The 57,671-nt window shown below is 44.3% G+C and carries 43 protein-coding genes (2 of these 43 running past the window's edge); 20 read left to right on the forward strand and 23 right to left on the reverse strand.

Features of this window, described 5'->3' with window-relative positions; translation table 11 throughout:
• The 3 genes from QGN29_RS00860 to coxB form a co-directional block, all read right to left on the reverse strand.
• Positions 1-456, reverse strand: partial view of a heme o synthase gene (locus QGN29_RS00860; protein ID WP_310798752.1) — the 5' portion only. The gene continues 438 nt to the left of window position 1, outside the view; the window shows 456 of its 894 coding nt (coding positions 1-456); the start codon lies at positions 454-456; the stop codon falls past the left edge of the window.
• A 124-nt stretch (positions 457-580) separates the two neighbouring features.
• Positions 581-2,185, reverse strand: a complete 1,605-nt coding sequence (gene ctaD / locus QGN29_RS00865; RefSeq protein ID WP_375164663.1) for a cytochrome c oxidase subunit I — start codon at positions 2,183-2,185, stop codon at positions 581-583.
• A 22-nt stretch (positions 2,186-2,207) separates the two neighbouring features.
• Positions 2,208-3,113 carry a cytochrome c oxidase subunit II gene (coxB, locus tag QGN29_RS00870; RefSeq protein ID WP_310798754.1) on the reverse strand — a complete coding sequence of 302 codons (906 nt, stop codon included), beginning with the start codon at positions 3,111-3,113 and terminating at the stop codon, positions 2,208-2,210.
• A gap of 398 nt (positions 3,114-3,511) precedes the next feature.
• Here coxB and tldD point away from each other — a divergent pair, with 398 nt between their 5' ends.
• Both tldD and QGN29_RS00880 read left to right on the forward strand, forming a co-directional pair.
• Positions 3,512-4,936, forward strand: coding sequence for a metalloprotease TldD (gene tldD / locus QGN29_RS00875; protein WP_310798755.1), 1,425 nt, complete (start codon positions 3,512-3,514; stop codon positions 4,934-4,936).
• A 111-nt stretch (positions 4,937-5,047) separates the two neighbouring features.
• The gene (locus QGN29_RS00880) at positions 5,048-5,314 is read left to right on the forward strand and encodes a hypothetical protein (protein WP_310798756.1); all 267 of its coding nucleotides are present in this window, start codon (positions 5,048-5,050) and stop codon (positions 5,312-5,314) included.
• 67 nt (positions 5,315-5,381) lie between these two features.
• Here QGN29_RS00880 and QGN29_RS00885 read toward each other — a convergent pair whose 3' ends face one another.
• The 6 genes from QGN29_RS00885 to kdsA form a co-directional block, all read right to left on the reverse strand.
• Positions 5,382-6,383, reverse strand: coding sequence for a KpsF/GutQ family sugar-phosphate isomerase (locus QGN29_RS00885; protein ID WP_310798757.1), 1,002 nt, complete (start codon positions 6,381-6,383; stop codon positions 5,382-5,384).
• Between the two features lie 257 nt (positions 6,384-6,640).
• Entirely contained in the window at positions 6,641-7,846 is a 1,206-nt protein-coding gene (locus QGN29_RS00890; protein WP_310798758.1) for a capsular polysaccharide export protein, LipB/KpsS family, read from the reverse strand.
• Positions 7,846-9,918 carry a capsule polysaccharide biogenesis protein gene (locus tag QGN29_RS00895; RefSeq protein ID WP_310798759.1) on the reverse strand — a complete coding sequence of 691 codons (2,073 nt, stop codon included), beginning with the start codon at positions 9,916-9,918 and terminating at the stop codon, positions 7,846-7,848. Before QGN29_RS00895 ends, QGN29_RS00890 begins: the two co-directional genes overlap by 1 nt.
• Positions 9,919-10,665, reverse strand: a complete 747-nt coding sequence (kdsB, locus tag QGN29_RS00900; RefSeq protein WP_310798760.1) for a 3-deoxy-manno-octulosonate cytidylyltransferase — start codon at positions 10,663-10,665, stop codon at positions 9,919-9,921. It lies immediately after the preceding gene.
• 7 nt (positions 10,666-10,672) lie between these two features.
• The gene (locus QGN29_RS00905) at positions 10,673-11,182 is read right to left on the reverse strand and encodes a KdsC family phosphatase (RefSeq protein ID WP_310798761.1); all 510 of its coding nucleotides are present in this window, start codon (positions 11,180-11,182) and stop codon (positions 10,673-10,675) included.
• Positions 11,183-11,186: 4 nt separating this feature from the next.
• Positions 11,187-12,026 (reverse strand): 3-deoxy-8-phosphooctulonate synthase, encoded by an 840-nt coding sequence (gene kdsA / locus QGN29_RS00910; RefSeq protein WP_310798762.1) that lies wholly within the window; start codon positions 12,024-12,026, stop codon positions 11,187-11,189.
• A 131-nt stretch (positions 12,027-12,157) separates the two neighbouring features.
• Here kdsA and QGN29_RS00915 point away from each other — a divergent pair, with 131 nt between their 5' ends.
• The 8 genes from QGN29_RS00915 (at position 12,158) to QGN29_RS00950 (ending at position 22,994) form a co-directional block, all read left to right on the forward strand.
• Positions 12,158-13,591: a pyridoxal phosphate-dependent decarboxylase family protein gene (locus tag QGN29_RS00915; protein ID WP_310798763.1), complete on the forward strand. Its 1,434-nt coding sequence runs from the start codon at positions 12,158-12,160 to the stop codon at positions 13,589-13,591.
• Between the two features lies 1 nt (position 13,592).
• Positions 13,593-14,840, forward strand: coding sequence for an MFS transporter (locus QGN29_RS00920; protein WP_310798764.1), 1,248 nt, complete (start codon positions 13,593-13,595; stop codon positions 14,838-14,840).
• 10 nt (positions 14,841-14,850) lie between these two features.
• Positions 14,851-15,477, forward strand: a complete 627-nt coding sequence (locus tag QGN29_RS00925; RefSeq protein WP_310798765.1) for a TetR/AcrR family transcriptional regulator — start codon at positions 14,851-14,853, stop codon at positions 15,475-15,477.
• Between the two features lie 18 nt (positions 15,478-15,495).
• Positions 15,496-16,983 (forward strand): M20/M25/M40 family metallo-hydrolase, encoded by a 1,488-nt coding sequence (locus tag QGN29_RS00930; RefSeq protein WP_310798766.1) that lies wholly within the window; start codon positions 15,496-15,498, stop codon positions 16,981-16,983.
• A 30-nt stretch (positions 16,984-17,013) separates the two neighbouring features.
• Complete coding sequence (locus QGN29_RS00935; RefSeq protein WP_310798767.1) at positions 17,014-18,744, forward strand: thiamine pyrophosphate-binding protein; 1,731 nt, start codon at positions 17,014-17,016, stop codon at positions 18,742-18,744.
• A gap of 13 nt (positions 18,745-18,757) precedes the next feature.
• Complete coding sequence (locus QGN29_RS00940; RefSeq protein WP_310798768.1) at positions 18,758-19,936, forward strand: aconitase X catalytic domain-containing protein; 1,179 nt, start codon at positions 18,758-18,760, stop codon at positions 19,934-19,936.
• Positions 19,933-20,385: an aconitase X swivel domain-containing protein gene (locus QGN29_RS00945; RefSeq protein ID WP_310798769.1), complete on the forward strand. Its 453-nt coding sequence runs from the start codon at positions 19,933-19,935 to the stop codon at positions 20,383-20,385. The genes QGN29_RS00940 and QGN29_RS00945 overlap by 4 nt, the downstream gene beginning before the upstream one ends.
• 218 nt (positions 20,386-20,603) lie before the next feature.
• Positions 20,604-22,994 (forward strand): serine hydrolase, encoded by a 2,391-nt coding sequence (locus tag QGN29_RS00950; RefSeq protein WP_310798770.1) that lies wholly within the window; start codon positions 20,604-20,606, stop codon positions 22,992-22,994.
• A gap of 22 nt (positions 22,995-23,016) precedes the next feature.
• Here the strand turns inward: QGN29_RS00950 and QGN29_RS00955 are convergent, their stop codons facing one another.
• Positions 23,017-23,682, reverse strand: coding sequence for a TetR family transcriptional regulator C-terminal domain-containing protein (locus tag QGN29_RS00955; protein WP_310798771.1), 666 nt, complete (start codon positions 23,680-23,682; stop codon positions 23,017-23,019).
• Between the two features lie 193 nt (positions 23,683-23,875).
• Here QGN29_RS00955 and QGN29_RS00960 point away from each other — a divergent pair, with 193 nt between their 5' ends.
• The 5 genes from QGN29_RS00960 (at position 23,876) to QGN29_RS00980 (ending at position 30,918) form a co-directional block, all read left to right on the forward strand.
• Positions 23,876-25,507 (forward strand): phytoene desaturase family protein, encoded by a 1,632-nt coding sequence (locus QGN29_RS00960; protein WP_310798772.1) that lies wholly within the window; start codon positions 23,876-23,878, stop codon positions 25,505-25,507.
• A 15-nt stretch (positions 25,508-25,522) separates the two neighbouring features.
• A complete protein-coding gene (locus QGN29_RS00965; protein WP_310798773.1) occupies positions 25,523-27,085 on the forward strand; it encodes a phytoene desaturase family protein in 1,563 nt (520 codons plus the stop codon).
• Positions 27,082-28,287 (forward strand): aminomethyl transferase family protein, encoded by a 1,206-nt coding sequence (locus tag QGN29_RS00970; protein ID WP_310798774.1) that lies wholly within the window; start codon positions 27,082-27,084, stop codon positions 28,285-28,287. Before QGN29_RS00965 ends, QGN29_RS00970 begins: the two co-directional genes overlap by 4 nt.
• A gap of 18 nt (positions 28,288-28,305) precedes the next feature.
• Entirely contained in the window at positions 28,306-29,538 is a 1,233-nt protein-coding gene (locus QGN29_RS00975; protein ID WP_310798775.1) for an aromatic ring-hydroxylating oxygenase subunit alpha, read from the forward strand.
• 177 nt (positions 29,539-29,715) lie between these two features.
• Positions 29,716-30,918 (forward strand): ChaN family lipoprotein, encoded by a 1,203-nt coding sequence (locus QGN29_RS00980; RefSeq protein WP_310798776.1) that lies wholly within the window; start codon positions 29,716-29,718, stop codon positions 30,916-30,918.
• 118 nt (positions 30,919-31,036) lie between these two features.
• Here the strand turns inward: QGN29_RS00980 and QGN29_RS00985 are convergent, their stop codons facing one another.
• The 7 genes from QGN29_RS00985 to QGN29_RS01015 form a co-directional block, all read right to left on the reverse strand.
• Complete coding sequence (locus QGN29_RS00985; RefSeq protein ID WP_310798777.1) at positions 31,037-33,121, reverse strand: biotin/lipoyl-binding protein; 2,085 nt, start codon at positions 33,119-33,121, stop codon at positions 31,037-31,039.
• Positions 33,122-33,135: 14 nt separating this feature from the next.
• Entirely contained in the window at positions 33,136-34,503 is a 1,368-nt protein-coding gene (locus QGN29_RS00990) for an efflux RND transporter periplasmic adaptor subunit (protein ID WP_310798778.1), read from the reverse strand.
• A 2-nt stretch (positions 34,504-34,505) separates the two neighbouring features.
• Positions 34,506-35,360, reverse strand: coding sequence for an efflux RND transporter periplasmic adaptor subunit (locus QGN29_RS00995; RefSeq protein WP_310798781.1), 855 nt, complete (start codon positions 35,358-35,360; stop codon positions 34,506-34,508).
• 112 nt (positions 35,361-35,472) lie between these two features.
• The gene (locus tag QGN29_RS01000) at positions 35,473-36,996 is read right to left on the reverse strand and encodes a TolC family protein (RefSeq protein ID WP_310798782.1); all 1,524 of its coding nucleotides are present in this window, start codon (positions 36,994-36,996) and stop codon (positions 35,473-35,475) included.
• Positions 36,997-37,063: 67 nt separating this feature from the next.
• Entirely contained in the window at positions 37,064-44,665 is a 7,602-nt protein-coding gene (locus tag QGN29_RS01005) for an Ig-like domain-containing protein (RefSeq protein WP_310798784.1), read from the reverse strand.
• 443 nt (positions 44,666-45,108) lie between these two features.
• Positions 45,109-46,050, reverse strand: a complete 942-nt coding sequence (locus QGN29_RS01010) for a LysR substrate-binding domain-containing protein (RefSeq protein WP_310798785.1) — start codon at positions 46,048-46,050, stop codon at positions 45,109-45,111.
• Between the two features lie 162 nt (positions 46,051-46,212).
• Positions 46,213-47,400 (reverse strand): acyltransferase family protein, encoded by a 1,188-nt coding sequence (locus QGN29_RS01015; RefSeq protein WP_310798786.1) that lies wholly within the window; start codon positions 47,398-47,400, stop codon positions 46,213-46,215.
• Positions 47,401-47,705: 305 nt separating this feature from the next.
• On the opposite strand from QGN29_RS01015, the gene QGN29_RS01020 reads away from it, so the two are divergent.
• A complete protein-coding gene (locus tag QGN29_RS01020) occupies positions 47,706-48,299 on the forward strand; it encodes a gluconate 2-dehydrogenase subunit 3 family protein (RefSeq protein ID WP_310798787.1) in 594 nt (197 codons plus the stop codon).
• A 12-nt stretch (positions 48,300-48,311) separates the two neighbouring features.
• Positions 48,312-50,015 (forward strand): GMC oxidoreductase, encoded by a 1,704-nt coding sequence (locus tag QGN29_RS01025; RefSeq protein WP_310798788.1) that lies wholly within the window; start codon positions 48,312-48,314, stop codon positions 50,013-50,015.
• Between the two features lie 62 nt (positions 50,016-50,077).
• Here the strand turns inward: QGN29_RS01025 and QGN29_RS01030 are convergent, their stop codons facing one another.
• Positions 50,078-50,836, reverse strand: coding sequence for a 3-keto-disaccharide hydrolase (locus tag QGN29_RS01030; protein WP_310798789.1), 759 nt, complete (start codon positions 50,834-50,836; stop codon positions 50,078-50,080).
• An 11-nt stretch (positions 50,837-50,847) separates the two neighbouring features.
• Entirely contained in the window at positions 50,848-52,134 is a 1,287-nt protein-coding gene (locus QGN29_RS01035) for an MFS transporter (protein WP_310798790.1), read from the reverse strand.
• A 225-nt stretch (positions 52,135-52,359) separates the two neighbouring features.
• Between QGN29_RS01035 and QGN29_RS01040 the strand changes: the two genes are divergently transcribed.
• A complete protein-coding gene (locus QGN29_RS01040; protein WP_310798791.1) occupies positions 52,360-53,139 on the forward strand; it encodes a polysaccharide deacetylase family protein in 780 nt (259 codons plus the stop codon).
• A 20-nt stretch (positions 53,140-53,159) separates the two neighbouring features.
• Here QGN29_RS01040 and QGN29_RS01045 read toward each other — a convergent pair whose 3' ends face one another.
• The 3 genes from QGN29_RS01045 to QGN29_RS01055 form a co-directional block, all read right to left on the reverse strand.
• The gene (locus tag QGN29_RS01045) at positions 53,160-53,573 is read right to left on the reverse strand and encodes an acyl-CoA thioesterase (RefSeq protein WP_310798792.1); all 414 of its coding nucleotides are present in this window, start codon (positions 53,571-53,573) and stop codon (positions 53,160-53,162) included.
• Positions 53,570-54,487 carry a beta-keto acid cleavage family enzyme gene (locus QGN29_RS01050; protein WP_310798793.1) on the reverse strand — a complete coding sequence of 306 codons (918 nt, stop codon included), beginning with the start codon at positions 54,485-54,487 and terminating at the stop codon, positions 53,570-53,572. The genes QGN29_RS01045 and QGN29_RS01050 overlap by 4 nt, the downstream gene beginning before the upstream one ends.
• 356 nt (positions 54,488-54,843) lie before the next feature.
• On the reverse strand, positions 54,844-55,287 hold the full coding sequence (locus QGN29_RS01055) for a glyoxalase superfamily protein (protein ID WP_310798794.1): 444 nt from the start codon (positions 55,285-55,287) through the stop codon (positions 54,844-54,846).
• Positions 55,288-55,626: 339 nt separating this feature from the next.
• Here QGN29_RS01055 and QGN29_RS01060 point away from each other — a divergent pair, with 339 nt between their 5' ends.
• Positions 55,627-56,427: a helix-turn-helix transcriptional regulator gene (locus QGN29_RS01060; RefSeq protein WP_310798795.1), complete on the forward strand. Its 801-nt coding sequence runs from the start codon at positions 55,627-55,629 to the stop codon at positions 56,425-56,427.
• Here QGN29_RS01060 and QGN29_RS01065 read toward each other — a convergent pair.
• Positions 56,419-56,799, reverse strand: coding sequence for a cupin domain-containing protein (locus QGN29_RS01065; RefSeq protein ID WP_310798796.1), 381 nt, complete (start codon positions 56,797-56,799; stop codon positions 56,419-56,421). The genes QGN29_RS01060 and QGN29_RS01065 overlap by 9 nt on opposite strands.
• 205 nt (positions 56,800-57,004) lie before the next feature.
• Between QGN29_RS01065 and QGN29_RS01070 the strand changes: the two genes are divergently transcribed.
• Positions 57,005-57,671 carry the 5' portion of a CPBP family intramembrane glutamic endopeptidase gene (locus QGN29_RS01070; protein WP_310798797.1) on the forward strand. 128 nt of this gene lie beyond the right edge of the window, so 667 of the gene's 795 nt are visible here — the first part of the coding sequence; it begins with the start codon at positions 57,005-57,007; its stop codon lies off the right edge, out of view.

Genomic DNA, 57,671 nt, shown 5'->3' on the forward strand with positions numbered 1-57,671 from the left:
CCCTGCTGCACCGCCAATTACAATATTTTGCGGCGTACGGCGCTTCAGCCAAATGGTATATATGACCACATAAAAGAAAATGGTTAGGGCAAGAAGCACTGCAGACGTGACATTAATGAGGATCCCCATCAAGAAGACTGATCCGAAAGAGAGGATCATTCCATATGTTTTCGCATGGTCCGCAGAAACTTTTCCCGCAGGAACTGGCCGTCCTTTTGTCCGATCCATATCCTGATCAATATCCGCATCATACCACATATTTAGAGCGCCGGAAGCACCGGCCCCAATAGCGATCAGGAGAACAGACACAAAGGCCATAATCGGATGCATGTCGCCGGGAGCAGCGATAACTCCGACAAAGGCAGTAAAGATTACGAGAGACATTACTCTTGGCTTCAGCAGCTGAAAGTAATCATTCACATCAGCATTTGCAGACTGTGTATTATGCTCGCTCATTCTCTATCCTATACGCGTTATGAGTTCGTCAGGACACCTGTCCCAAATTTGCTTCAGCCCCCTGCCCTGAAAATAGGACAGAGGGCTGGTTATTTATACCCTTAGGGCCATTCCAGATAAGATCTTACTTAATCTTTGGCAGTTCGTTGAACTGATGAAAAGGTGGAGGGGACGTCAATGTCCACTCAAGAGTTGTCGCTCCTTCACCCCATGGATTGTCTGCCACATCCTTCTTACGTACAAAGAGTGTATACGCGAAGACAAGGATGAACATAACAACACCAACAAGGGTAATCGCATAGCCAATTGATGAAACCATATTCCAATATGCTTGCGCATCAGTATAGTCAACATAACGGCGCGGCATTCCCTGTAAACCTAGGAAATGTTGCGGGAAGAAAATAGTATTCACGCCAATAAATGTGATCCAGAATTGAATCTTACCAGCCCACTCAGGATATTGCTTTCCAGACATTTTGCCCATCCAGTAATATAACCCTGTGAAGATGGCAAAAACAGCACCAAGTGAGAGAACATAGTGGAAGTGAGCCACAACATAATAAGTATCATGAAGAACAACATCAGCACCAGCATTTGACAATACAACGCCCGTCACGCCCCCTACAGTGAAGAGGAAGATAAAGGCAATCGCATAAAGCATCGGTGTATTGAAGGTGATAGAGCCTCCCCACATTGTTGCAATCCACGAGAAAATCTTAACCCCCGTGGGAACCGCGATAATCATTGTTGCAACAACAAAGTATGCCTTCGTATCAACATCCAGCCCTACAGTATACATATGGTGAGCCCAAACGATAAACCCGATGAAGCCAATCGCTGCCATGGCATAGGCCATCGCAAGATATCCAAACACAGGCTTCTTTGAGAAGGTTGAGACTACATGAGAAACAATACCAAAGGCAGGCAGAATCATGATGTAAACTTCAGGGTGTCCAAAGAACCAGAATAAATGCTGGAATAAAATTGGGTCACCGCCCCCTGCTGGATCGAAGAATGTTGTGCCGAAGTTACGGTCTGTTAGCAACATTGTAATGGCCCCAGCAAGTACAGGAAGAGACAGAACAAGAAGGAATGCAGTAATCAGAATTGACCATGCAAACAAAGGCATCTTGTGAATTGTCATTCCAGGCGCGCGCATATTAAAGATTGTCGTAATATAGTTGATCGCCCCCATGATCGAAGACGCTCCTGCCACGTGCAGTGACAATATCGCTAGATCCATTGAAGGTCCTGTGTGTCCCGAGGTTGAAAGCGGCGCATAGGCCGTCCAACCGCCACCAAAACCATTCATTCCAGCCGTCCCTTCGACAACAGTTGAAAGCAGCAACAAGATGAAGGCTGGAGGCATTAACCAGAATGATACGTTATTCATTCTTGGGAAAGCCATATCAGGCGCACCAATCATCAAGGGAACAAAATAGTTACCAAAACCACCGATCAGAGCTGGCATGACCATAAAGAAGACCATGATCAAGCCGTGACCTGTCGTTAAGACGTTAAAAAGATGTTTCGCTTCTTCAACTGTCACACCAAATAATTGTGGGAGAACAGTCACGCCTGGCTCAGCCAATTCCCAGCGCATAAGGCCAGACATTGTAAAGCCAATCAGGCCTGCGAAAAAGGCAAACCAAAGATACATTACACCGATATCTTTATGGTTTGTTGAATAAAGCCAGCGACGCCAGCCTGTAGGATCTGCATGAGCCATTGCTCTTGTCCTTTCCTCTACTCTAGCGACCAAGCGCTGTTGTTGCTTTGACAGGGCCTTCAGCATACAAACCTTTTGCATGCTCAACCCACTTGGCGAAATCTTCTTTGCTTACAACTTGTACAGCAATTGGCATATAGGCGTGGTCTTTACCGCAAAGCTCAGAGCACTGTCCGTAGAAGACACCGATTTTATCAACCTTAACCCAAGTCGCATTCAAACGACCAGGAACAGCATCCAGCTTTACGCCGAAACGAGGGACTGTCCAAGAATGGATCACGTCGCTAGCTGTTAAGTTGATTTTAATCGCTGTATTCACAGGAATAACCAATCGTGTATTGGTATCTAGTAAGCGTGCATTTAATGTAGCCGCGAAGCCAAGATGATCTGTAATTTCTTCTTCTGCCTGTGCTTTCGCATTCGGATCAAAAGAACCTTCAGGATTATTTTCAAATGCTGCATTAGGCACAATTACAGAAGTGAACTCAATGCCCGAATGATCAGGATAATTATAGGTCCAGTTCCACTGATTACCTGTCACGTTAATCGCAAACTCAGTTTCAGGAACGACGTCTTGAAAATAGAGAAGTTTGATTGACGGCACTGCGATAGCAGCAAGGATCAGAACAGGAACGGCAGTCCACACAACTTCAAGAAGGGTATTGTGGGTAAATGTCGCCGATTCAGGATTACGCTTTGCATTATAGCGCAAAGCTATCCAAACCAAGAGCAAGAATACAAAAATTGTAATCAGGGTGATGATGATAAGCAGCAGCCAGTGGAAATCAAACATTTCTGCAGCCTGCTGATTTGCAGGCTCAGGAAGCCAAATTCCTTTTTCTACAGGTTTCCCCACAGTCTCAGCTAATGCAGAAAATGACAATCCACTCAGGACTGACAAAAATGCAGCAAGCCTTTTAATAAGCATAATATACTTTCCTTTTCATACGCCACTAAGTCAATTTCCGCTCAAAGACCAGAAGAACGTCTCTTCTGAAAACGATGGAATTCTTGACCCGTAGGACAAAATATCTGACAAAAACAAGCATGCCTAAGCATCGACTTTCTTTGTCGACATTGGCCCCGTTATACCAAAGGTTCAGAAAGGCTCAAGGTTTCATTGCTTGTTTTTGCATATTTTTTTTAAGAAATATCTTTTTTGCATATAAAATCCGCTCTCATATTAATGTTTTTTTCGCGGAAACACTTGAATAATTGAGATTATGGATAAGATTTAAGTAAAAAGATGTAACACTTGATTTTTTCTGCTAGCAAGACAACTATAAAATAAGAAATGACCAAACACTTTCAATAAAGGGCCAATTTATGGAAAAGCTTCCTAACAATCCATTTTTCGAACAGAATCAGTTGGATCAAAATCAGGCGCAAGACGTTGTTGATTCCACTCTTCATGGAATGGATGATGGGGAACTTTATCTACAATCCTCTGTCTCAGAATCCTTTTCGTTTGATGATGGACGACTAAAGGCTGCCTCCTATGACCAATCACAGGGATTTGGACTCAGAGCTGTTAAAGACGATTCCACTGGCTTTGCCCACGCCAGCGAATTATCAAACGAGGCGATCAAGAGAGCTTCGTCCACAGTAGGCGCAATTAAGTCTGGACAAACGGGAACAATGGCAACACATCCCGTCAGAACAAATCGCCTCGTATACAGCCCCGAAAACCCTCTGGACGGTATGGATTTTTCTCGCAAAATCGCTCTTCTTGAAGAGATAGATCGCTACACAAGATCAAAGGATCCTCGAATTGCCCAAGTGAGTGCTTCACTGAATGCCTCTCACAGTCATATACAAATCATGCGGGCCGGAGGCTTCTCAGTAGGCGACATTCGCCCCCTTGTTCGGCTAAATATACAAGTTGTGTTGAAGTCGGGGGAACGTCAAGAAGTCGGGTATGAAGGATGCGGCGGCCGATATAACTATGATCAGCTGTTTGATGAAAGTCTATGGCAAGCTCAGGTCCATGAAGCAATCAGACAAGCCGAAGTGAATTTAGAAAGTGTTGCCGCCCCAGCGGGAGAGATGACAGTCGTCTTAGGACCGGGCTGGCCCGGTGTCCTTCTTCACGAAGCGGTAGGTCACGGCCTTGAAGGAGATTTCAATCGAAAAGGGACCAGTGCGTTTGCTGGCCTGATGGGCGAGAGAGTGGCTGCCAAAGGTGTGACAGTGGTTGACGACGGTACCATGGACAACCGAAGAGGCAGTCTTTCAATCGATGATGAGGGCACACCTACAGAGCGTACAACTCTTATCGAAGACGGAATTCTAACTGGCTATATGCAGGATCGACTTAACGCACGACTTATGGGCGGAGCCTCAACAGGCAACGGCAGGCGTCAAAGCTATGCACATGCCCCAATGCCTCGAATGACCAACACTTTCATGCTCGCTGGTGATAAAGACCCAGCTGAAATTCTGGCTTCTGTTGAGGACGGGCTTTACGCGGTCAATTTTGGCGGCGGGCAGGTAGACATTACAAACGGAAAATTTGTCTTTAGTTGTACAGAAGCATACCGAGTCAAAGGGGGTAAAATTGCCGAACCTGTAAAAGGCGCAACGCTCATCGGAAGTGGTCCAGAAAGCTTGAAACATATTTCTATGATTGGCAATGACCTCAAATTAGATAACGGTGTTGGCATGTGCGGAAAAGGCGGACAAACAGTCCCCGCTGGTGTGGGACAACCTACAATGAGGATCGAAGGCTTGACCGTCGGCGGCACAGGATAACATCTTTCAAAAGACATAACTTGAATAATAGCCTAAAAACGCTTATATTTGTCAGATACTATAAGAGCGACAAAACAGCTCATACACGACAGACGATAAATGGAGGCCAAAATGGCTCGTATTCTTTGCCGAATAATCGGCTCAGCCTTATGCTTTATAGGCATCATAGGCATGTTAACCCCTATTCCCTTTGGTATAATATTCTTTGTTATTGGCTTGATGTTCCTCGTGCCAAGCACGCCCTCTGCAGCCAGACTTGTTCAAAAAGCTCGGAAGCAGTTTGGCCTTTTTGATAAATCAATGTCTTTTGCGACAAACAAAATGCCATACCCTTACAGACGCATTCTACGCCGTACAGAAATCGATCCAATTGAGTAGTTGGTAGAATGAGAGCAAAAAAAAGCCAGTGAATTTCACTGGCTTTGAAATTGAATATCTATAAACTCTATTCTTCCGGTTTATATAATCCTTTGTAAGAGTTGTCATCATCAACAACCAATAAGAACTTCACATCTTTGTGGCGCATATCTTCGTCTGCTTTGTAGACAATCTCACTTGAAGTTACAGTTTCAAAATGACTACTCATAACCTGATGAGCGGTCACTTCTTCAATACGACGTGTAACACGCAAAGCAACAGCAAGCTGATCTTTCGTCACAACCCCAATAGGTTTAGACTCTTCGTTCACGACGACGGCCACACCGTGTGCACCCCCAGCCATTTCAGACGCAAGTTCAAGCAGAACGATTGACGGGCTTACAATTGGTACTGATTTCACAGCCATCAAATCTGAGACTGTATTGAGAAGCTTCTTACCAAGCGAGCCGCCTGGGTGAAAGCGTGCAAATTCTGTAGCGCCAAAATTCCTAAGCTGCATCAAAGCGAGAGCAAGAGCATCCCCGATCGCACTTGTCACCGTAATCGACGTCGTTGGCACTAAATTTTGAGGACATGCCTCTTCATCCACATGAATATCAATCACAACATCAGAAATGGAGGCTAGCGATGAATTTGGTTTTCCTGTGATTGCAAGTACTTTATTACCAAACTTTTTCAAATGAGGAACCAGCTGGATAATTTCTTGCGTTTCACCAGAATAAGAGATCAACATCAACGTGTCTTTAGGGGTAATCATCCCTAGATCCCCATGACTAGCCTCAGCAGGATGCAAGAAGAAAGAAGGCGTTCCGGTAGACGCCATTGTCGCAGACACTTTTCTGCCCACGTGCCCTGATTTTCCCATACCGATAATGATCACATGCCCCTTGGTCTGCATGATCATTCTGAGAGCTGCACGATAAGTATCTCTTGAAAATATTTTGGAAAGCTTATCTAAAGCTTGGCTTTGCTGAACAAAGGCATCCGCAACATGATCTAAGGTATCATTAAGGTCACTGCGCAATCCATTAGGAATTTCAAGGATATTATCAGGTAAACTTTTATCCATAAGTAAGTCTCAACTAAGAAGTATAAAAAGTACTCTTCCACTATTCCGATTTAATGAGCGGAATATTACAGTAAAATTGTTCTTGTGCAATGCATTATTCTAATTTTATTTAATAAATAAGATTACTATCTCTCTGAAAAGGTTATTTATTTACATGCCTCCTCACCTAAAGCATAAGGAAAACCATAGGTTTTGTTTGCTTTGAAACTATGTGGTTCATAAAAACAACACTTTGACAAAATTCTTAAGATCAATTCTTATGGTTGAAGAATTCGTTCTTGAAGAATTGAAATAATAGTTCGAGCTGTTTCACGCCGTTTACAATAATAATCTCCAGGCAGCAGACACTGCCTTTTTAGTCGTGAAATGAAAGAGTGATATTCTTTCATCGGCTCTCTAAGGACTGGTGCCGCCATAAATTCGTCGAAGGAAAGTGTTTCATTTGTCTGAGCCAAGTCCTGATATATAGCCGTCCCAAAGAGATACGTGGGCACTTTCTCTCTTAGAGCGACTAGCCCAACAGTACTGTTGATTGTTAGACATGCCGTCGCTCTAGACAAAATGGCCTCCAGATCGACTTCAAAGCCATACAGAATAAACGCCTCAACATGATGCTCTTGAGCCAGCTTCTTAATAAGTGCAGCATAATGCTTGAAGCCCCGATCCATTGGATGATGCTTCAAAAGAAGAAGATCTCCGTCCTGCCTTGACGCTGCAAATTTACCGATAAGGAATGAAATATATTCTTCGACTGAGTCAAAAGGAGAATGGTAAATAATTTGGGAATCAACAGAAACTTGCAGAGGCGCAAAAAAGAGACGCCCTTGATGAGACACAAGTTGCCGCATAATTTTATTATCATTTGTCTTGACCGTTAGTTTCCTAACCCCAGCCCAGACCCACTTACACATCTCACCAAACCCTGCTCCTGGTCTATGATGGATATAGCCCTTAAACAGCCCCTGAAAATAAAAAAACATATGATAATAAATAATCCCCCAAAATGTGCGCCGAGCAAAAGTCGGCACAACAGATATTGGCTTAGGGTCTTGGTCGTGATGACAGGCTACCTCTCCAGAAACGAGCATAGGCGAGTTGCCGTTATTCCCCCCCCACTCCGCTGTGATGAATCCAGGTCTCACATATCCTTCTTCTAAACACAGGACTGGTATAGATTTTTTTTCCCCAACAAGTCTCGCTACTTGATGATAATGCCGGCTTTCTCCGTATAGAATAATTCCATCAATTGCCCTATCCTCGATATATTGACGGAGATAGGCTTGCCATTCTTCAGCTGCGCCGCGAAAACAGACGATATAATCACCGCGAGCATAGCAGCGATCTCCAGGATTAAAAGCAATCCTATGTGCCACATGACCCTGGGCATTAATCTCATCAGCGAGATCTTCAAAGAAAGGACCAAGAGGGCCCTGAAGGAGAAGAATGTTTTTTTTCTCAGTCATTATTTTAGCAAAGCCTCCGTCAAATAAAGGCCCTTTCGAAGGTAGCTCCTTAGCCTGCTCCAAAAGCCTCTGACTTCGACTGCATTATTCTTACGCTTAGCGCTTTTTATCTCGCCCAGCAAAGCCTCAGGGCTACTCCGTGCTCCAGAAGGCCAACTCACGTATGTAGGATAAACTATGTATGCAGCATAGATTATGTCTTCCAGTGTAAGTGTGCGCCCTCTTCTGTCTGTTTGCAGATGGTCAACCGTCAGCCCCCAGCCGGCGTAAAAAGGCATCCCATAACACTGAACTTCTTTGCCCATCATCATAGCCTCTAATCCAGAGCCTGAGGTCATGACATGCACACTATCGGCAATCTGTATACAGTCCTGAATATCAACATCATCTACGACAGCATCTGCACATTTCTCAAGTGTTTTTCTACACACTTTTCCCGCTCTATTGCCCCCTAGAACATCAGGGTGAGCTTTATAGATAATATAGTCATTGGGATTATTTTTTCTGACAGTCTGAAGCAGAGATGCGTTATCCTTGATCTTGGGAGAGCCTGCAGCAAGAGAAGCATCTCCTTCTACTTGGCCCGTAACCAAAATAATAGACTTTCCTTGATTATCAAATGTCTTTGTAAGTTTTTTACCGACGTTATATTTACTCAGTCTCCCAGCTTTCATCTTTGCAATAAAAGCGGTTGCACGGGCACGGTCTTCCACAGAGAAGTCATGATTAGAGAGAAAATTTTCAAGCGCACTGGGACTAGAGGCGTCATAATACATTCCAATTTTATCAAGAACTAACGAAGCGGGACGGCGTAAATCACTGCCCAAACCAATAGATCTTAAAAAACCATCCTCAATACGCCAAATATCAAGAAAATCTGGAAAATGATGCCTAAATTCTTGAAATTTCTGCCCCCAAACCAAGAGCGCATCTCCAGGCTTATAGGCAAAATTCAGAACATGGCCGCGCTTAATCCAAACGATGTCAGCGTCAGAACCTTGGATAAAATCTCCGATAAACCCTTTCTTCCATAACGAAAAATCAGCTGCAATCACACGCCGCGCCTTTAGACGCGGCATTTGTTTGTCAGCAATGAGATAATCCAAGATTTGTTCCAGTGAACATCTTTTCTTTGAATAGGGACATACATAAATAGGATATACAATAAAAGCAGCAGCGAATAATTCTTCAAGTGTCACCGTTTCTGATCGACGCGGACAGTTTAGTCGATCATACGTAAGCCCCCAACCCGCATAGAATGGCATGCCGAAACAATGAACTGGTTTCTTGCATAACAATGCCTCAAATCCCATTTGAGACGTGACGGTATAGACATGATCAACCTGGTTGATAAGAGTTAAAGGAGGCACATGATCCGTAGAGATATAGTGATCCATATCCTTCAAAGTTTTCAGCTGATTTAAATAGCCCTTCTTTTTGCCTAGGACAACATCAGGATGAGTTTTGATAATAAAGAGAGCGGACGGGTGATTTTCCTTAGCTGACCTGACCATTTCCTCAAAACTATTTTCATCCGCGAGGCCATATTCTATGCCTTTATCCCCAAACGTCTGATCGACCAATAAGATGATCTCTTTCTGGCTTTCTTTCGCTTTTAAGATCGAGAGCTGTGTCTCCTCAGAAAGGTCATTAGACGCATGATTATATTTTGTAATTTTCCATTGTCGTATGCGGTGCATGGCCCTTTCCGACTGGGCTTTTAAAGTCTCATCGAACCAATGACGGTCTTTAAGCAGGTTTTCTAAATCACTGGGTTTTCTAGCGTCATAGTAAATTCCCGTTTGATCCATAATGAGTGAAATGCGTCGGTCATCAATTTCTGGATGCGAAAGATAACTTATAAACCCATCTTCAAGGCGTATATAAGGCAGTCCTTTTTGGCGGGCCAGTGCACGCGCACGTCTCGTATTATCTTTTTGACCCCATCCTACAATAACATCCCCATCCTCTGACCCAGCCTTGGAAAAGTCTTTAAAGAGAGGCATCTCGAGTGCTGCCCTGATCATGGGATCTTTTTTGATACCGCGCGACTTTGTAAAAGCCCGAGCCATTTACACGGCCTCCATCAGCGCCTGGACAGTCTTTAAGTCTTCAGGTGTGTCAACCCCGTGCGGAATTGGATCAGCATAAATGCCTACTTGGATGGTCATGCCCAGCCCTAAGGCTCTGAGTTGTTCTAATTTTTCTAGCGCTTCAAGAGAATTAACAGGTGCTTTTGTTAAGACCTTTAGGCTCGAATGTCGATATCCATAAATACCCACATGACGCAAATATGGAGACTCACCTTGTTCGCTCACTTCGGTATCCCGATCGAAAGGAATTGGAGCCCTTGAAAAGTAAAGTGCTCTATTTTGATCATCAAGAACTGCTTTCACGACATTTGGGTTTGCCACATCTTTGGGCGATGCTATTGGCACCACTATCGTGGTCATCTGAGCCAAAGGATTCTCAGAAAAAAGATCATATGTTTTCTGAACTAACTCAAGAGGAATTAACGGCTCGTCGCCCTGAATGTTGATGATAATCTCATCGTCCTCAAGGCCTATTTTCGCTGCAGCTTCTGCAATTCTATCTGTACCAGATTGGTGACTTGGACTTGTCTTCACTGCCTGTCCACCTGCTTGAATAACTGCTGATTCTATTCGGTCATCATCACAGGCCACCCAGACATTGTCAGCACCGGCAACTTTTCTTGCCTGCTCTAAGACATGCACAATCATCGGCTTACCAGCAATGTCAGCCAGAGGTTTGCCTGGTAAACGGGTAGAATCATAGCGAGAGGGAATGATAATTTTCATAGAATTCTTACTGCTTCTGCTCAGCCTTGTTAATAAGATCCAGTGGTTTCAACTTGTTCAAGCTCAGGATATATTCCGCAGCCTCACGAACAGCCCCTTTGCCCCCTGATTTCTTGGTAACAAACTGGCTGATGCTTTTAATCTCGTCCACAGCATTTGAAGGTGCCAAAGGCATCCCAACTGCTAGCATCACTTGGTAATCCACCAAATCATCGCCCATAAAAGCAACACGATCCATCGCAATCTCATTTTGACGGCAGAGTTGATCGAGAGCCGCCTTTTTGTCCTGACATCCCAAAAGAGCGAAATCTAAATTGAGGTCTTCTACCCGCTTTCTCAAGGGTGCACTGTCCCTGCCTGAGATTATACCAATCTTCAGTCCTGCTTGTTGCAACAGTTTCAATCCTAAGCCATCATGGGCATGAAAGACTTTATAATTCTCACCTTCAGCCCCGTATACCAATGCACCACTGGTCAACACACCATCAGCATCAAATACAGCCATTTCTATTGTCATCTACTTATCCCGTCTTCACATGATCAAAGGATTTAACAAGGTCATCAATCGCTTTGACTTGTGACAGGTATGGTTTTAATTGATTTAAAGGCAGAGCACAGGGACCATCACATTTCGCATGATCAGGGTCAGGGTGAGCCTCAAGAAACAATCCTGCAATTCCAAGAGACATGCCAGCGCGGGAAAGAGCAACAACCTGATCGCGTCGGCCATCCGCACTATCAGACCGCCCTCCTGGTCTCTGTAGGGCATGTGTCACATCAAATACAACAGGGGCATAGCGCCTCATTTCATCCATTGCTAGCATATCAACGACAAGATTATTATACCCGAATTGACTGCCTCTTTCGCAGAGCATTGTTCTTTCATTCCCAGCTTCAGCCAACTTATTTTGGATATGTTGCATTTCTCTTGCCGTTAAAAATTGTGGCTTTTTCACATTGATTGGTTTCTGGGTTTCTGCGGCGGCAACCACCAAATCGGTTTGCCGCGCTAAAAAAGCAGGAATTTGAACGATATCCAACACTTCCGCCGCAGGCTTAGCGTGCCATGGTTCATGGATATCAGAAACAATAGGCACATCAAACGTCTCTTTTATTTCTGATAGAATTTTTAAACCTTCCTCAAGTCCTGGACCGCGAAAACTCGAGATAGATGATCTATTTGCCTTGTCAAAAGAGGCCTTAAAGACATAGGGTATGCCTAATTCTGTAGTGACTGTTTTATACGTTTCGGCAATTTCCATTGCCAAATCGCGACTTTCCAAAACATTCATCCCGCCCAACAAAACAAAGGGTTTATCATTGGCCATAGAAATTTCATGAGTAATATCAACAGTATGCATACATATCCCCGACAATAGTGTTGTTTAACTTTAGACAAAGTCAGCCCATAAGAAAAGAGAATTTCTTTTGACATTGAAAATGATTATTGTACATTTGTCCAATAATTGAATAATCAGCATATGAGAAACCGATGAAACTCCCCAAATCAGGCCGTGATGCAACTGAAATATTAGACACCTTAAATGCCTTAAAAACAAAGGATGTTGACTGGAAAGGCGGTAAGTGTTTCGCCTATGTCTATGATGCAGGCCCTGAAGCCATGGATCTATTAAAAAATAGTTTTAATTTATTCATGACAGAAAACGGTCTAGATCCCAGCTCTTTTCCCAGCTGCCTGGAGTTAGAAAGAGATGTCATTGCCGCAGCCTTAGATTTACAAGAAGCTCCTGAGACGGCAGCAGGTAGCTTCACAAGCGGTGGCACCGAAAGCATTCTACTCTCTGTCAAAACAGCGCGAGACTATTACCGTAGCATCCGCCCTGAAATCACCTCCCCTGAAATCATCTTGCCAGAAACAGCTCATCCTGCTTTCTACAAAGCTTTTAAATATTTTGACATTAAACCAGTACAAACCAAGGTAGATCCAACAAGCTACGAAGCAATCCCAAGCGAAATTGAGAAGGCAATCACAGAAAATACAATCATGATTGTGGCTTCTGCGCCCAGTTACGGTATGGGCATCATGGACCCAATTCCTGCCATTGCTGCCATAGCGAAAAAGCATCACCTTCTGTGTCATGTGGATAGCTGTGTCGGCGGAATGTATATGCCTTTTGCGAAGAAGCATGGGTATGAGATGTATGACTTCAACCTAAGTGTTGACGGGGTCACTCAGCTGTCAATGGACTTCCATAAATGGGGCTACGCTGCCAAAGGAGCCAGCGCAATCTTATATAAAGATAGTGCCTTAAGGCGTCACCAAATCTTCGCCTGGTCGGGATGGATGGGGTATACTGTTGTTAATCCCACTGTCATGTCCACAAAATCTGGCGGCCCTGTTGCTGCCTGCTGGGCAATCCTTAACCATATTGGCGAAGAAGGCTATATGGACTTGGTCGGGAAAACTCAAGCGGCCAGTGAAAAAATTCGCGCGGCTATAAAGGATATCGAAGGTTTACGTCTTCTCGGAAATCCTAAGGGAAACCTTTTTGCTTTTACAGCTGAAGATTTTGATATATTCGCCTTATCTGAAGCTATGAAGACCTATGGATGGTATATTCAACCCCAATTTGGTTTCAATACAGTTCCTGCAAACATTCACCTTTCTGTCGGCGCATCAAACGCGCCTCATGTGGATGATTTAATTCATGACCTTAGAAAATGTGTCACAGACTTACGCTCAAACGGTACGCCGCCCCTAATGAACGAACTGCCTGCACAATTGTTAGAGATGTTCGAAAATGCAGGCCCTGAATTATTTGATCTATTGGGATCCACGCTCGGAACAGATGGATCTGACTTACCTGACAATATGAGGGAAATAAATAATTTGATGAATCTGATGCCAAGTCAATACCGAGATCAATTGCTTGTCGAATATATGAATAGATTATACGTTAGATAAAATGAATACATCAGAAACACCCTCCCAATCAGAACAAAAGGCATCTAAGCTTCATCCGCACAGGTGGCGACTAGGTGTCGTTCTTATGTTCTCTGTCTTTGTTGCCTACCTTGATCGCCAAAATATCACATTTGCAATCCCTTTAATGGCAGAGGAATTTGGCTGGACCATAGAAGAAACCCGCGATTATGGAGCAATGATGATTAGCTTATTCTATATAGGCTATGGTCTTTCTAATATTTTCCTTACCCCCTTTGCAGCTCGATTTGGACCCCGACAAAGCTTAATCCTTATCATTATTCTTTGGTCCCTTTTGACTGCCGCAGGGGCTTGGCTCAGCCAATTCATGATGCTGTTTGCAGCCAGTCGTGTCGCCCTAGGCCTAACGGAAGGAGTGCATTTCCCCCTCATGAATCAAATGACTCACCAATGGTTTCCCCTTTCTGAAAGAAGCAAGGCGAATGGCCTATGGGTAGCAGGCCTTTATTTAGCGATCGTTTCTGGCCCTTTAATCATTGTGCCTACAATGGTTGAATATGGCTGGAAAGTCATCTTTATTGGCATGGCGCTTCTTAGTTTGATTTTCTTGCTTCCCTTGGTCGTCAAATATGTCCATAACACGCCCAACAAACAAGCAATTAGGACGGAAAAAGTTTCTCTTGGGCCCACGCTAAAGACAATAAAAAGACCAGAGTTTTTATTGCTATTTTCAGTCACAATCATCCACAATATCCTGACAAGTGGCATGGTCAATTGGCTGCCAACCTATCTTACAACGACGTTGAATGTTGATTTCGAAGATTTGCAGTGGCTCACAACATTACCTTATATTCCCGGCATATTAGCGTTGGGAATTTTTGCCTATTTCGGCGATAGGTTTAATAATAGAATTCTCCTCGCGTCTATAGGCTATTTATTTGCAGGGGCCTTTATCTATCTTATGTTTACATCTTCGGATACGCATAGTGCTATTGGCTATTATACACTGGCTTCACTAATGGTCTGCGCCTTTACATGTGCTGAATTTGCAATCTTACAGCGCATTGTCAATGCCAATCATATTGCTGCTGTGGCTGGCATTCATAACGGTGGGGCCATGCTGATTGGCGGTGGGATCGGCCCTTTTGTAGTCTCTCAAGTAATTACTGATACGCCTCAAAATATTCACCCTGCTGCCTTGCTTTTTTTCGGATTAAGTGTTGTTATTTCACTGATCCTCATGCTGCTATATCGTCGGCTTCGCTATTAAGGATAAGACTATGGACTCTGCACGTGTGACCTCTAAAGGAGAGGCAAAGAAACAATATATTCTGGATAAAGCTCTTGACGTGATAGCCAAGGAAGGTATTAAAGGGACAACACACAGACTAGTCGCCAAAGAAGCTGATGTGCCGCCCTCGTTAACTACCTATTATTTCGTCAGTATTGATGACCTCATTCTCCAAGCCATTAATCGCTTTGTAGAGCGTGTTAGACCCGAACAAATTCAAATCGCGCACTCTTTAATTAATCAAATCCACCAAGATCAAGAAAACGACCTTTCCCCAAGGGAGATAGCGTTAGGTATCAGCCATCGCATTTTCACCTATATGGTAAAGCAACTCAAAGAACGACCTACTGGCCTTGCCGTCGAGGTAGCCCTTCTGTATCAGAGTCATCTTAACCAAGACCTTGCCCTTAAAGCCGGAGACTATCGCCGCGCGCTCATTTCAGATGCTGAACAAGTGATGCAGGCCTTGAAGGCAAAAACACCGGCCCTTGATGCCCGTTTGATGATGGGAACCGTTTTAAGACTAGAGTATGAGAGTTTGAATACAGACCAAGGGCCGAGCGAGCAAAGTTTAAAGGAACAATTAGATCGTCTGATCCTGGCATTAATCGCGTAAATATTAGAAAGAAGTCTTATGGTAAAAAATGCTTTAAAAATTACAGGGCTCCTCCTCGGCATAGTGATTACTCTTACTCTCTATAACTTTTTCACGATTGATACTCCTAAAGTCAGCAGCAAAGCACCTGCCCTTTCCCTTGATGCGTCTCTGGCTCATGAAGTTTTGGCTAGGGCTATTCGTTTCCCTACAGTGAGCTACAATGACCGCACCAAAATGGATCGTAAAACCTTTGCTTCGTATCTTGCCTTTTTATACACAGAGTTTCCCACAGTCTTTTCAGAACTAGACGTGGATATAGTAGCAGAGATGAGTCTGCTCTTAACTTGGAAAGGCTCTAATGTATCTCTTAAGCCAGCCATGTTCATCGCCCATCATGATGTGGTGCCAATCAATCCAGAAACAGAGGAAGAATGGAAATACCCACCCTTTAGCGGGACCATAGCTGATGGATACATTTGGGGGCGCGGTGCTATAGATGATAAAGGCAACATGATTGCCCTGCTCTATGCCTTAGAAGAGCTTGTTAAAACAGGCTTCGAACCAGAACGCAGTTTATATTTTGGCTTTGGCCATGATGAAGAAATCGGCGGCAAAAAAGGGGCTGGATCCATTGCTGCACTACTCAAAAAGCGCGGCAAGAAAATGGCCTTCATACTAGATGAAGGCGGGGCAGTCGCTGATCCTGACTTGTTAAAAGAATTAGGCGTAAAAGTGCCTACTGCAATGGTCGCCATTGCTGAGAAGGGATATTTAGATGTGCTGGTGGAAGCAAGAGGACCTGCAGGTCATAGCTCAAAACCTAAACCAGACACTTCTCTCGTTAAACTTTCTCGGGCACTCCTAAAGTTGGAAGATAATCAGCCGCCGCTTGATAACCGTTACGTTATCGGAACAATAGAACCTTTACTGCCCTATATGACCAAAGGCAATCAATATCTTCTCTCAAATATCTGGCTCTTTGGTCCTTTGGTTAATCAACAGCTTGCTCAGTCCGCTGAGATGGCTGCAAGCATGCATAGAACAGTCGTACCAACCATCGCTCGTGCAGGAATTAAAAGCAATGTCATCCCACCCCTTGCTCGTGCTACTGTCAATCTAAGACTGTTTCCTGGTGAAACACCTGAACAGGTACTCAAAGATCTTGTCACCATTATTGACGACCCTGATGTCAGTATTTCCATACTCAGAGGACATGTAGCCAGCCCAATTAAACCAGCAAGCGGTAAAGAGTGGGATCTCTTGTATCAATCAATCAAAGAGATGGATCCCGCCCTTCCGATCACAAGTTTTCTTGACTTTGGCGGGACAGACCTCAAAAACTATTATGATGTTTCAGACCGCCAATTTCGGTTTGCTTTCCACCCTCTCAACAGAGACATCCTTGATGGTATGCACGGTGTGAACGAGAAAATGCCCGTAAAAAGCTATGCAAAAAATGTAGAGTTTTTCTATAGAATACTATCTAATGCAGCAGAGGCGAATTGGCTGTCTGAAATTGAGTGATATATAAAGACCTATTCTGGGGAGAATAACATGAAAAAAACTGGTGCTTGGCTTGTCCGCTATGCTCTTGAACAAATTGGCGCACGGCACACTTTTGGTATCCCCGGTGTACACACCACCGAGATCTATGATGAGCTGAACAACAGCAATCAAATCAAGCCGATGCTGGTTACCCATGAAGCGGGTGCCTCCTTTATGGCTGATGCGATCTCTAGAACTTCTGATAGTGTAGGGGTTTGCGTTGTTGTGCCAGCTGCAGGGCTTACTCACGCTATGAGCGGCATCGGAGAAGCTTATTTAGATGGCATCCCGATGATTGTTATCTCTGGTGGCACGCGTACCGATACAGGGCATGAATATCAATTACATCAAATGGATCAGCAGGCCTTAATGGCTCCCTTGACGAAAGGCACTTTCAGAGCAGAAACTCAAGATGAAATTGTTCCTAAAATTTTTGAAGCCTATGACTTATCTATTTCAGGAGAACCAGGCCCTGTCTATGTGGAAATCCCGGTAAATCTGCAACTCTTGAAGGGGGAAGTTTCCGCTCTTCCTGAATATAGTAAACTAGAACGCCTAGGGGCTGCCGTTGATAAATCCTCAATTGAAGCTGCCGCAGAAAAATTAGCGCAAGCGAAGAAACCCGGTATTTTTCTCGGATGGGGCGCAAAGACAGCCCGCGAAACAATCATGGAAATTTCTGAGCAATTGAATGCGCCCGTTTGTAGCAGTTTACAAGGCCTGGGGGTTTATCCTCACTCTCATAAAAATTGGGCTGGCATGGGCTTTGGGCCTGCAGCTGTCCCTGCTGCTCGTGATGCTTTTGAAGACTGCGACGTGATGCTAGCCATTGGTGTACGTTTTGGAGAAATCGCCACAGGGTCATTCAGTTCTATCCCACCTGAAGACCTCATTCACATTGATATCAATCCAGACGCAATTGGGGCAAATTATCCCGCGACAATTGGTATTGAAGGAGACAGCGCTGAAGCAGCTCCCCTATTACTGGCAGCGCTAAAAGATAAAAAAATTACAAACCAAACATCACCCTCGGCCACTATCCATGCCGGAAGAGAAAAATATCGAGCTGCTTGGGCCAAACATGACAGCAAAGATCGCGTTAATCCTCAGGTTTTCTTTGATGCCCTCGATACTCATTTGCAAAAGGACGGCATGGTCGTTGTTGATGACGGGAACCATACTTTCCTCACTGCTGAGCTGATGCCCATCAGGGATGAGCGACGCTTTATTAGTCCGACAGATTTCAATTGCATGGGATATTGTGTGCCTGCGACAAATGCTGCTAAGCTTGAAAACCGAGAAAAACAAGTTGTTGGTATCGTAGGCGACGGAGCCTTCCTGATGACGGGTATGGAAGCTCTGACCGCCACAGCAAACGGCCTTGGAGTTGTCTATTTTATTTTTGCCGACGGTGAATTGTCGCAAATTGCTCAGGCTCAAGAAATTCCTTACAATAGAAAAACATGCACGGTTCTACCTGAACTAAATCACGAGGGTATGGCTCTGGCAGTGCATGCAGGATATGTGGCAATCGATTGTAATGACGACTGCGATAAAGGCATTCTAAAAGCCTTAGAAATTGCTGCTGGAGACAGACCTGTACTTGTTCGAGTTAATATTGACTATAGCAAACGAACAGCCTTTACAGAAGGCGCTGTCAAAGCCAATATCGACCGTTTTGACACCATGACGAAATTACGAATGGTTGGGCGTGCTGTAGGCCGCAAAATTACAGGATAGGGTCATCAAGATAATGGATTTAACCGTAGAACAGCAAAAGATTCTTTCTGGCGGTGAAGGGCCTGTCTTAGCGAAATGTCTTCAAACATTAGTGACCTATGGGCGCGCCTTTAATGCTGCCCGGCTTGTCCCAATAAAAAGTGCTCACTTAACAGGCTCTTTCAGGATCAGCAGTTTTAATGGCTACTATCAATTATTAGAAAAAATAGCAGACGCTGGACTTAAGGTGAAAGTACCAACGACCTTAAATCCACATCCAGGGTTTGATTTCGCTCTCCAGAATAGGCTTGTCTTCAAAGGGCAGAAACATCATGAAACTCTCATGGATCGGATTGGGGTCACCCCAAATTATAGCTGTGTCTGTTATTTTGATGCCAACGTTCCAGATTTTGGCGACACTCTTGGCTGGGCAGAATCGTCCGCAATTATCTATGCGAACAGCGTTATTGGGGCGCGAAGCAATCGCAACTCTGTCATGGTAGATATCTGTTTAGCTTTGACGGGCGTTGCCCCAGAATTTGGCTTTTTGCTTCAGGAGAACAGGGGCGGCGATCTTTTGATCCATTTAGACATCGAAACAATGGATGCGCCTGCCTTAGGATATCTTCTTGGAAAAGTCTGCGTTGAACGCACTCCAGTCATCGATAGTACATATAAATTTTCAGCCATCGAATTAAAAAATATGGGCGCAGCTATGGCCTCGAGTGGCGGAGTTAGTCTCTTTCATATTGTCGGCCAAACACCAGAAGCCCCAACTTTAGAAGCGGCCTTTCAAGCGCAGGAGCCTCGTGAAATACTCACCATTACACAAAATGACATCAACGAAGTACGGGCTTCTCATCGGGTTCAAAAAGAAAGTAAAGCCGTCGCCTTTGGCTGTCCCCAAATGACCTTAGAAGAAGCTAATCATGTGGCTGAATATTTTGTAGGAAAGAAAGTTAAAAAAGCGACGCTCTTTCATCTTATGCCTGACGCCTATGATCGCTTTGCGCAGTCCTATCTCGGAATAGAAGTGAAGAAAGCAGGAGTGAAAATTTACAACCACTGCCCCCTTGCTGGCATGAGTCTTAGAATTGGCATTGGGAAACAGCAAGTTCTGACCAATAGTGCGAAATTATACTATTATCTCGACGGAACGAAATACGGAGATCTAGACGATCTTCTCAAAATCTGCGGGGTGGTAGACAGATGACAACTCTTCCTGGAAAAATAATTATCAATGGCAGCGCTTCTGGGAAAGCCATCGTCACCCAGCAGCCAATAAATTTTACAGGCGCAATGTGCAACGCACAAAATTTACTCCCGGGCAAAAAGGCTGTCATCTACGATCAGCACCACGACCTTTACAAGGCCTCAACTGAAGGTAAAATTCTTGTTTTTCCAAGCTGCATAGGGTCAACCCACACAGGCCTTGTTCTTCTGGATCTTGTGAGCGAGGGCATCGGGCCTGCGGGCATGATTGTACAAAGCGCAGATAGCCTGCTTGTCTCGGGCATTGTTCTCGCTGACGTTTGGTTTGAGAAAACAATCCCAATCATCGAATATTCTGGAAGTGATTTATTTGACCATATTCAATCAGGCCAGCGCTTGACTCTTGAGGATAAAACCGGAAACATCCTCATAGACAATTCTATTCTATAGCAACGTTGACTTCTTACCATTCTGAAAGTCAGCACCTCTTCAGAAACTCAAAGGCTTGACTTATTCTTCTTTATTGTGAAACGTCACCATAGATAACGGGGGGTTATCAAATTAAATTATTCTACAAATTATAGCATGAGGAATTTATTTCGCTCAGTGTGTAATATTTTCTAAATGACTAAGACTAATGAGGTACAAATCGACAGGAGGAGTTTGAAATGACTTCAATAAAATGGAAATGTAAAAACAATATACTACTCAACCTTTTAATCGCTTCCCTGCTGCTACTGATCTCAGTCGGTACGCAAGCTGCAGATGATATGGAAGGCCGATTAAATGCTCTTTCAGAGGCTTTAGAAAGAAAACGACAAGAACTTCACATACCAGGGATGGCGCTTGCTATTATCAAAGATGACAAAATAATCCTTGCAAAAGGATTTGGTTACAGAGATCTGGCTGGTAAGGTCGCAGTGACACCTGATACAAATTTTGCAATAGGCTCAACCAGTAAGGCTTTCGCCTCAACCCTTGTTGCCCTTCTCGCAGATGAAGGAAAAATGGGATGGGACGAGAAAGTCTCAACCTATATGGAGTGGTTTAAGCCAAACCTAAACGAAGCAACTGGCGAACTTACACTACGTGATATGCTTTCCCATCGAAGTGGCCTTTCTCGTAATGATATCTTATGGGCGAGTGGGGTTGTGGGCCGTGAAGCAATCCTAAGAGAGTCTTTGGATGCAGAACCCCTTGATGAATTTAGAAAAAAATTCAACTATAACAATGTATTATACTTAGCGGCTGGCGTAGCTTCTGCAAAAGCGTCCGGTGAAAAAGACTGGGACAGCCTTTTAGAAAAACGCCTATTAAAGCCACTTCACATGAAAAGCTCTACATCTCGAAATGCGGAAGCCTCTAATATGTCGAAAGGCTATCGCTGGATTGCTGCGACGAAAACATTCGAAGCTTTAGAGAAGAAAAATCTCGATAACATTTCACCCGCAGGAGGCATTCATTCTAATGTTTTGGATATGGCTAACTGGGTTAGATTTAACCTAGGGAAAGGCAAATTTGATGGAAAACAGCTTCTCTCGTCTAAACAGTTTGATGACCTTTGGGGGGCCGCCATTTCGATGGCGCCAGGCATGGATTATGGCTTAGGATGGTTCATCCGTGATTGGCAAGGGAAGAAAGTCATCGAGCATGGTGGTAACATTCAAGGCTATGCTGCACAAGTCGCACTTATGCCTGAAGAAAACCTTGGTTTTGTCTTATTAACGAATGTAACAGCAACACCTCTTCAGCAGGGATCAATGGAAATTGTATGGGATGGTCTCTTTAGTGAAGAGAAGACCCAAGAGGAAGAAGGAAAAGTTGACTACACCCCATATATTGGCGACTATATCGCGAACTTTGGGCCTTTCAGAGATGCTACATTCGCTGTACAAGTCACTCCCGAAGGTGCCCTTGCCGTTGATGTTCCGGGCCAACGTTTATATGCTCTAAAAGATCCTGACGCCAAAGGAAAATGGTATTTCCAACTCACAAACACAATTGCTGTTTCCTTTAGTGAAGTGGAAAAGGGTAAGGCCAAGATGATGCGCATGCATCAAGGCGGCATGGACTTTGAAATTCCGCGCAAAGGAGTCTCTGCAAAAGCAGAAGTGGATCTCGCAGAATTTTCTCCGCTCCTCGGAGATTACAAGCATCCTGCCTTACCAAGACCAATCAAAGCCCTAATCAAAAACAATCGCTTAGCCATCGATGTTCCTGGCGAGATGGTTTATGAATTGCATCTACCAGATGACAAAGGCCACCGCGCTTTTAGAATTAATAAGATGCTCTCTGCTAAATTCGACACCGACGAACAGGGGGCTGGCAAAACTTTAAGCATTTATCGAGGAGATAATAAAGCACTCTCAGCAGAAGTCGATCGCTCAACGCAGCAAAAAAGCGACCCTCTTCCATCAAAGGAAGACATTTTAGCCCTGATGAAGACGAAAGAAAAAATTGCCGCCTTCAAAAAGGCAGGAAGCACTTCAATCACAGCAAATGTTATGATGAAGCAAGCTGGCGTAAAAGGCGAAATGCTGATGAAAGTAGAGGGCGATAGTCGCTATCATCAAAGTCTTAATTTTGGGCAATATGGACAAATTACAACAGTCCTAAATGGTGATTTTGCAGCAACCAAAGGTCTTCAGCCTTATACAGAATTTAATGGAAACCTTTTAGAACAAGCTAAAAATGAACACCCATATGCGGGTATTGATTTAGTCGCGAGTTATGACAGCTTTAAAGTTAAAGAAAAAAGAGAGATGGATGGTAAAGCCGTCTATTTAGTTGAATTGACTGAAGAGGGATTGCCTGCAACCACCATAGCCGTGGATGTTGAAACTGGCGATATTGTTAAGCGCCGAGGCGGTATGATCCTTGAGAACATCGGCATTATTCCAATCGTTACTACATACAGCGATTTCAGAGAGGTTAATGGATATCGTCAACCATACAAGGTGAATGTTTTTAATCCAATGAGTGGCAATATGCTGATCGAGATTACTTCGATGAAAACCAATCAAACCTTTGATAAATCACTCTTTACACTCTCACAATAGTTTTGTAGAGAAATCTTAAGGTCTAAAGAGGTGCTTCGGCGCCTCTTTTTTTTATAGAAAAAGCCGCCCTATGCCTTACAAATAACTGACCGATATAGTTCAGCATAACTTGCTCTGCATCTGTCCTGTTTTTCTGTGTTCCAATTAACACATTCAGCCATAAACCATCGGCTAAAGCTGTTAAAGTATCAGCAATGCCTTTCGCTTCCATATTTTCATACTCACCCTTAACAATGAGGTCTTCAATAAGGGAAACAAGGAGTGCTGTGCGCTCTTCCATTTTCTCACGGCAAATTTTTTGATAGGTAGGTCTCGCTTTCACTTCCCCCCAAAATCCAAACCAAACGGCCATTTTATCACGGCTCATGATATGAGGGAGATAATCCGCCCTAATCAGGGCAGCCAATCTTTGTGCCGGTTCGTTCACCGACTTCTCTAGCGCTTCTCGCCAAGCACATTCATATTCATCTTGTATATAGAGAAGTGTTTCTCGCAGTAAATTATCCTTCGTTTCAAAATGAAGATTAATTAAGCCCTGACTCAGCCCAGCAAGCGTTGCAACGTCCGAAAGAGTGGTATCATTCAGCCCTTTTTTTGCAATGCATGTGATGGTCGCTTCGATCAATTGACGTCTACGATATCCTTTTGACGCTCTCCGTCTTATTCTAGCTTTATTGTCTTCAGACATAATCACCTCTTGCTCAACCAATAGATAAAAATCATTGTAAAGTATAGAGTTAAATATATTTACTGAATGTCTATTCATTAAAAAGTAGACATTGCATGCTGTTATTGGCATCTTTCCACTATAAAGAAGCGAGTCTTTGATTCATTTAACTCAGCAAGTTAGAGACCGTGAGCGATAATAGGAATAGTAAGTCATGAAAAAGTATGATGCCATCGTTATAGGGGCTGGGCATAACGGCCTCACCAATGCAGCTTTCCTCGCAAAAGCTGGCCTTGATGTCCTGATGCTCGAGAAAAATGATTATATCGGCGGTGCTGCTGTCAGTCGCAATTTGCACGAAGACTGGGTCTATTCAAACTGTTCTTATGTTTGTTCTCTCTTTCGGCCGGAAATTTACCGTGCCCTAGACCTAGGGCGTCACGGCCTTCAAATTATCAACATCGGCGGCGGAGCAACATTGATGGAAAATGGCGACTTTCTAGGAGCCTACGAAGATCATGAAGTATTCCGCCGTGAAATTGCGCGTCATAGTCCAAATGATGTAGATGCTTATGACCGTTTTAATGTGGACATGGCTAAATGGTGTCGTTTTATTCGTCCTTTTCTTTTGAGAACGCCTCCAGACCCGACAAGTTTCAGACCCCGCGATATTCAGGAACTAGTTTATTTGGCAAAACAGTTTTATGGCTTAGGTGAAAAAGATTGTCATGATTTTATGCGATTTTTCACCATCTCTGTAGCAGACTACCTGGATCAATATTTTGAAAGCGATGTTCTAAAAGCACATATCGCAGGATCGGGGATTATTGGGACTGGACTAGGTCCAAAATCTCCAGGTTCAGCATATGTCATGCTACATCATTATATGGGTGATATGGACGGCAGTGTAGGATCATGGGGTTTTGCACGTGGTGGAATGGGGTCCATATCAAAAGCTCTTGCGAGCAGTTTTCAGTCTCACGGCGGAGAAATGCGCACGAAAGCAGGCGTTAATCAGATCCTTGTAAAGAATAATAAAGTTAAGGGCGTCGTCCTAGACAGTGGGGAAGAAATATATGCGGATAAAGTTGTCTCTAACTTGGATGCGAAACGCACTTTTCTCACTTTGATGGATCCAAAAGATGCCGGTGAAAAAGTTGTTCGTTATGCAGAGAATTTTAAGATAAGAGGCTCTAGCGGAAAGCTTAACATTGCCCTTGATGGCCCTATCAAATTTGACGCTTTACCAGAAAATAGCCCTTTGGTGAATGGATTTGTCCATGTGACAGACAGTATGGATAGAATGGAGCGAGCCTACGATGATTGGAAAAACGGATCATGGTCGCGGGATCCTTATCTCGATATGCTTTTACCGACTTTCGCTGATCCTACCATGGCCCCTCCTGGTAAACACTTCATGAGTGTTTTTGTCCAATATTGCCCCCCTCACCTATTAGATGATCAAGACCAGGAAGTCGAATGGTGTGATAATAAGGTGAGTGAATTTGGTGACTGTGTCCTCAATCAAATTAGCAAATATTCTTCGAATTTTCGGGATTTGGTTCGCCATGTGGAAGTCCGCACGCCTCGGGAAATCGAAAATGAAATCGGCTTAACTCAAGGGAATATTTTTCAGGGGGAATTGACCTTGGACCAGCTCCTCTTCAACCGGCCTTTTCCTGGTTATGCTCAATATCGTGGTCCTGTCAAAGGCATGTATATGTGTGGTTCTTCAACACACCCAGGCGGAGGGGTGATGGCAGCGCCTGGTGCGAATGCTGCACGAGAAATCCTAAGAGACATGAAAGCACAAAATACTGTACCTTTAGATGACGGTGACGATTAAAAACTGGAATGGATGATGACAGAACAACAAACATATGATGCCATTCTAATTGGCGCAGGACACAATGGTCTTATCTGCGCGAGCTATTTGGCAAAAGCTGGCAAAAAGGTCCTTGTTCTTGAAGCTCAAGAGCAAGTTGGCGGTGCCGCCAGAAGTGAAAAATTGAATGGGCAATACACCCTCTCGCCATGTGCTCAATTCCTCGGTCCCTTAGAGCCCAAAATAGAAAAAGATTTTGGTCTTTCGATGAACAAGAACCGCACGGTTCACGATAGTCTATTCATGACGGAAAATGCTGATCCAATCTCCATCAGAGATGGAAATCTTTCTGGGGATTTAAGCGCAAAAGACCTAAAAGAATGGCCAGCCTATCACAAGCAAGTTTGTGAATATGCTTCTGTCTTAAAAGTTTTATTAACTCATGCCCCTATAGATTTATTCAACGCTGATTGGGAAGATAAAAAAACTGCCTTAAAACTAGGATGGAAACTTAGGTTCGGTCTTGGTAAAGACGGAATGCGTGAATTCCTTCGGATTGCTGGCATGAACATATATGATTGGCTTGATGAGCGCTTTGAAAGCCCCGAGTTGAAAGGCGCAATCGCCTTCGATGCCTGTCTTGGTCACTTCGCGGCTCCTCGCTCGATTGGCACCGTCTATACCTATCTTTACCGACAAGCCACGACTGCGTCAATTGGCACATTGAAGGGGGGAATGAACCGCTTCTTCACTCTGCTTTCAGAGCAATCAAAAAAGCTTGGTGTTGACATTCAAACAAAGAGTGCTGTGTCTAATGTCATAGTGGAAAAGGCTAAAGCGAAAGGCGTGACTCTTGTGGACGGGCGACAGTTCTTCGCGCCAGTGATCATCTCCAACGCGGACCCAAAGACGACCGTATTGGATATTGTGGGACCGCGTCATTTTGAGGCTGACTTTGTCAAGGGAATTGATAACATCAGAATGCAAGGCACTACAGCGAAATTACACCTTCTTTTGGAAAATTGCCCTGACTTTAACGGGCTAGATCAGTCATCCTTAACCAACAGACTGGTCCTAACAGATACGATCCGGAATGTAGAAAGAGCCTTTGATCCTATTAAATATGGGTCAATAGCAAAAAAGCCATTAATGGAAGTCCATATACCAACTTTAAGTGACCCTTCTCTAGCGCCCAAAGGGCATCATATCTTAAGTGCTACCATTTCTTATGTTCCCTATAAGCTGAAAGGGGGATGGCATGCAGAGGCAAAAATGAATCTTCGAAAAGCATGCATCGACCATCTGGCCCTCTACGCCCCAGACATTCATCGCTCAATAATTCATGCAGAGCTATATACGCCTGTTGATATTGAGAAAAAATTCGGCTTAAAAGGAGGGCACTGGCATCACGGAGAGATGGCTTTGGATCAACTCATGATGATGCGCCCCACTCCAGGTGCAGCTCAATATAGCCTTCCTCTTGATGGTCTATATCTTTGTGGAGCAGGCGCACATCCTGGCGGTAGCATCACAGGATTGCCTGGAAAATTAGCCGCAGAAGTGGTTCTATCAGACCTTTCAAAAGGAGAGTTGTCATGACCCTTCCCGTCTCAAAAAATCATTATAAAGAAGGTGCCCGCAAAACCCCTTTTTATGACCGACAAAAAGAATGGGATCGTGTGAACAAATGGCACCGTTGGGCTGATTATACAGTCCCTGATTATCTTGAAAGTGTCTCCAAAGAATATTTTTCCATACGCAATAGTGCGAGCCTCTTTGACCTCACACCAATGGCAAAATATTCCATTAAAGGGCCTGATGCTCTTGACTTCTTAAACCGCATGATGGTCCGGGATATGACTAAGATTAAAACAGGGCGGGTTGCTTATTCTGTCTGGTGTGATGATCAAGGACAGGTAATAGACGATGGAACTATTTTTCGGTTTGCTGAAGATCACTATCTCCTTTGTGCTCAAGAGAGGCAACTAGAAGTATTAAAGCGAAATGCAATTGGTTTTGATGTCACTTTTCAAGAAGAAACCGATGCAATTGCCGCCCTTGCCTTTCAAGGACCTGTCACTTGTCGAATTCTTAAAAATATGGGCCTTGCTGATATCGAAACATTAAAACCCTTTGATCTAAGGTTCTTCGATTTTGGCGGTGAACAGTTGATGATTAGCAGAACAGGCTATACTGGTGAACTTGGTTATGAAATGATGATTACGCCGCAGAAAGCCCTTGCCCTTTGGGATGCCATCATGACAGCCGGTAAAGACTATACCGTCCGCCCAATAGGCACAGATGCGCTAGAAATTGCCCGTGTTGAAGCAGGCTTTCTTATGGCAGGCGTTGACTTTGCATGTGCCCATGAGACAATCCGTCCTGGCCATACGCGCAGCCCCTATGAGTTAGATCTTGGTTGGCTTGTGAACCTAGATAAAGAAGCTGTCTTCAATGGCCGTAGAGCCTTGATGAGAGAGAAAAAAGAAGGCAGTCGATATAGATTTGTCAAACTTGATGTTGAGGGCAATAAAACCGCGTGCAACGCCTATCTCTTTGACAAGCTGGATGGCAAAACAATCGGCGCCGTGAGCAGTACAACTTGGGGACCAAGCGCGAAAAAGAATATTGCTTTTGGGTATGTAGACATGCCTTACGGCAAGGCTGGAGACACCATTTGGGCGGAAATTTTTTATCAAAAAGAGCTAAAGTGGAACCGCGTTTGGGCCAAATGTGAAGTCGTGGACAAACCTTTTTGGGATCCCGCGCGACGGCGCCAAACACCTCCTGCAGATTGGTGAGGAAACAAAGAGTATAAAATGAAGGTCCAGGAAAAACGAGCATCAATGGGGGATTATGCGTCTCGTCCCCGCAGGGCAGATGGCAGCCAACCTGGCTGGTCACTACCCCGTCGTGCCTATAAAGACCCTGCGATCTATGAACAAGAAAAAGAAGCAATATTTTACAATAGTTGGATCTTTGCAGGTCATGTGAATGACATCCCAGGGGTGGGCGATTATTTTCTTTATACCCTTCTTGACGAAACAGCCATCATTGTCCGTAGCAGCGAAAATGTCATTGAAGCCTTTTACAATGTTTGCCGGCACAGAGGGTCAATTCTCTGCAAAGAAAGTAAGGGTTCAGTAAAAGGATTCACCTGTCCCTATCATGCCTGGACTTACAAGCTTGACGGCAAGCTCATGACAAAACGGAGCATGGGGCAAGACTTTTCCCCTGAAGATTTTTCGCTTCATCCCTGTGCAATTGAAATCATTGATGGCCTTATATTTGTTAATTTCAGTCCCACACCCAACAAGCTAGACCGTGCTAGAGAGGAATTAAAAGGCCCTCTCACACTCTTTGACTTTGAAGCAACAAAAGTCGCAGTTCATCGGAGCTATCCTATCGCAGCGAATTGGAAAGTAACGCTAGAAAATTATCAAGAATGTTACCACTGTACTCCGTCGCACCCTGAATATGCCCAGATGCATACACTGACTGTTCCTGAGCATCAGTTCGACAACTATCAACAACCCATGTTAGACAAAATGGCAGCTTGTGGTTTGAAACACTATGAAATTGATCAGCAATGGGATCACCAAGAAACTGGGCAAGAGCAATATGGCTACTCGCGTTATGCACTCTTTGAAACTCATCAAACTGGCAGCCAGAGCGGAGAGCCCATAGCCCCTCTTCTCGGCTCCTTAAAAGGTTTTGACCATGGTGCCTCAGATTTAAATATCGGTCCCTTTACCTATTTCCTTATCTATAATGATCATGCTGTAATTTACGTTTTTACACCAACGGGACCTGACACTAGTCAATGTGATATTTACTGGTTAGTTCGGTCAGATGCGGAAGAAGGCTTTGATTACAAAATCGATGAGCTTACATGGCTCTGGCATGAAACTACCTTGGCCGACGAGCGTATTATTGTAGATAATCAGAAGGGGATTAACAGCCGCCTCTATAAACCAGGCCCGCTTTCTAAAATGGAATATTTAGTGGATCGTTTTTCTCATTGGTATCTGGATCAACTCCATAAAGATTAGGAAATATTTTTTCGTGTGCGAAAAATTCATTTCACTCATTGACGCATATCATGGGCCTGCCGTATTGGGCCTTTTATAAGGTGCAGCATACAACTGTGCTCGCACTACACTCGTGCCACAATAAAAAGCGCTGACAAAATTAGGGACAAAATTAGGGACAAAATTGGGGACAAGCAGATGAAACTATTACAATCATTGGCTCTTGCATTGACGTGTATAACGCTACCTGTAGGCGGAGTTGAGACAAATGACCACACCATTTCAGGGCAACTCGGGGGGTTTTATGACTTCAAACTCATTCATACGGACGGCGGCAAAGCAGATCCCAAAGAAATGTCCATAGCGAATGCAGCTGAAAAATTGAAGGACTATGATGTGATTTTCTTCGGAGAAAACCACAGACATCCAGGTAATCATCTAGCCCAAGCTCTGCTGTTCGAAGCCCTCTATCGTCAAAACCAAAATCTCACCCTCTCTATGGAACAGTTTAACCGTGACAAGCAGCCTGTTGTCGACGCTTACTTAAAGGGGGAAATTGGTGAATGGACTCTGAGAACAAAAGGAGAGGCTTGGGATAATTATTTAACCAGCTACAGGCCGTTGGTCGAATTCGCTAAAGAAAATAAATTACCGGTGATCGCTGCTGAAGTCCCAATTCCCATAGTTGTCTGTGTAGGCAAGGAAGGGCTTGAAATTCTTGATACACTCCCACAACCAGATCGCGGCTGGGCAGCTAAGACCCTTAACCTACAAACGGGGAGCGCTTATTTTAATAAATACATGAAATTCGCAATGGGCAGCAGCACCCACGGTAAACCCAAACACGGGAAGACGAGCCACGGAAAGATGGACCAAGGAGAAAAAAGCTCCAGTTCTGCAGTAGTTCATACACCACGAAAGCCTCATTCTACAGGATCATCACAGGCGAACTCCAAAACTCCCCGCAAGGCTAAAATAGGGAGCAAGGCTAAAATAGGTGGCAAGGCAAAATCTGCTTTTACTCGGGTAATGAATAGTTATGCAGGTCAAGTCTTAAGAGATGACACAATGGCAGAAAGTATTGCTCTGCACTTAAAAGAGAATGAGGGTAGACAAGTGATGCATCTGGATGGTGCCTTTCATTCTGATGACTTCATGGGCACGGTGGAACGGTTAAAACTTAGGATGCCTGAGCTTAAAATAGCAGTGATCGCCCCAAAGCAAATGAAAGATAAGATGTCTCTTACTCTAAACGAAAATGATGTAAAAGCTGGCACATTCATCCTCATGATCAACAGCACACCAAAAGGGACTTTAAAACCAGAGAATGAAAAAGCTTTTGTGAGCAGTGTCATAGCAAAAAGAAAGTCAAACCAGTGCCCTTATGGCAAGACAGACTAAGAGACCCAAGAATCATTGAGAGGCATTGAAAAGATTGCCTCTCTGTATCCATTTTCAAGAACAGCGAGATCCTAGTCAGTTTAGATTTCCTTTGAACTTTCTTTGTCAAAAGAAGCCATTAAAATTCAAATTCATTGTTAAGCATAACTATGAAAGAACGTATGAAGCCTTCTAAATAGCTATAGGGGTCTACATTGACGACCGCAGTGCCCACAATGGTATCATGTAACTGTTGCCCCATTCTATCCCCTTCCAAAGAAAACTCAACACGGTATACAGCACTATGATGCTGATAAAGCCCATCAACGTCCCGAACGGGTAGTACGCCCCCGGCGTCAGAGGCAAGTACGATCTCTTCCAAAATATCAGATGTAGAAATTCCCCGAGCGCTAACTGTGCCCTTCAGGACCGGGAAAGTCATGTTATCAGGATAAAAGAGCATCGATGCGGCCTTAGATATTTTGCTAAAATCAGTTTCATGAACATAACCAACAATTTTACTCCCTTTCTTACCAGAGATTACCCCAAGAGGCGTGTCTTTCTTGATCGCTTGTCCCTCTTTAATTATAGTCGGCCAATCCCTTACGTACCCAGTTATAGGCGCCGCAATTATTAGCCGGTCTAAAGCTTCTTTTATTATGCGCCTATTGGCATATAGTCGCCCCAATTTTTCTGTGATACTTTTCCTTTCAGCCTTAGCGTCTTCATCGTAAGCTATTGTTATTAATTGAGCTTTGATAGCCTTTTCTTCTGCAAAATTTGACTCTAGCTCAGCCTCCAAGTCATTGGATTTTATCCGAAGTAAAACATCCCCAGCCTCGACGGATTGTCCGTTCACCGCCGTTACAGCGATGACCTCACCGCTAGATGTGGCGTATATTCTACTCTCTTCAACAGCAATCAAAACAGCTGGAACATCGACTGTTGTTCTAAGAGGCAAGAGCAAAACACAGAGTAGCATCACTAGACAGAGTATTCCCTTCACTTTGGAAGAGTTTTTAAACTCCTGTCTCCTCTCATGCCAAACTGATATTTCCTTCCACACAGGCATACCGATAAACCAAGCCAATTCAACAACCGCGAGAAAGGTACCGATAATTTTTGGAAAAAGAAAATAAACAAGGATGGCAATTCCTAAAAAAAGGAAAAACCTATAAACCCATGTACCAAGCCCAAATACGATCAAAGCTTTTGACTTTTTCTGTTTAATTTCAACCAGACCTATAGCTCCTCGAAGCCAAGAACGTGCGGCTGCGAAAGACCGATCCTGAAGGTTGAGTGTATTCGTTGCATCTGCCAACAAATAATAGCCATCAAAGCGCATAAAAGGATTGAGGTTAATGAGTAAAGTCATCGCCAAAGCAAGCGTTGCTTGAATGAAAAAAGCACTACGCAGAGGGCCATCATCCAAGAGAAGCCAAAAAGAAATACTCACGATAGCCAAAAGGGCTTCTGCAAGGACTCCCCCTGCACTAATCATAAGTCTTTTGTGATGAGATTTTAATCGCCAAATTTCTCCTAGATCTGTGAAGAGAACAGGCCAGAGCACAATAAAGGCAACCCCAGTACTAGAAACTCTAAGTCCAAAGTGCTTAGCCGTCAGTCCATGACCAATCTCATGACAAATTTTGCTAAATCCCAAAGCTAGAAAACTCAAGACGAGACCTTCGGTGGTAAATAAATAGCTAAATGTTGCTGAGAAGCTATCCCACTGTCTGCTAAGACCTATTAAAGAGATACATCCAGTAAGGCATGCTATGAGAAGAAAAAATGGTGAGTAAAGAAAGGCTAATTTCCGATGCAAGGCTGAATATAATGCATCGGGAGAATATAAATGAATGCGTAGAAATAGATAATTGTGCAGAGCCCAATTGAGTTTACTTTTTTTAGGGGGCGCAAGCGATTTTAGATGACTGACTTCTTCATATGTCTGTGTCTTAATTAATTGATTTGTCGTGATGAACTCTATCATTTCTTCAATATCATCCATTTCTAGGGAAAGAGCAGCCCTGCCAGATACTTTTTCAAGCAATTGTTCTGGTGTCATTCGGCCCCAAAAGCGGAGCAAATTATATTCTACCCACCCTATCTGGAAAAATCGGTTTCGAATGGGATCATGTAACCGCCATTGAGGTGCGCCCATTGTATCGTAGCCAGCGTCAACTAAATCAATATTCTCCCGGATTTCAGGGAGGAATGCCATAGTTTGCAACACGTCTATAACGCAAGTTTCTGCCGGACCCAATAAAGAGGGCGGCGCATAGCTTGATATAAGAGAGGCATTCGATCACCATATAATCGCGCTGACCCTTTTAATCCCAATCGGGGCTGCAATTGTTGTTCTGCCTCAGACTTGCCAACAAAATCGGCTTTCAGTCGATAAGCAGCTATGCCATCTGGGGAGATCTCTGCTTGATAAGCGGCTGTTGCGAGCCTTGCCTGATAAGAATTCAACGGCGAAATGTGCAGCGTTAAGGAAAGATCAGCTCCCTTCTTTAGGGTGATGGCATCAGCAGCAGGCAACCAGGCGATCAATTCTACTTTATTGGGATTTGAGAGGAGCATTACCTGCTCACCAACAACCACAGGCTTGCCAAGCAAATCTTGAGGACTCGGAAATAGTACAACTCCATCGTGCGGTGCGCGCACTGTTAAATCTGTAAGTATCTGTTCAACATGATCAATTTCTGCTTCGTGCTGCAAGATCTTGGCTTCTAAACTCTTAATTTCGGCGCGGGATCTCTCATCAAAAAAACCCTGCTGCCTGACCCGCAGTAGATCAGCCTTTGTCACCTCAAGCGTCTTTACAAGAACGTTGTAACGGCTTGTATGCCGCGCCTCATCTAGAATGAATAATATATCATTTTTTTTAACGACCTGATTTGGAAAGACCTTTATCTCGCCGATCGGCACATCAGCCGTCGCTGTTATCGCTGTTGGATTGATCGCGCCAACTTCTGCAGAGACCACCACAGACTGACGAAAAGGAAAGAGAAGAATGATAAAAAATGCCACACAAGCCGTTACGACTTTCTTTGACTGCAATAGTTTCTTTAGAGTCATTTTTTGTGACACTTTTCGTTGTTGAAAAGCCCACAAGCAATGTCCATAAGATTGTATCAAGAGATCCAATAGCGCTCTTTCATGGTCACGCCAGTCTTTATCCCTAGTAAGGGTCAATATCCCAAGACACAGACCATCGCGGTCACATAATGGTAACAACAGAATATTGGGCGACAACCATTCCTTTGCTCTTTCCTGTAAAGTTTCTGGCAAGCTCTCACGCTCAAGACCAAAAGATGTTCCCGTGAGCAAATCTTCTTTAATGGTTAAAATATAATCATGCACAGCCGTCATAAACTGTAAAAAGGGCGTATTTTCTTCGATGTTTACAACACCTGAAGCACTTGCAAGACGAACCCCTTTCATAGGATCATTCAACCAAAGCATCCCGAGGGAATATGGCGACACCTCAAAAGTGCGATTTGTTATAACAAATCCAAGTGCTTCTATACTATCCGCTGCACGTGCTTCCTGCTCAATCACAACAAGAGAGGCAAGAATATTTTCAGACTTCTTCTGCACCTCTATTCCTTCCTATTTGCTGGCATTACCTTTAAAACACCACTCATTCCTGAAACGAGTGCTTTTGGAGGGTGAAGGATCTTCGCCCGAATTTCAAACGTTTGGCTGGCTGGGTCAATATAAGGATTTTTATACTGCAACCGTGCCTGAAACAGGCCCTCAATTTCATCAAGTTGAATGAAGACATCCATGCCGATGGATGCTTTTGTAAATAAATGAGACGGTAGAAAGGCTTTTATAAACAATTTAGAATTATTCACGAGGTCTAGCAAAGGGTCGCCGGGACTTGCCGTCTGAAAACGCCGAGAATATCTCTTAATGATCTGACCTGAAAAAGGTGCTTGTATGGAGCAATCCTTAACACGTAATTGACTTAATTCATACTGCCCTTCTGCCTGAGTAAGAGCTGCTTCAGCTAGCTGAATATTATACTCACTTCCAGAATCATACTCTAATAATTCCTGCTCTGTCTTAAGAGTTGCACGAGCAGAATCCCGCTCGCCTTTAGATATTTGAAGGCTCGCTAAAGGTTCCTCACATGAAAAAACAACAAGCGGATCCCCTTTCTTAAAGGGGGTTCCTAATTCTGAGGGATAGTGAACTATCGTCCCAGCATATTTTGATGAGAGTGTCGCTGATTGAGCTGCTTCAACGAGCGCCCTGACCGTATGATCTTGGGCTTGGGCTCCTGTCATGGGTAGAACAAGAAATCCCAAAAAAGAGCAAAAAAGAAGCTGCTGAAGACGCCCATTGATCAGAATATTCACTAAGATGGAAATAGGCCTTCTCTCTTCCAAGTCACTCAAATATCCACTACAGGTCTTTCGATTGCAGCGATGGGGGACTTTCAAAACCATAAAACCTCTCTTACTAAGCACATCTCAGTTCATTTGATAGCTAAACTCTTACCTTGTTAAAGCCATTAAGGACCAGCCAAAATACGTCAGACTGATCCTTTGTTGTTTAGTTTCACCGGCTAGCGGATTGTCTTACTTTTATTGGTGCAAGATCCTCTTGAGGCTTATCCAACATTTCACCGATTTGACTAGAAAGCGTAGTGAGATCATGCCCTAGTCCTTGCAGCTTATATCCTTCTCCAGATGAGATTTTCAATCGACTGTAGGCAGCGAGCATTTTTGAGTAAGCTTGATCACGCTTAATATTCGCTAGCAGATTATGTAATTGCGTTCTGATTACTGCCAACCCTGTGGACCTTGAAGCCAGCTTCATGCCCAGCTCATGATGTCTAATTTTGTTATTAACGTCAGCTATCTCAGCAGAAAGGATATAATCAGATTTTTTTATCTCAAATTGCTGAAGAGAAATATGCAGCTTGGCTAAACTTGCCATTGAGAGGCTTTGACGGCGAAGATTATCGACCTTCTCTTGAAGCTCCTTTGTCTCTTGTATGCTTCCTATCGAGAATAAATTCATGATATTGTATGAGAGATTGACCCCTGCTTGCAGCCAAGTATCATTGTAGAGATATTTATTGGAATTATAGCTCACTGAGCTATTCAACTTCAAGCTAGGGAACAGCTTTAATAGCCGTTGACGTGCCATCAATCGATTATTTTCAGCAATATAATCCTCTTCTCGCAATTCAGGTAAATTTAGAAGCGCTTGCATTTCTAATTCCTCTATGGTCTCCGATAATGTAGGAATTGGTATATCCATCTCCTCATCTTCTAGCGTGAATTCCAGTCCTGGCCGTAAATTCATGCGTGCTGCCAGAATGGTTTTCTTCTCTTTGAGGTCATGGCGAACAGACTTCAACTCTTGTATTGTGAGTAAGATACCTTGTTGATAATTTAGGTTATCAAGAGTATTGGACAATGTCTTCCTCTCAACCTTCTGAGCCGTTTTTAGAGCTTGCTCAGCTGTAATTAAAAGCTCATCAATTTTTGCCAACCACCGCTGTGTGGCTACAGCGGCCCAATAAGCTTCTGTGATTTCTGTAATGATGTTGTTAAAGACCTTGCGCTTTCTCTCCTGAGCAATCAGCACATCATTAGCAGATTGTTTGGCGCGTAAATAAGAAACACCAAAATCCAAGGCATCCCAGGAAAAAGTCAATCCAGATGATAATATATCTCGCTCTTGGGAAATGCTATTTGATGACCCAATACTGCCTGTGGTTAAATTTTCAGACACCCCGCCAGGATTGTTATTTCTCAATGTGTAGCCTGCATTCGACATCAACTGAGGTAACATTTCCTTTTTAACCAAGCCTAACTGGCCATGTGCTAAGGCTTTCTCCATCAACTTCAACTGATGATCAAGATTATATTTAAAGGCTCTCGCTATGACATCTTCCAACCGCAGAGGCCCTGTAATTTCCTCTTGTTGACTAAAAATATAGTGCAAATCAAAATCGACCCGCTTTTGAATGTCTGCCATTTTATTCGGCTCGGGTGAAACCGCACATGCAGACAGAAGAAAAAGTCCTGCAAGTGCCCCAAACTGTTTTAATTTCTTAATATTACACACCATGTGCATACTCCTAACTCGTAACAATAATTTAAAAAAAGCTCCCCAAAGCTTCTGCAGTTAAACAACCCTAGGCAACCTCTCGCTGATTTTTGTCCAGGATTAAATCGCGTTTGAACTCAAACTGGTTTGAACTCTGTAAAATTTGATCTGAGAATTTTAATCTTTCCCCTTGTAGAGTAACTAGCTCTTCTTGAGGGAAGATACTTTCTCTTTTGGTTTGGTCTTCAATTGTAGCCGTTGCGATAGCAACAATATGATCAACCTTTTGGAGATGACTGCTCTCCTGCTGTCGTAAAGCACCAGATAAAACATCAGATGTTTGACCTGCATCTTCCTCCAATCGCTTTTCCTTCATGCCAAGATAGACATCCCCATCTATTGTCGTGATTTTAATTTCTAGACGGTAGTTTTTCTCAGAAATCAGGTCCATTTGACCTTCAAATTTCACTTGTTGGATAATTTTTTCATAATCAGTGAGGCTCGCAACCCCGACGATAGAGAGAAGGCCTGTTTCCTGATCAAACGTGACTTCTATCCCGTCTGGGACATTCTCTATTATGAGCGCACCGACACGCCCGCCTCCATCAACGGAAAGCATGACTTCTGCTTTAATCAGGTCAACGGATTTGACCATATCGATTTTGTCGAACTGAATATCCGCAATTAAAAAGCGAGACAGCGAAGAAGGCTTATCCTCTTGATCAAATTGAATTTCAATCAGACCATTTTGAGCCAATTGATTTCCATAGCCATTGCTCTCTTGAACTAGTGAGAGATCGCTATGAAGGCTCTCAAGGTTAGCAGAATCGTGGTGCCAAAGATATGCTGACCGGTCTATAGGAGGAAGGTCATTCCACTTACTATAATCCTCGTAAAGATAGGTGTGCTCTTCTGCATCGACAGAATAACCATCACTGGATGTCTCTTCAATTAGATTGCCTAGAGCATCTTCAACTGAACCCGCAGCTATTGTGAGCTTACTATTTTGCTGCACTTCTTTCGGTTCGGGCGATAAAGTTGCCGTAAAGACATTTGGGTCATCAGTAGCCTTCAAATCACTTAAAGATCCTCCCTCAGTGTGAATATCGTCAAGAGAAAAGCCATAGGGGCGCTCATCAAAAGTAAAGGTAACCCGCGACTGATCCCCCTCTTTCAAATCAGTTTTTTCAAGAGCAATGACAACTGAAGGGCCTTGAGTATCAATAACAATATTATCTTGATGATGACTGCTGTTTCCAGCCTCATCAATTGCAGTCACATCAACAGCACAAGATCCGTCATCAAGTGAATGTTCTTCAGGTAAATCAACAGACCACCCACCTTCTTCATCTACAGTAACCTCACCTTCCTTTGAAGAATAGGTGATTCCATCAATGACTACATTCACATCGGTACCAATAGGTGCTTTGCCTGTCACAATAGGCGAGCGGTCTCTAGTGATTAACTCATCAACAGAGGGGTCGTTTGGTGCTGTGGTGTCTACTTTTATCTGCCCCTTAACAGCCGCTTCATTTCCGACTTTATCACGAGCAATCAGCTCAATTGAATGAACCCCATCCGATAACTTCTGATCTTCAGGGAGACGTAATCGCCAATTTCCATCTTTATCAATCACAACATCACCGTCAACAGAATGGTAGCTTTCCCCTTTGATCCTTATTGAAACTTCAGATCCAATTTCTGTCTTTCCGGTAATTAAAGGTGTGTTGTCGTTTGTCAATTGGTCAACAATTTCTAGACCTTCTGGAGGAATAGTATCCACCAGATATGTCAGGCTTTGAGCAACGTCATTATCATTTCCTGCCTGATCAAACACAGCGCCTTCTCTAACAAGAATTATCCCTTCACTTTCTTGAACATCTTGATCAGGCGTAAAACTCGCGTGATACACCAAAGGATTTAAGGGATCCTGAACAAGATTAGACAAAGACCCATGCTCTACAATTATGTCCGACAGTTCAAAGCCTGAAACAACTTCGTCGAAAGTAAAGGTTATCTCAGAGGTCTCCCCTTTTCCGATCAAATCATTCTCTACAGCGATTAAAACTGTAGGCTTTATGGAATCCACAATGAACGACTCTTGAGTGGTTTCTCGATTGCCTGCTTGATCAATTGCAGTGATATAAGTTGGAATAGTCCCGTCCGGTAATGCATGTTCTTCAGGAATAGTCAAAGACCAATTACCTAGATTATCAATCACAACCTGACCTGACTGTGACGTATAAGTCTTGCCGTCTACGGTTATGGACAAGGCTGTGCCTGGCTCTGTTGTGCCTGTTATAAGAGGGGTTGGGTCCTGTGTTATTTCCGTTTCCATTCGGGGTGCTGTCGGATCAAGCGTATCAATTGAATAGGTAGGGCCAAAAGAGTTACCATTTTGATTATTATTAGCATCCCAGACTGATCCTGCCTTCAACATGATCAGGTTGTCCGTCTCTTCCCTATGATTGTCCGGTGTAAAGATTGCAGTATAGACACGAGAATTTATCGGATCTTGTTGCAGGTTACTTAAGACGCCATTTTCAGCCAGCAAATCCTCAAGTGTAAGTCCCGTTACTTCTTCATCAAATGAAATAGTTACGATAGAACGTTCCCCAGAAGACAAACTCACATCGTCCATTGTAATCATCACACCAGGCCGGTCAGTGTCAATAGCATAAGACGCACTCGTCGCCTGAGCGTTGGTATTCCCCGAGGCATCTGTGACACTACTGGCCGCAACAGTGATGACATTAGACGTGTCTTCAACAGAGGCCGTCGGCGTCAATGTGGCTGTATACACCAGTGGGTTAGAGCCGTCCTGCACAAGGTTGGAGAGCGTGCCATTCTCGGCACTCACATCTGCGAGGGTGAAGCCAGTCACCGCTTCATCAAAGGTGAAGGTCACTGTTGTCGTCTCACCAATACTCAGAGATGTATCGTCCACCGTGATGGTTACACCAGGCCGGTCAGTGTCAACCGCATAAGACACACTCGTCGCCTGAGCGTTGGTATTCCCCGAGGCATCTGTGACACTACTGGCCGCAACAGTGATGACATTAGACGTGTCTTCAACAGAGGCCGTCGGCGTTAATGTGGCTGTATACACCAGTGGGTTAGAGCCGTCCTGCACAAGGTTGGAGAGCGTGCCATTCTCGGCACTCACATCTGCGAGGGTGAAGCCAGTCACCGCTTCATCAAAGGTGAAGGTCACTGTTGTCGTCTCACCAATACTCAGGGCAGTATCGTCCACCGTGATGGTTACACCAGGCCGGTCAGTGTCAATAGCATAAGACGCACTTGTCGCCTGAGCGTTGGTATTCCCCGAGGCATCTGTAACACTACTGGCCGCAACAGTGATGACATTAGACGTGTCTTCAACAGAGGCCGTCGGCGTTAATGTGGCTGTATACACCAGTGGGTTAGAGCCGTCCTGCACAAGGTTGGAGAGCGCACCATTCTCGGCACTCACATCTGCGAGGGTGAAGCCAGTCACCGCTTCATCAAAGGTGAAGGTCACTGTTGTCGTCTCACCAATACTCAGGGCAGTATCGTCCACCGTGATGGTTACATCAGGCCGGTCAGTGTCAACCGCATAAGACGCACTTGTCGCCTGAGCGTTGGTATTCCCCGAGGCATCTGTGACACTACTGGCCGCAACAGTGATGACATTAGACGTGTCTTCAACAGAGGCCGTCGGCGTTAATGTGGCTGTATACACCAGTGGGTTAGAGCCGTCCTGCACAAGGTTGGAGAGCGCACCATTCTCGGCACTCACATCTGCGAGGGTGAAGCCAGTCACCGCTTCATCAAAGGTGAAGGTCACTGTTGTCGTCTCACCAATACTCAGGGCAGTATCGTCCACCGTGATGGTTACATCAGGCCGGTCAGTGTCAACCGCATAAGACGCACTTGTCGCCTGAGCGTTGGTATTCCCCGAGGCATCTGTGACACTACTGGCCGCAACAGTGATGACATTAGACGTGTCTTCAACAGAGGCCGTCGGCGTCAATGTGGCTGTATACACCAGTGGGTTAGAGCCGTCCTGCACAAGGTTGGAGAGCGTGCCATTCTCGGCACTCACATCTGCGAGGGTGAAGCCAGTCACCGCTTCATCAAAGGTGAAGGTCACTGTTGTCGTCTCACCAATACTCAGAGATGTATCGTCCACCGTGATGGTTACACCAGGCCGGTCAGTGTCAACCGCATAAGACGCACTTGTCGCCTGAGCGTTGGCATTGCCCGAGGCATCTGTGACACTACTGGCCGCAACAGTGATGACATTAGACGTGTCTTCAACAGAGGCCGTCGGCGTTAATGTGGCTGTATACACCAGTGGGTTAGAGCCGTCCTGCACAAGGTTGGAGAGCGTGCCATTCTCGGCACTCACATCTGCGAGGGTGAAGCCAGTCACCGCTTCATCAAAGGTGAAGGTCACTGTTGTCGTCTCACCAATACTCAGAGATGTATCGTCCACCGTGATGGTTACACCAGGCCGGTCAGTGTCAACCGCATAAGACGCACTTGTCGCCTGAGCGTTGGCATTGCCCGAGGCATCTGTGACACTACTGGCCGCAACAGTGATGACATTAGACGTGTCTTCAACAGAGGCCGTCGGCGTTAATGTGGCTGTATACACCAGTGGGTTAGAGCCGTCCTGCACAAGGTTGGAGAGCGTTCCATTCTCGGCACTCACATCTGCGAGGGTGAAGCCGCTCACCGCTTCATCAAAGGTGAAGGTCACTGTTGTCGTCTCACCAATACTCAGAGATGTATCGTCCACCGTGATGGTTACACCAGGCCGGTCAGTGTCAACCGCATAAGACACACTCGTCGCCTGAGCGTTGGTATTCCCCGAGGCATCTGTAACACTACTGGCCGCAACAGTGATGACATTAGACGTGTCTTCAACAGAGGCCGTCGGCGTCAATGTGGCTGTATACACCAGTGGGTTAGATCCGTCCTGCACAAGGTTGGAGAGCGTGCCATTCTCGGCTGAGATGTCCCCTAGACTAAAGCCAGTCACCGCTTCATCAAAGGTGAAGGTCACCGTGGCTGTCTCACCGTCAGTAAGGGATGTATCGTCCACCGTGATGGTTACACCAGGCCGGTCAGTGTCAATAGCATAAGACGCACTCGTCGCCTGAGCGTTGGCATTGCCCGAGGCATCTGTAACACTACTGGCAGCAACAGTGATGACATTAGACGTGTCTTCAACAGAGGCCGTCGGCGTCAATGTGGCTGTATACACCAGTGGGTTAGAGCCGTCCTGCACAAGGTTGGAGAGCGTGCCATTCTCGGCTGAGATGTCCCCTAGACTAAAGCCAGTCACCGCTTCATCAAAGGTGAAGGTCACTGTGGCTGTCTCACCAATACTCAGGGCCGTATCGTCCACCGTGATGGTTACATCAGGCCGGTCAGTGTCAATAGCATAAGACGCACTTGTCGACTGAGCGTTTGTATTCCCCGAGGCATCTGTGACACTACTGGCCGCAACAGTGATCACGTTCGAGCTATCCTCTACCGATGCATTCGGTGTTAATGTGGCTGTATACACCAGTGGGTTAGAGCCATCCTGCACAAGGTTGGAGAGCGTGCCATTCTCGGCACTCACATCTGCGAGGGTGAAGCCAGTCACCGCTTCATCAAAGGTGAAGGTCACTGTGGCTGTCTCACCAATACTCAGGGCCGTATCGTCCACCGTGATGGTTACATCTGGAATGGATGTAGCAACCGTATAATTGTCACCAGAGGTTGCTTTATTGCCAATACCATCTTGATCCAGCACACCGCCTTCAGCAAGGGTAATCACATTACTACTATCATCTACATCCACATCTGGCGTAAAAGTAGCCGTATAAACCAGTGGATTTGATCCATCTTGCACCAAGTTAGACAGTGTTCCATTCTCTGCTGTTAGATCCCCCAGGAGAAAACCAGATATGGATTTATCAAAAGTGAAAGTGACCGTTGCAGTCTCTCCGGCCAAAAGGTTTTGGTCACTCATAGAGATGACCACTTTGGGTGTATTAATAACTTTAACTGTTGCAATCGCAGTATTTGAAACAGGCGTATCGCTGCTGTTCAAAAGAGTCACTGCAAAAGTCCGATCCCCTGAGGTGGGTTTAAAATTAGACTCAGGCTCATACTCTAACCGTTCGATCAGGGCACGAAGACCAGCTTCATCAAATTTATTCCCATCTACACGGACGATTGTTATACCTTCACTACCATCGTACTCAACCCGGTAGTCTACTCCATTATAACTGACAGTTCTTGAGGTTGCGACCTGAAGATCCGCGGGCATTTTGGAATCAAAAATATAAAGGCTTGGTCGACTTTGCCCTGCATTATAATCCGTGATCCCAGTGGTCTTGATGTCGACTTTGTAAATATCATGTTCCAAATTGAGTGAATATCCATCATCGGGATCTATCAGCGACACAGCTTCTCGGTCCACAGAGTTGGTTTCATAGTGCCCCGCAAAGTCAAGCATAGAAGTCCCTGCATCAAAATCTAACAGGCTAGACACTTCACGGAAATCATACTCATTTTGATCATTCTCAACAGTGGGAATAACACCAGGCGACTGACCATCATTTACATTATAGCCATCATTGATATCGGAGCCTTCATAAGTATCACGCAGTCCATCTCCGTCTGTGTCAGTCCACCCATGCGTTAGGGAAAGGCCTCCCTCAACACGATCCCCAATGCCATCCTCATCGCTATCCCCGTCCAAATAATCCGAAGACCCTCTACCATCTGTGTCATGCAATGTCGGGGGTGTAACAAGTATATGAGCATAGGCATCATCAAGACCGTCACCATCTGCATCAACTCCGCTCGGCGCAATATATCCCGCTGTGGACTGCCACTCTATATTATCTGTGATACCGTCATTATCACTGTCTAAGTCCAACGAGTTAATAACACCATCGAGATCATTATCGTCCGTGCCCTCAGTCACATCAAGGATACCGTCATTGTCATCGTCAATATCGACTGAATCTAAGACACCGTCTCCATCTGTATCAATACCTAAGGCAAATTGAGCCGTCACAGTAACTTGGTTTGAATTCCCATCAGCATCTGACACGGCCCCTGCAGGTACGGCAATAGTAAAGCCCGGTGAAGATACTTGTTGAGCACCAACACTCAACGGTGCAGCATTCGATGCTGTAAAGACCGCTCTATAGAGTAATGGATTATCTGGGTCTTGTTCTAAATCCGCGATTATCCCATTAGACACTTGAATATCCTCAATAGTAAATCCTGTAACAGGTTCATCAAAGGCGAAAGTAACCACTGTACTTTCTCCATAAGCTAAATCTGTTTTCTCAAGGGAAATAACCAGAGTTGGAACGCCTGTGTCGATGGTTTGCGAAGCGGCATTGCTCCTTTCAATTCCAGTATTGCTGTCCTCTTCTGTCACCTCTTGTGCCATCGCTTTCGTATGAGTGAGAAGAGCCGGTTCTGAAACTTTTCCACGCGCAGCATTTGGGAAAGAACTCATTTCCTCAAGAGCGACTGTTTGATGGGGTTCAACATACTCATCAACCGTGGCTGCCATAGCCCCGTCAAACATCAGGCGGGGCTCGAGGGCAATTTTTGATGATTCAGATTTTAACCTAGATTTCTTATTTTCGACAACAGACTTGCAATTATTTAACGTGACGGATTGGCTCACAGATCGCTCCTATATACTCAAAACACTCATGGTTGAAACTATCTACACTCGCGACCCCATCACTAGACAGTTCAATAAATTCAGATCACTTCTTATACCTCATTTTAGATATTTAGGTTTTAACAACGCTACCTTCAAGTTATTTTATACAATCAATAAGTGAAATATATATACTAATTTGAATCTTCATAATTAATCATCGAATTTCACTTATTAAATTATACCTATGGTATTATTTTTCTGATATAGTTTGTCAGTAAAACATAATAACTTCCAACTTCTTTTAGGGTTTAAGAGTTAAGACTTTATTACTATAAAATAATAAATTTATTATATAACAATGATTTAAACTATATTGGGGTTTTTGAGGATTTTAGAAAAACTCCTTAAGAGGGAATTACCTCTTTTGAAGGGCTTGCAAGTTTTTACACTTATAACGATATTTATTCATATCCTCTAAACCAATTCATGAAGGTTCTAATACGATTTGATTGCGCTAGTTCTTTTCTGCAAATAAAGCCCCACCCGCCTTGACAAAGGGTTGCATGGGAAACAGGCTGCACAAGAGCGCCCTTTTTCATGTCTTCACTCACAAATGGGCCATTCACTAAAGCGATTCCCTGGCCATCAATCGCCATCTCCAAGGCGACGGCCAATGTATCAACCTTCAAGTACATAGATTGCGTTTGAAACTCAACACCTGCACTCTCAAACCAAAGGTTCCAAGATTGATCCTCAGTCGATAATGAGATTAATGGAAACCCTTGCAGAGTATGAGGGGTTATTCCATGCCCCATTTGACTACGGAAGATAGGGCTACAAACCGGAAATAAAGTGCAATCAAAAAGAGGCACCCACTCATACTTCTTATGATCTAACGGCTTATCCAAATAGATGAGGCCCACATCAGCGGAAAGTTCGTTAAAAACATTATTATGGCCTGAGGTCGATAAATTTATTGGAATATCAGGATATTCCCTTAAAAATTTAGGCAAGCGCCGCGCAAGCCAACGAAGAGAGGCCGTAACATCGCTTTGTAAGACAAGGGGGCGCGCATGGGAATGCTGCTCTACAGCATGAACCCCTTCAATGAGGGAATCGAAGGCTGCGCGAACATAAGGGTAAAAAAGCCGACCTTCATCCGTAGAGATGATATTTCGGCCTTCCTGAGCAAAAAGGGACAGCCCTAGACCTTCCTCTATTTGTTTAATTTGATGACTAATAGCAGGATGTGTCAAACAGAGCTCTTCGGCTGCGTCTTTTACACTTTGGTGGCGAGTTGCGGCTTCAAAGCCTCTCAGTGCCTTTAGGGGGGGGATTTTCTTATGATTGATAATCTTCTGCATGAGCGGTCCAAACAAATTCGTAATATTCAATTTTTGCATTCAGAGAATTTACTATATCCATTTGATAGGCGAACCACTAATCCGCGTCAAATTCACGGATTAGTTACATTTGATTTATCATTTTTCAGGCTATAAATGCATAAAGGGACAGGCGAAACCTATCCCTTTTTATGAGCTAAGACGATCTTCCTCACTCTAACGTTAGGCGCTTCTAGTCCGCTTCCGGCCATTCAAGAATTTACCAAGTGCGGTATACCTAACAAGATAGTGGTAACTTAAGAACATAAGCGGTGTTGAGATGAGCAAAATCAGGATCACTTTTAATTCTGCCGCCAAGCTCCAGTGATAAAGTGCCACTTGTAAGGCCATAACAATGGGCAAATGAATGATATAGACCCAATAAGAAGCGTCAGCGATATAACGACGAACAGCGCTCTCTTTCTGCCAGAATTTTAAGGCAGCTCCAATCAGCGCAAAAGTCCAGAACCAAATTGACAGCGCATAACAGATCACATAGATCATTTTTTCTTGCTCAGGTAGCGGTGTTCCCCATGACGGTTGAACCCCGACAATCGAAAGCGCATACCCACTTAAGACTATAGCAATTGCGCCGTTTATCATCCAAACTTTCTCAAGCTTGAAAACGAGATTTGGGATTCTGTGCATATTCCAACCCACTAAGATTGCAGAGCCATAAGCAATCAAGGCCGTCGTGTTAGGGAACAGGCCATAATCTGGTGTTGGAATTCCAAACCAAGGAGCCCAATGCTGATGCGCCATAAAAGCAAGGCCAGTTGGGACTGCAAGAATGAAAGGCATGAAAGGGGTCGCAAGTAATCTGCCTTGAATTGCATCATATATGGCTGATAATGGGCGGCTAAGACCAACTAAATTCAAAAGAGCCCGCATACCAACCAAACCTGCATACAATAGGATTAACAAGTATAAAAACCACAAATGAGTCAGAGGAACATTATGAACAGAAAGTGGGGGCGGGGGCGGTGCATCGGCTGGAATTTCACCCCCATTCTGAACTGCAAAGCCCCACAGGAATATAGATATCACTGCTAAGAAGATGATCCACCAAAAAGCGCCGAATGGGACAACAATCCGCATCACTCTATTTTTAGCAAAGCCCTTCAGGCCTTCTCTTTCCATCAGCATTCGCCCAAAATACCCTGCTAACAAGAAAAAGAGGGTCATTCTGAAGATATGTAAAAACCATCCAGTGCCTGCTAAAAATTCACTTCGGCTTGGATCCATGATGAACCAAAATGGTTGATCTCCAGGCATGAAGGTTAAAATTGCATGGAAGACGACACCTAAGAGTAAAGCGGTACCTCTAAGGCCATCTAAAGCATGAATTCGTTGGGTCTCTATAGTAGACATCGTATTTATCCTCGCTGTCATAATTGTTAGTATTTTCTATGGCCTCGTTATCATTTTTTTTGCATTTAAGGCCTCGGACACAGATGACTTTCTGTGTCTTTCGAATCATATATACCAAAACTAGTTTAAAAAGTAAACTTGTTTGATGCTTCCAATTTCAGCCCTATTCACTCTTAGGGCTACTCTTCAAATAAGCTCCTCAACTAAGCCCTTCAATTTTTTAACTAGCCATCTGAAAAGGAGCGGCTTATAGTTTTCAGCAGGGAAACACCCTTCGCTCACACTGCGAAGAGAGGGAGAAAATTATGACATCAAGATCACCAAATAACAGGTCAGACTTAGACCGAAGACAATTTTTGAGTAGGCTAACATTTGCCCTTGGCGGTGCCGTTTCCATGTCGCTCACTTCGGCTGTTTCTGCAGGTATGTTCACAGCAACAAACTTAGATCCTGGTAAACTTCATATTTTCACCAAAGATCAACTAACCCTATTTGGAGATATGGCCCAGACCCTTATCCCAAGAACAGAGACACCAGGGGCGAGAGATGTGAATGCTCACTTTTTAGCTGATGAGCTCGTCGCAAACTGGATGACGAAAGAAGAGAGCGTACGCTTCATTTCTGCCTTTCAGCAACTCATGGACAGCATTCATAAGAAGTACGGCAAAACATTCTCTGCTTTATCTCAAAAGGATAAAACTACTGTCTTAGATCATCTCGGCAAAGAAATGAAAAAGAACAAAGGCTACCATGTTTATAGCGATATTCGCGAAATGACGATTTTTGGATATTACACCTCTGAGATTGGCGCCAGCGAAGAGTTAATCTTCGACCCAGTACCAGGGCCTTATCAAGGATGCGTGGATCTTTCCACCGTCGGCAAAACATACGCGCTATAAGGGGAAAATAACATGACAACAGAATTTGATGCAATTGTAGTAGGGTCTGGCATCTCCGGTGGTTGGGCCGCTAAAGAGTTGACAGAGAAAGGACTAAAAGTTCTTCTTCTTGACCGTGGCCGACATGTGAAACATAGCGAAGATTACCCCACTGAAGGTAAAGCGCCGTGGGAAATGCCCATGCGAGGACGGCTTTCTAAAGAAACTCTAGACAAAGACTATGAAATTCAGAAACAAACTTGGCTCAGCGAGGAAAACAAACATTTCTGGGTCAAGGATAGTGAGCATCCTTATGTGCAGGATAATGACAAGCGGTTTAACTGGCACCGCGGCTATCATCTTGGGGGGCGCTCATTAATCTGGGGAAAGCAGTGCTATCGTCTTTCCGATTTAGACTTTGAAGCCAACAAGAACGACGGACACGGAAGTGATTGGCCGATACGGTATAAAGACTTGTCTCCTTGGTATGATCATGTTGAACGCTTTGCCGGAATAAGTGGCTCAATGGAAGGATTGTCGCACTTACCAGACGGCGTTTTCCAGCCTCCGATGGACCTGAACTGTGCTGAAAAATTTGTTAAAGCTAACCTTGAAGAGGCTTATCCAGACCGAAAATTAATTATCGGCCGTGCCGCTCATCTGACGGAACCGACAGAAGAACAGATGGAACTGGGACGGGGACAATGTCAAAGTCGCAATCAGTGCGGACGTGGCTGTTCTTTTGGGGCCTATTTTTCTTCTCAATCTGCAACGCTGCCAGCGGCTCAACGTACGAACAATTTAACAATTGTTACGGATGCGATAGGACATAGCGTTATCTATGATCCTAAAACAAAAAAAGCATCTGGCGTGCGCGTGATTGACGCCAACACAAAGCAGGGCAGAGAGTATAGAGGCAAGCTTGTCTTCTTATGCGCTTCTGCTATTGGATCCACGCAAATCATGCTGAACTCTGTATCAGAAACCTTTCAAAATGGGATTGCGAATGGCAGTGGCGTGCTGGGTCATTATTTAATGGACCATGTTTTTCGGGCGGGTGCAGGGGGTCGTGTGCCTGGGTTTTTAGAAAAATATTATGTAGGGCGTCGTCCGAACGGAACCTATATTCCCCGCTTTAGAAATTTAGGATCAGATGACCAGTCAGATAAATTCCTAAGGGGTTATGGCTATCAAGGCGGTGCAGGCCGTGGTGGATGGTCTCGGGCTAATGACAGCACAGAAGTGGGCGTGGACCTTAAAAATAAACTGCAGCAACCAGGTGACTGGTGGTATGGCATGACCGGGTTTGGAGAAATGCTCCCAAGATATGAGAACCACATGCGGATTGATCGGAAAAACCTCGATCAGTGGGGCATGCCCATGGTGCATATTTCTTGTGAATTTAGCGAGAATGAACGCAATATGCTTGTTGATATGCGCGATGCCGGCATCGAAATGCTGAAAGCTGCAGGCCTTAAGGAAGTGCATGGCTGGATTGCAGATGACGTTGTTCCAGGACAGTGTATCCATGAAATGGGTACTGCGCGTATGGGGCATGATCCAAAAGACAGCATATTGAATGGCTTTAACCAAGCTCATGAGGTCTCTAATCTCTTTGTAACGGACGGGGCGAGTATGGCTTCTGCAGCCTGCCAAAATCCATCGCTCACCTATATGGCACTAACCGCCAGAGCCGCAGATTATGCAGTGACCCAATTGAAAGCAGGGAAGATTTAACTCTAAAAGACACATAATAAAAAAGGAGGCTTTTGCCTCCTTTTTTTTACTGTGAAACTCTGCTATTCGGCGAGGGGACGAACCCATATATTTCGATAACTCACCTTATTGCTGTGATCCTGCAGCATAAGAGAGGCAGCGCCGTGAGCCTTATAGAAGGGCGCCCCAATATAGACCGTCTCACCTTTTATTTCAGTGTGATTTTGAACCAGAACATTGTTATGCATCACTGTAACAAAGGCTGATGTTTTCAAAGACCCATCTTCATGAAACCGCGGAGCGGTATAGAAAATGTCATACACATTCCACTCTCCTGTTTTTGCGGTCGCATTCGCTAGAGGTATGGTTTGCTTATACACACTAGCCGCTTGACCATTTGAATAGGTACGGTTTTTATAGCTATTCAAAACTTGAACTTCATAGCGCTCTTGTAAAAAGACTCCACTATTGCCTTTATCTTGGCCCGTTCGATGATCTTCTCCCTCAGGGGATCGCCATTCGATATGAAGCTGTACGTCTTTGAACTTTAATTTTGTTTTGATGTCACCAGCCCCAGGACGAACAGTCATTACACCCTTCTCTATTGTCCAAGAAGCTGCGCTCCCGTCTGCTTTTGAAACCCATTGAGAGAGCGACTTGCCATCAAACAGAAGAATAGCGTCCGATGGGGGACTGCGATCAAGGGAACCCGACACTCGTTTTGGCTCCCCTTCCCAAACCTCAGTGTCTTCAGGTTTCATGTCTTGAGCACCATCCTCAAGCGCCACAGAAAGGGTTGCACTTAGACTGATTAATAACGTTCCAATAGTGAGTATTTTCATATTTTTACCTCTTAGTCCTCAGACTTTTTACGATCAAAATAGAAGATTAATCCAAAAACAGGCAAGAGCAAAAGCGGAACAATTGCAACAGACTGGAATGATTCCACTGAAGCAAATCGGATAACCGATTCAAGCTCTGCTCCTGAAAGGCCTGCTAATTTATCGATACCGCCAGCTGCTTCTGCTTTAGCGCTGTCAAAAATTGCCCCCATCTTTGGTAAGACGAACTGAATTGAAAGGCCGCCTGCAAAACCAGTGAGGCCAAGGGCCAAAGCCCCGCCTTTAGGAAAGCGTTCTGCCACAATCCCTAGCATTGTAGGCCACATGTAACACACACCAATTCCCCAGATAGTTGCAGCAGCAAAACCAGTGAAGGGCGTTGTCGCAATGGAGAGAAGATACAGACCAAGCCCTGCAAGAAGGCAACTTATAAACATAAGCCCAACAGACGATATTTTCTCGACCACTGGCCCTGCAAAATGTCGCATTACAAACATTAGCCCACTCACATAGACTAATAGTAGAATACCTTGCATACCGACGATATTGGAAAGTGTAATATTAACCCAAGAGCCGGGTGCAAGTTCTGCAGCAGCTGTTAAGAACATACAGGCCCAAAAGACCCAAAACAAAGGCCGCTTAAGCAATTCACTAAACATATCCCCATAACTCGCGCCAGAGGCGACGCGTTCTGTTACAGGAAAGGCTGATGTTGCAACCATCCATGCCAAAACAAGTGCCGGCATGACGAGAATGATCATGTTCAATTCCCATGGCAATTCAAAGTAGGAGATGGCAACACCGAGAAGTCCTCCAATGACAATCCCAGCAGGCCACCATGCATGGAGAATATTGAGACGATGGGTTTTCTCTTCAGGATAGAGAGCGGCAACCATCGGGTTAGAGGCAGCTTCAACCGCACCCCATCCAAGGCCCGTCAAGAGTAGACTAATTAAAACGACAGTATCTGCACCGCCGTCGTAAGGCATCATTGTCGCTGCAAACAATCCGACTGCACTAAGGATATAGGCGAGCGCAGACAAAAGAAGCATTCGTTTCATGCCAACCATGTCCACAAGGGCACTCCCTAACAATAAGGTTAAAGCAAAGCCTGTGAAGGTTGCGCCCATGGCGCTCCCTACGGCTGCAGCCGATGAAGCCAAATCAATCTTATCATAAATATCAGCCTGTAAATTCGGGGCAATATTAGCCCGAATTGCAAAGCCCAAGCCAATCATCAAGATTGATAAATTACCTACATAATATAATTTTTTTCTATTGATCACATCATCAGACATGTTGATCTCCCTCTTGCATGCGCCGTTTTAGACGCTTTGATCATAAGAAATGCCCAGACAGAAATGCTTCAGCCCTAGGATCTTCTCATCACATCAAGCAAAACGCTCCCCCGCTTGCTTTCCTTAGGATAAGAGCATATGTTTTTTAGAGATCTTGTCTAGTTCTAAAATTCTACGCCCTGTTTTGCCCCTCTGTTAGACGTATTCGAAGAAGAAAGCGACTTTATGGCTGATAAATATCCCCAACACCACACAATGCGGCAGAAAATAAAGCTGAAGATAAATACATGCATAAAGGCACGCATTTCAGCAAGCATTCTCTGCCTTGTGAGTGTTCTCTCCACTGTCAGCTATGCAGGTGATCCTTCTCTCCTTGAAAAAACAACAGACGATAAGGTCGTCTATCTCACATACGACGATGGACCTGAGAGTCTCTACACGCCTCATTTATTAGACGTCCTTAAAAAACACCAGGTCAAAGCAACCTTTTTTGTCACAGGGTTAAATGTTGAAACCTATCCCGATGTCGTCAAAAGAGCCTTTCAAGAAGGCCACATCATTGCCAATCATAGCTATGCACATAAATCTGCAAGGGATATGACAGGCGCTGAATTTAAACTGTCCATAGAGAAAACGGACAGTTTAATCCGTCACCTGACAGCTCAAAAGGATATTCTGTTTCGTGCCCCCTATCTTCATATTGCCGACTCGAATAAAAGCTATCTTTGCAAAAACAAGAGAAACAGCATGGATGCAACCATGGTTGGCAAGGACTGGGAAACCCAAGACCCTGATCAGATCATCGACAATCTCATGAAAGACCTTAAACCCGAGGCCGTTATTCTTTTACATGATGATGGCGGCGGCCCCAATGGCACCCGGATGGGAACTGTGGCTGCGACAGATAAATTAATCCCCCTTCTACGAGCAAAAGGGTATCGCTTTGGCACTGCTGAAACCATTACTCACTGGCAACTTAAAGCCTTGGACTGTCCCGAGAAATAGAAATTATATTTCGCGTAGACCTACTGATAGCCTTGTGCTTGGTTGCGCATCTCATCGGTTAGAGCGATCGCTTTTCTATTTTTAGTATCAAAGAACACACAAACACTCTCAAGAGTAGCGACTACAGCTTCAGTAGATTGGTTAATCATTTCATAACGCGTCGTTAACGATTTACCGCCTACTTTTATAAGTGAGGCTCTAATCTCTAGAAGGGTCCCTGCTGCTGCTTCGTCTTGATATTCGATTGTGTGCTTTACATCAACAAAACCAACCCCCTCTTTCTCGGCCTGTTCCCCATTCCAACTAAATAGTTTATTGAGCCAAAAATAAGATGCATCATCAAAGAAAGCCACATAGTGACGGGTTGTAAGATGTCCCATAACGTCACAGAGCCACGGATGAACTACTGCATTGAAAACAGGCGTTACCTTCATGCTGACTTCCTCAATTCTGTGGATTTATCAGCCCCACGCAAATCAAATGTATTTCTCGCCTCAGCAGCACTCTGTACACGAGCGCCCATATGCTCCAAAAGGCTATGAGCCTTTTCAACTAGCTGTGCATTGGACGCAAAAACGCCGCGCTCAAGGTATAAATTATCTTCAAGGCCAACTCTCACATTGCCGCCTAATAAAGCGGATTGGGCTACCATCGGCATTTCCATTGACCCAAGGGCAAAGGCTGACCAATTGCATCCAGAAGGCAGTTGATCGACCATGGTTTGGAAACTACGCGTATTTGCTTCCGCTGCCCATTTCACGCCTAAACATATCTGAAATAACGGTGGGCTATCAAGAAGTCCTCGGTCAAGCATATGCTTTGCGTAGGCAATATGGCCTAAGTCAAAAGTTTCAAGCTCAGGCTTCACACCAATTTCTTGTAATCTTTTAGCACCGATGTCTAACATATTCGGCGTAGAGACATAGACATAATCGCCTTCGGCATAATTGAACGAGCCACAATCTAGTGAACAAATCTCAGGCAAAAGGTCTTCCACATGTTCCATTCGGGCTAATTGACCTACAAGATCTGTATCCTCAGTGAATTTCAACGGGTCTTCTTCTGGACCTAAGTAGAGATCTCCGCCCATGCCAGTTGTTAAATTGATTATCACATCAGTATCGCTAGAGCGAATTCGATCCACAACTTCACGATAAAGCTCTAACTTTCTGCTTGCAGCCCCAGTTTCTGGGTCTCTTACATGGATATGAGCAATGGCCGCCCCCGCTTTTGCAGCTTCAATAGAGGCCTCTGCAATTTGCTTTGGTGTAATTGGTAGGTCTGGATGTTTTTCAGCGGTGTTTCCTGATCCTGTAACAGCACAACTAATAACGACATCTCTATTCATTGAAAACCTCTCCAGCGATATGGGAACGACAAGACGATATCTGAAAAAGACCCTGATGAATATCAGGCCCAGCAAGAAGCAGAAACAATAGAATGAAGATTGCAGATGCGATAAGCTAAGGTGAAAACTTTTAAAAGGATATCAGCGCTTAAATTTTCCTTCCCAGCCGGCTTATTTATTTAAGCAAGCGTCGTATCGCAATAATGATTAATAACACCTCTAGCATAACGAATGCTCTTAAAAAATCAAGGTTTCACAATGTAAATATCAAATTTCAGCCTCATCCCACAAAAAGACCAAAGACTTATGAGAAAGACGTGGGCAAGCCCACGCCCTTTTTTGCTGTCCTCACTCGGTCAAGCTTTAGGTGCTTCAACACGGCGGATGATTAGATGTGGTATTTTATCAGATGTATGCTCAATACCGACACCGTCCTTGGTCACAAGAGCTGTAACTCGCTGTCGATGAGAAGAGAAACTGTCAAACTGAACCACATCGACTGACTCATCGAATAGAAGAGTGATTTTATAGTGATTGTGGGCCATTTCATTCATAGCAATAATTGTCCCCGTAAAGGCTTGGCTTAAATAGTCCCCGGAGACACGAGACCCCTCAGAAAAGACAGGGCAGCTATCCTGCCTTTGACAAAAAGCAGATAAGCCATTCCAATCTTTATAGCCATTTTCGTGGGCAATGAGCTCAAGACATTGACTATGTGTAATGTCTGGATTTGTTATTATTAATTTTTGACGCAAGGCTTTTGCTTGCGCTTTGAAAGAGTGAAGAGTGTAAGTAGACATATTTTACCTCATGATGTCTCATGCAGGTTAAAAAACGGGGCTTGCATTCCGCTCACTGCATGGTCGTCATTCAGTAAACATTCAATTCAAGAAGATCTTCACCATAGCCTAAGCTTGCAAGCGGCAGGAGTCTTTTCCTATGGCCAAGCAGATACCCTTATTTTATGCACCTGTCAACTTTCTAAGGTGAACATAATTTCATCAAACCATTGACCTAACATTTGCTTCTAAAGATCATAATGAAACGTGGTTAGCAAAAACATACTATCGAATGCGTGTTGAATCGACTACACTAGATAAAGGCTTAAGAGGGCCGCAATCATAGGCGATAAAACAACCATGAAAAACACCGATTGGATCCATCTACACTCAGGAGATATTCCTAGAATGGAAGCTTGCTTTTCTGGTCAAGCCTATGCACCTCATCGTCATGATAATTATACGATTGCCTTGACAACTCACGGCGTGCAAAGTTTCAATTATCGACAGGAAAAAAGACACTCCATGGCCGGGGATGCCGTGATCCTCCATCCTGATGAAAAACATGACGGCATGGCTGGAACGGACACCTCTTTTGGATATAGAGCCCTTACGATAGACCCCGAAATGCTGCAAGATGCTCTAGATGGCCGCCCCTTACCCTTCATTCAAGAAGGCGTTGTCCGCAAGGGGGCAATCTTAGACATCACCCGTAACCTTTTAGGCGACCTAGAGCATGGCCTTTCTGTTCTAGAATTTGAAGGATTTGTATACGAGTTAGCGCAAGCCCTTGAGAAACAAGGGGATAAGAGCTCGCAAAAACATACGCCAAATATCCAAGCCCTAAAAATCATCAAAGACTATCTCGAAACGCACTTTTTAGAGGAGTTAACACTTGATCATATCGCTCAAGTCGCAGGCTATTCTAAATGGCATCTTGTGAGAGATTTTAAAACGCTCTTTGGCTCTAGTCCTTATCAATATATTGTTTATCTAAGATTATGCCTATCAAAAGAGCTTTTGCTCAAAGGTCAAAAGTTAGTCGATACTGCATTAGACTGTAAGTTTTCAGATCAAAGTCATTTTACAAAAAAATTCAAACAACGTTTTGGATTGACACCAAAACAATGGCTCACATTAATTCAACACCCTTCAGAGTAAAAGGTCTTCAACATTAGGGAAGTCATGCTTAGTAATCGGCGCAAGTGTTGCCCCTGTATGCTTAAAGTTTTTCGCTTCTATGAGAAGAACTAACGACAAATTAGGCGACGTTACTCTATGCTCAACACCGCGAGGGACTTTAAAGAGTTCTCCCTGATGAACAGCGACCTTTTTGTCACGAAAGTGAATGTAGATTTGGCCGCTGAAAACGATGAAAAGTTCATCCTCTGTATCATGACTGTGCCAAGGCACCTCTTGACCTTTTAGCTTAACAAGCATCACACGACTATCATTCACATCTGTCAAAATATGAGGGGCGTATAACTCTTTAATTAGGCTAAAACTCGCAGTTAAATTTTGGACAATATCCATAAGGCTCACTTTCATATATCGGTAAAGGAACTCTATCGACTATCTTGATATAGGTTTAGAACTAAATTGCTAACCCTCAAGATGCCATAATGACTGTTAGCAATTCCTTACTATTCTCGCCCCAATAAACCTTCTAATGTCGGCCAGAAATGAAGACATACACATCTATAAAAATCAGACAGCTCTTCAAAAAGGGAATAGTATCATGGTCACTTTCAAACAATGGGTTACGCGAAACCCTTTTCTAACGAGCAGCCTCTTAACCCTCGCTTCGGTCTTTCTTCTTTTCTTGGTAAAATTTGCCCTGCCTCAGGAGGGAACTTTATTTAATTGGCCTAGGCTTATTGTGTTGAATAGCATCTCTGTGGCTGTGGTCTACCTGCTCGCCCGGTTCGATTGGCTCCATGTATCCGGCTTAATGGAGCCCGTGAATAAATGGCACCCTCGGTGGCTTCTTCTCCCCCTACCCCTTCTTGCACTGGCACTATTAAGCCTAACAAGCGCCCAACTATCCCTTGCGGACTATAGTCCCATCAGGATAACAGCATGGCTGCTATCAAATTTCTCTACGGGCTTTTTTGAAGAAGTCTTACTCAGAGGCTTTGCTTTTCTTCTTCTCTGGAAAGCCTGGGGTCAGACTAAGAAAGGAATCTACAAGGCCGCTTTTGTACAAGCCCTTGTTTTTGGCCTAGCACATCTTGGTAATTTATATGACATGCCGGTCATAGATGTGATGGCCCAAGTGGTCTTTTCTACCTTAATTGGTTTTGGCTTTGCTGGATTAACATATCTGACCCGCTCACTTTGGCCTGCGATCATCATCCATATGCTTATAAATTGCGCTGGAACATTCAATGACTTTTTCCTTTCTA

Source organism: Temperatibacter marinus (assembly GCF_031598375.1).
Taxonomy (GTDB): Bacteria; Pseudomonadota; Alphaproteobacteria; order Sphingomonadales; family Kordiimonadaceae; genus Temperatibacter; species Temperatibacter marinus.

Bases quoted from the DNA above. Each gene is read 5' to 3' on its own strand.
- QGN29_RS00975 (WP_310798775.1), top strand. From the start codon at position 28,306: ATGAAGGTCCAGGAAAAACGAGCATCAATGGGGGATTATGCGTCTCGT.
- QGN29_RS01025 (WP_310798788.1), top strand. From the start codon at position 48,312: ATGACAACAGAATTTGATGCAATTGTAGTAGGGTCTGGCATCTCCGGT.
- coxB (WP_310798754.1), bottom strand. From the start codon at position 3,113: ATGCTTATTAAAAGGCTTGCTGCATTTTTGTCAGTCCTGAGTGGATTG.
- QGN29_RS00995 (WP_310798781.1), bottom strand. From the start codon at position 35,360: ATGGTTTTGAAAGTCCCCCATCGCTGCAATCGAAAGACCTGTAGTGGA.
- QGN29_RS00890 (WP_310798758.1), bottom strand. From the start codon at position 7,846: ATGACTGAGAAAAAAAACATTCTTCTCCTTCAGGGCCCTCTTGGTCCT.
- QGN29_RS00905 (WP_310798761.1), bottom strand. From the start codon at position 11,182: ATGACAATAGAAATGGCTGTATTTGATGCTGATGGTGTGTTGACCAGT.
- QGN29_RS00920 (WP_310798764.1), top strand. From the start codon at position 13,593: ATGAATACATCAGAAACACCCTCCCAATCAGAACAAAAGGCATCTAAG.
- QGN29_RS01045 (WP_310798792.1), bottom strand. From the start codon at position 53,573: ATGAAGGTAACGCCTGTTTTCAATGCAGTAGTTCATCCGTGGCTCTGT.
- QGN29_RS00885 (WP_310798757.1), bottom strand. From the start codon at position 6,383: ATGGATAAAAGTTTACCTGATAATATCCTTGAAATTCCTAATGGATTG.
- QGN29_RS00965 (WP_310798773.1), top strand. From the start codon at position 25,523: ATGACAGAACAACAAACATATGATGCCATTCTAATTGGCGCAGGACAC.
- QGN29_RS01015 (WP_310798786.1), bottom strand. From the start codon at position 47,400: ATGTCTACTATAGAGACCCAACGAATTCATGCTTTAGATGGCCTTAGA.
- kdsB (WP_310798760.1), bottom strand. From the start codon at position 10,665: ATGAAAATTATCATTCCCTCTCGCTATGATTCTACCCGTTTACCAGGC.
- QGN29_RS01035 (WP_310798790.1), bottom strand. From the start codon at position 52,134: ATGTCTGATGATGTGATCAATAGAAAAAAATTATATTATGTAGGTAAT.
- QGN29_RS01030 (WP_310798789.1), bottom strand. From the start codon at position 50,836: ATGAAAATACTCACTATTGGAACGTTATTAATCAGTCTAAGTGCAACC.
- QGN29_RS00980 (WP_310798776.1), top strand. From the start codon at position 29,716: ATGAAACTATTACAATCATTGGCTCTTGCATTGACGTGTATAACGCTA.
- QGN29_RS00940 (WP_310798768.1), top strand. From the start codon at position 18,758: ATGGATTTAACCGTAGAACAGCAAAAGATTCTTTCTGGCGGTGAAGGG.
- kdsA (WP_310798762.1), bottom strand. From the start codon at position 12,026: ATGCATACTGTTGATATTACTCATGAAATTTCTATGGCCAATGATAAA.
- QGN29_RS01050 (WP_310798793.1), bottom strand. From the start codon at position 54,487: ATGAATAGAGATGTCGTTATTAGTTGTGCTGTTACAGGATCAGGAAAC.
- QGN29_RS01020 (WP_310798787.1), top strand. From the start codon at position 47,706: ATGACATCAAGATCACCAAATAACAGGTCAGACTTAGACCGAAGACAA.
- ctaD (WP_375164663.1), bottom strand. From the start codon at position 2,185: ATGGCTCATGCAGATCCTACAGGCTGGCGTCGCTGGCTTTATTCAACA.
- QGN29_RS00935 (WP_310798767.1), top strand. From the start codon at position 17,014: ATGAAAAAAACTGGTGCTTGGCTTGTCCGCTATGCTCTTGAACAAATT.
- tldD (WP_310798755.1), top strand. From the start codon at position 3,512: ATGGAAAAGCTTCCTAACAATCCATTTTTCGAACAGAATCAGTTGGAT.
- QGN29_RS00970 (WP_310798774.1), top strand. From the start codon at position 27,082: ATGACCCTTCCCGTCTCAAAAAATCATTATAAAGAAGGTGCCCGCAAA.
- QGN29_RS00945 (WP_310798769.1), top strand. From the start codon at position 19,933: ATGACAACTCTTCCTGGAAAAATAATTATCAATGGCAGCGCTTCTGGG.
- QGN29_RS01055 (WP_310798794.1), bottom strand. From the start codon at position 55,287: ATGTCTACTTACACTCTTCACTCTTTCAAAGCGCAAGCAAAAGCCTTG.
- QGN29_RS01010 (WP_310798785.1), bottom strand. From the start codon at position 46,050: ATGCAAAAATTGAATATTACGAATTTGTTTGGACCGCTCATGCAGAAG.
- QGN29_RS00985 (WP_310798777.1), bottom strand. From the start codon at position 33,121: ATGGCATTCCTCCCTGAAATCCGGGAGAATATTGATTTAGTTGACGCT.
- QGN29_RS00925 (WP_310798765.1), top strand. From the start codon at position 14,851: ATGGACTCTGCACGTGTGACCTCTAAAGGAGAGGCAAAGAAACAATAT.
- QGN29_RS01065 (WP_310798796.1), bottom strand. From the start codon at position 56,799: ATGGATATTGTCCAAAATTTAACTGCGAGTTTTAGCCTAATTAAAGAG.
- QGN29_RS00930 (WP_310798766.1), top strand. From the start codon at position 15,496: ATGGTAAAAAATGCTTTAAAAATTACAGGGCTCCTCCTCGGCATAGTG.
- QGN29_RS00955 (WP_310798771.1), bottom strand. From the start codon at position 23,682: ATGTCTGAAGACAATAAAGCTAGAATAAGACGGAGAGCGTCAAAAGGA.
- QGN29_RS00950 (WP_310798770.1), top strand. From the start codon at position 20,604: ATGACTTCAATAAAATGGAAATGTAAAAACAATATACTACTCAACCTT.
- QGN29_RS00880 (WP_310798756.1), top strand. From the start codon at position 5,048: ATGGCTCGTATTCTTTGCCGAATAATCGGCTCAGCCTTATGCTTTATA.
- QGN29_RS01060 (WP_310798795.1), top strand. From the start codon at position 55,627: ATGAAAAACACCGATTGGATCCATCTACACTCAGGAGATATTCCTAGA.
- QGN29_RS00960 (WP_310798772.1), top strand. From the start codon at position 23,876: ATGAAAAAGTATGATGCCATCGTTATAGGGGCTGGGCATAACGGCCTC.
- QGN29_RS01000 (WP_310798782.1), bottom strand. From the start codon at position 36,996: ATGGTGTGTAATATTAAGAAATTAAAACAGTTTGGGGCACTTGCAGGA.
- QGN29_RS00915 (WP_310798763.1), top strand. From the start codon at position 12,158: ATGAAACTCCCCAAATCAGGCCGTGATGCAACTGAAATATTAGACACC.
- QGN29_RS01040 (WP_310798791.1), top strand. From the start codon at position 52,360: ATGGCTGATAAATATCCCCAACACCACACAATGCGGCAGAAAATAAAG.
- QGN29_RS00895 (WP_310798759.1), bottom strand. From the start codon at position 9,918: ATGGCTCGGGCTTTTACAAAGTCGCGCGGTATCAAAAAAGATCCCATG.